Source organism: Psychromonas marina (assembly GCF_030161115.1).
In the GTDB taxonomy this organism is placed as follows: domain Bacteria; phylum Pseudomonadota; class Gammaproteobacteria; order Enterobacterales; family Psychromonadaceae; genus Psychromonas; species Psychromonas marina.
This window is the reverse complement of the sequence record NZ_BSPQ01000010.1, coordinates 173,014-230,684: the sequence shown is the minus strand read 5'-3', so window position 1 is coordinate 230,684 and position 57,671 is coordinate 173,014. Positions and strand designations below refer to the sequence as shown.

Sequence of the window (57,671 nt, the reverse complement as noted above, 5' to 3'; positions counted from 1 at the left end):
CGTTGAACTACGGACAAAACCAAACTGTTCGCTGATTGCCCACTGGTATTTGAAGGTTAATCCTAAATCAAGGTTAATCTCTTCAAAAATGATTTTATCGCCGGCAACATTTTTATACAGATTACGCTGCACTTGGTAAAAACCATTATGTTGTAGGTTAAAGGGTTCCCATTTTTTACAACCCTTTTCAGTCTGCACGTTAACAATTGTTTTACTGCCGGTGTTTTCAGCACTCTCATGGATATAATCTACAGATTTATAAGGAAATAGTGCATTTTCTGGTCTAATTCTACCTGCAGATAAACTACCCGTAGATGAGATAAATAGCCAATGATCACTGGCAGAAACAACGCTGATAAAAAAGGGATTCATCTGATCCGCATTTTTAATTTGATAGTATTTATCACCATCGATGGAAACAAATTTTCCTGAGATTGCATTGGATGAATTATTACTAATTTTGTCTGTCATAATAAAACCTAAAATAAGAAAACGCTTTCTTGTAAAAGCAAAAAAAAGAGTGCAAATCAAATAAGCTTAACTAGCCAGATAAGCACCCAAAACTAAAATCGTTAATATATGTTAAATGTTATGGCAGCGAATAAAATGATCTGCTGCTATTTCAGTAATACTTGGAAAAGTATCTGCACAGGCTTCTATTGCACGAGGGCAGCGTGCTGCAAATGGACAGCCTTTGGTGTCTGGTTTCCACATTGGAATCTCACCTTTTTTAGCCCCCAACTCACGACGACCACTTTTACCCGCTTCTGGCACAGCAGATAACAACAACTGTGTATAAGGATGCTGAGGTGTTTGCGTAACTTTATCGCTATTCCCCCACTCCACCATATGACCAACATACATCACCGCTGTTTTCTCAGCAAAATACCTTGCTGTAGCAATATCGTGGGTGATATACATAAATGAGATGCCATGCTTGTCTTTCAAATCCGCCATTAGATTTAATATGCCTAAACGCACTGACACATCTAACATTGAGATAGGTTCATCCGCCAAAATCACTTCAGGATCAACCGCCAATGCACGTGCGATAGCTACACGCTGCCTTTGTCCACCACTTAGCTCATGTGGGAATTTACTCGCCGTTTCAACAGCCGGAAATAATCCAACTAACTCAAGCAGTTCATAAACAAGTTTTTCAATCACTTTTTTATCGCCACGTTTATGAATTATCAACGGACGAGCAATATGGTGATAAATAGAGTGCACGGGATTCAATGAACCAAAGGGGTCTTGAAATATCATCTGTACCTGACGCGCATATTCCAATGAACCATGCTCATCAACATACTCCGCTAACGGTTGGCCTTTAAAGATAATATCGCCACCATCTTTTTCATAGATGCGTGATAAAACACGTGCTCCGGTACTCTTACCTGAGCCAGATTCGCCAACAATAGCCAGAGCTTCACCTTTACAAAGGTCAAATGAAACATCATTGACCGCGCGCATGAGGCTGTTTTTACTGCTTGATTGCCCTATCGGGAAATCTTTAATCATATTTCTAACTGACAGCACAACTTCAGGGGTATTTAAATTATCCATCATTGATTCCTTATAATTTGTGACATGCAGCTTGATAACCGACGCTCAGTTCAGCCAAAATCGGATCATCTTTTGTACATATTTCCATGCAATCCACACAACGCGCTTGGAAATTACAGCCAGTAGGTAATTTCAAAAGATTAACGGGATCACCTGGAATCCCGTATAAGCGTTCTTTGGGCCCATGAATTGACGGGAATGAAGCGATCAAACCTTTAGTATAAGGATGAGACGGATTAGTAAAGACGGTTTTAGCGTCGCCTATTTCAATCAGGTTACCTGCATACATCACGCCGATACGATCCGCAATTTCACCCATCAGGCTTAAATCATGACTGATAAACAGTATTGAGAAGCCAAACTGCTCTTTTAGATCATATAACTCATTTAATATTTCACGCTCAACCACTACATCAAGCGCAGTGGTTGGCTCATCCATGATAATCAGCTTGGGTTCAAGTGCCAGTGCAATAGCAATCACTACACGCTGCCTCATGCCGCCACTCAATTGGTGTGGGAAACTTTTTAAACGATCCCCATGCAGGCCGACCACTTCTAATAGCTCTTTTGCTTTGGCAACAGCTTCTTTAGGACTGATCTGTTTATGCGCGGCAATCACATCGGTCAGCTGTTCACCAATCGTAATCACTGGATTTAATGAGTTCATTGCGCTCTGAAAAACAATCGACACATCATTCCAACGAAAAGCACGTAATTCTTTATCAGTCATTTTTAAAATATCACGACCGTTATAGATTATTTCGCCATTAGAGATCAGTGCGGGTGCTTTATGTAAGCGCGTTATTGCAAATGCTAACGTACTTTTACCACAGCCTGATTCGCCTGCAATACCTAAGGTTTCACCGGGTGCGATGGTTAAACTAACGTTATTAACTGCTCTGGCAATACCGTGAGGCGAAACGTAATCAACACACAAATTATTAATTTCTAACAGTGGCGCTTTTGACTTTGCTGTGTTTAATGATGATACATTCATAGTAGACCTCTACTTTTCATTGTTTCTCTGTTTAATCTTTTCCATAACTTCATGTGAGGACCGGTTTTTAATTTCGGGTTACTGACTTGGTCGATGGACATATTGATTAGTGCCAATGCACCACCGGTTAATGCTAAGGCCGCAGCTGGCACCAACATTTCCCACCATGCACCAGTATATAAAGAGGAAGAAACCTGTGCCCAATAAAGCATTGACCCCCAGCTCACTTCTGTCGCATCACCTAAACCAAGAATACCTAAGCCCGCTTCTGCACCCATCGCATAGATAACCGTGCCTAAAAAACCACCAAATACAATTGAGATCAAGTTAGGTAGAATCTCTACCAAAATAATACGGATTTTTGATTCACCCATCGCTTCAGCAGAAATAATGAACTCTTTGTTTCTGATCGCCATTGTTTGCGAACGTATCACCCTTGCGCCCCATGGCCAGGAAGTAACCCCCAGTAAGACGGTGATCACCAGTGAGCCTACCTGCCCCAAAAAGGCAGCCAGTACAATCAATAAGGGTAGCTGTGGAAATACCAAGAATACATTGGTAATAAAGTTCATCCATTCGTCCACTTTACCGCCTAAGTAACCTGACGTTACCCCGACCGCAATCGCAATAGTCATTGCGATAATCCCTGCAAACAATGCAACGGTAAGTGACTTTCTTGCACCATGTAATACTTGGCTATACACATCACGACCATTTCTTGTTGAGCCTAAAATATGATCGGCACTTGGTGCTTGATGTGGTCTAGCCACACGTTTTTCAGGATTATGACTACTTAAAACAGGGGCAAACAGTGCACCCAGTAAAATCATCGTAATGAGAAAGACGCCAATAATCGCAGGCGGATTACCATGGAAAAAAGCTTTGGTTTTGATCCATATTGCGTGACACTTTAACTTAAATTTATTTTTCTGATGTTGAGCAGATGCAGCAGCATCTGAACTCATTGTGGTTGCTTTATTCATCTCTATCACCTTATTTAGAAATTCGTGGGTCAAGCCAAACGTAAAGTAGATCGGCTATAAAATTGGCAGTCAGTACGGCAGAAACAAGAATTAATAGAATTGCCTGAATAAGTGGATAATCACGTGCCATGATGCCTTTCAGCAGTATGTTTCCAAGTCCTTGGTAGTTAAAAACAACTTCGGTCATGATTGATCCTGCAAACGAGAATCCAATTGCCATCGCAATCGCGGTAGCAACAGGTAAGATTGCGTTACGACCCGCATAACGGTACATCACACGAAAACTGCTCAACCCCTTTGCTTCTGCCATTGTCACGTAATCTTCGCCGAGCACATTGATCATCGCGTTACGCATATTAAATACCCAAGTAGCAATACCTACTAAGATCATCGACCCCATTGGTAACACGGCATGTTTTGCTACACTGCTAATAAACTCCCATGTGAAGCCGGGATCAATAGATGGGTCATAGGTATAAGCAAGCGGTAAAATTTCTAGTTGTAAACCAAAGAAGTAAAACAACAACAGCGCAGTCACGATGTAAGGGAAGTTACTAATAAAGGCTAAAAGTGGTGGCACAAATTGACCAAAAAAACCTTCGCGGCGGTACGAAGCGTAGGTACCGATTGTCACGCCAAGAATCAAAGAAACGATTAACGATCCTAATGCTAAAAACATCGTCCATGGCAGAGACATACCAACAACAGTGGTAACATCAATGGGAAACATCAATACTGACGGCCCAAGATCAAGAGTAAAAACACTTTGTATGTAGGCGATATACTGTTCAAAAATAGAACCGTCCATAAACCCATACATCTCTCTTACTGCATCCATTTGTGCAATATCCATTTTGCCCTGTGCAGCTGCAAATAATGCATCAATCGGGTCACCCGGCATCATTCGTGGCAGCATAAAGTTAAATGAGATAGCAATCAGGAAGGCAGTGAAATAAAAACCAAGTCGGCGTAATAAGAAACTCATAATTTTTTCCAATTGTTAAAGAGCCGCAGAACGGCTCTTTTGATAGAACTTAATAGAACAGGTTACTTAAGGTGAAGATTATTAATAATCAGATTACGTTTACCACCGTCATACCAAACAGGCTGAACGTAAGGATTTTCTTTACTCGGCCATCCCACTAAGTTTTCTGTACGGTACTGGTACCAGGTTGCATTTGAAAACAGTGGAATAAAGGGTAAGTTAGCAGCAGTAAACTCTTGTAGCTGATCTAAGATTTCCTGTTGCTTAGCCACATCATTAGTAAGACCAAAGCTATTGATTAATGTATCTATCTCAGGTGAATGTACACCGTGTCCTGCATGCCAGCTTTTACCAACCTGCTCAGTTAAAAAGTAGGCTTGATAAGCTTCAATTGGATTAGTTGCTACCATTGACCAGTTAATCGACATTTTGTATTCGCTCTCTTTTAAGCCTTTGTCGTAAACCGCCCAGTCAACCGTTTTTACGTTTGCTTTAATACCGATCTCTTCGTAATACTCAGTGACCATTTGCACCACTTGAATCCAATCCGTCCAGCCATTAACCACATTGATATCAAATTCAACTTTATCGCCATTAGGCATCTGTCTGAACCCGTCATCATTGAGATCTTTCAGGCCAGCATCATCAAGTAGTTGCTCTGCTTTTTCAGGGTTAAATTGGGTAATCGCTTTGTATTTCTCAGTCACTTCTTTGCTAATGTAAGGCGTGTAAAGCTCTGCAATACCGCCCGCATTAAAGTTAGTCGTTGGGTATCCGTAAGCTGCAATATCAACGATTTCATCACGATCTAAGGCCATCGATAGTGCTTTACGTACGTCTAAATTATCAAAGGGTGCTTCTTTAGTATTTACGTAAAGGTGGATTGCATCGTTTGCTGGGTACCAGAAATGGTTGTTTTTAGGATCGGCAGCAACAAAAGTATTCTCGATATCAGCAATAAAGTTAGAGCCCCAATCGATCTCACCTTTCATTAATGCAGGTTGTACTTGCGAGTTATCGTTGTATGAACGGTAAGTAATACAATCAATGTATGGGCGATTTTCTAGGTAGTAATTAGTATTACGACAAAGTTGCATCTGTTGCGGTTTTAGATATTTAATATCTGTCATTGGTCCGCTACCAACAGGGTTTGGATTAGTAAAGGTTGGTAAGTCTTTAGCTGCAACTTTACCCCAAACATGCTCAGGTAAAATATGGTATTTAGGCAGTCCCCAGATAAACGTTGAGTCAGCATTATTTAGTTTAAATACAATTGTTTTTGCATCCGTCGCTGTCACACTTTCAAGGTTACCACTTGTCCAGATCGCTTTTTGATCAAAGGCAGGTGCCGATTTAGTCATTGTAAAACTGAAAGCAACATCCTTTGCTGTGAGTGCTTTTCCATCTGACCATTTAATGTTATCGCGCAATTTAACCGTAATCGTTTTCAAATCTGTAGAGTACTCAGCAGATTCCGCTAAACGGTATTCAACTTTACCGGTCATGTTATTGAACACCATTAATGGTTCAAACAGCACACCTTCAAATAACCCACCACTTGTATAAGGGTTAAAATTCTCCACAAACCCCGTGTTAATAATAGGCACAGTCAATGTGCCCCCCTGCTTAATATCTTCAGCCGCAATACTATTTGCAGAGACCAACAAGCCACATACGATAGATGCCAAAATCTTTTTACTATGCATTAAATAATCCTTTTTAGTTTAAGATAACAAGAGGAAAGCGGTTACATTTAATCGTAATAATAGAGGCTACTCGATATTATTGGTTAAATCCTTGCTGTAAAGAAAGCGCTTTCTTTTTGTGATACTATGCTACCAAAACTTCTTGATCAACTTGAATTGGTAGAAACCTGCACTTCGATCACACTTAGATATTTGTTAGCTATTTGTCAGGTTCAATTTTGTGATTCATAGCCTTTTAACGTATAAAGTTTGTAACTTTTTGTAACTGAAAATAAGGCTTTGTTTCCTATGGAATAAGTCATTGTCTCCCCTAACCTAGTGACGTGTTCCATTGAACATGCCAATCATAGCGATCAATAATGCTTATTCAGCAGAATAATCACACTTTAGCTTTCCATGCTGTTTCATATTAATGCAAATGCTTCTGAGCGGGTCTGACGTACAGTTCATTCATTTCAGGCAGGGGAACATGTAGCCGTTTTGGACGACATTGGTAACATAATAAATATTTTATGCGCATTTAAGGATGGTAATAAAGTGAGGGGTTTTACTGCCAAATAATTATTAAGCGGGTGATTGGTTAGTTGATAGAGAGTAAAGAAAGTAACTTGAGGCTATTATCGCATCGTCAGTTACTTTCTCATTACTAGGTTATCGTTGCAGGTTAATCTGAAACTTACTCATATTGTGCATAACGTTTAATACAATCATCTAATAAAACATCATCCTCATAAAATACACAAACCATCTCTGCAATCTCATGTAATGCATCTTTGTCTGCACTTTTAATAGAAAACATTTGCGGGTCATCACCAAAGGTCAATTTTTCTAATAATTCAGGATTTTTCTCGGAAAGCATATTTTCAATGACCAGTGCCCAGTCTTCCCCATCCCCTAAGAAATCATGTTTTTCGAAGGCTTTCCATTTTAAATCACTTAATGTCAGACTATGGCTATGTTGGAAACTTGAAAACAAAAATGGTTGGTAAACATTTACTTGCTTCATAATACCTCTCAGATAAATCGCTAACGGGATATAATTAACCCCTATCAACTCATCCTACTCCGGGTAGTGTTTTTAAATGCTGTTTACATCATGCTTTTCCTGTTTAGTGCCAATAAAACTAATTAGTTAGCGGGTATTTACTATATTTGTGAAGGCAGATAGGCAGGCCGAGATAGTAAATTCGCCTACGCGTTGTTTTATCACCTATCACAGCGATAACAATCCTCAGCTAATAGGTGTGAAGATTGTTATTTCCCCTAACACTACTCTGCTTCGTGGCGCATCTTTTTCACGCTAAACAATAAAGCGGGTAATACCGTTAAGCTGTAAAAAAGTAAAAATCCAATAGCGATAGTTAATAAAAATCCAATACTGTACATACCGCGATGGTCTGCGAGTAATAATGAACCGAAGGTTGCCATAGTAGTTAACGAACTCAATATCGCCGCTCTCGGAGTAGAAGATTGATAAAAAGCACGCGCCGATCCTGAGGAACGAAATCGCTCAACAATATGGATACCGTTATCGACACCAAGTCCAAAAATTAATGGAATAACAATTATATTAGCCATATTTAATGCTTGTCCACTCCAGTGTGCAACAGCCATCGTCGACAATGTGGTGAGTAATAAAGGCACAAAAACCAAAACAACGTCGCGTTTATGTTTTAGCGCCAACAGTAAAACTAATGCAATGAGTAACAGTGAATAACTAGATGCTTGCATAAATGAGTTAATAATTATTTTCCCCACTTCTTGCTCTGCAACAGGTCTCCCGGTCGCATCAGGTGCAACGCTTTGCACTAACTTGGTAAAGCGATCTAACTGCTGAACATCACGCATATCGCCAGAAGGATAAGCAACGACTAACAGATAATTTTCATTTTGAAAACGATCTGCCAGAATCGCAGGAATATCATCAAGGCTAGGTGGCGGAGCTTGCATCAATTGACCGACATCTTCTTGCATCTGCTGTAATGGCAACAATGCACGTTGTGTAATTTGTTGTACTACCGCCGCTTGATCATTGTTATTTAACCACTGTCGACTGTTTTCAGCCTCAGGAAAGGCTGACGCGGTTAGCTTTTGTTGTAAGCTCGAGAGTGATTCGATAGGTAACGTTTGCGCGGCAGGTACATTAAACGTTTGCGTTAAATCGCTAATGCGTTGTGCCCTATTCTCAGGTAAGAATGAATTAATTGAGATAACATTACTGATCTCTGGTAATACTGCCAGTTGAGATTGCCAGTCCTGAGCCTGCTCGGCAGAAGTGGCAAGCATCATCATCTGATAACTAGATGTTAACCCCTGCTTTTGGATCTCATCTAAGGTCTTAACTGATTCAGATTTTTCAGATTTAAGCACCAACGTCGAGAAATCAAAATTCATTTTACTCGCACCAAACGCAGAGATAAGTAACGCGCAGATCGCCAATAAAACCACTAATTTATGATGCTTAGGCAACCAAAAGTCCACATCATTTACCGCTTGAGTCTCCGGTTGCGCTTTAATGGTTGGATAACCAAACAGAAAAAAGAAGCAAGGTATCACCGTAAAGGTGGCCAATAATCCCATCAGCATACCCGCAGATGAAATAATACCTAATTCAGCTAACCCGGTGTATGCGGTCGGATAAAAACCCAAAAATCCTATCGCCGAAGTCAGTGCACATAAACTTAGTGGGCTTATGGTACTGCGCATCGTCGCCAACAAACTCGCACGATTATTAGGTTGTAGGCGTTGCTCTTCACGAATTCTTAAACAAAAATGGATCGCAAAATCGACACCTAAGCCAATGAACATCACCAAAAAAACGATTGAGATGGTGTTATATGAGCCGACTAAAAACAGTCCAAGTGCCAACGTCCACACAAGACCAACCAAGACGGCGGCATAACTGGCTAAAATAATACGTAATGAGCGAATACCAAACCCTAACACCACAATCAAACCGATCAGGGACATCATCCCCGCCAATTTAACACTGCTATTGGCATCATTTATTTCATCGAAATCGAGTGCCGTTTGTCCGGTAATACGAATCTTAACGTCGCTATTATCATCGTACTGATGAATTATTTTTTGTGCGCTTTCAATAATCAGTTTATTGGGCTCTTTTTGATCATTTTGCGGTGTCGCATTGAGCGTAATAATTTGATAATGCTGTTTTGTATTTTCAGGCATCAGTAAGCGATACCAATCAACATTACCCTGCGTGATCGCGAGCTGATTAAGCATTTTCAATAATAGATGAGAAGTCACTGCATCCTCGTTATCAAGGCTTTGCTGTAATTGTGCCAATAATTGCAGTGCAGATGATTCAGGTGATGCGAGCATTGCTGCTTTTAATTTCGGTAAAACATGGTCTAAATTATTATTAAATACTTGGTAATCAGCGGCAGGCATAAACCATAATGCTTGTTGCTTAAACCAAGGCAGAGTTGCTGCTGAAAAAACATCGTCGAATAGAGGCTGCTGACTAAAGTCTTGCTGTAATTTCTCCGTTATATTTTGAACTTGAAAACTATTTTTACCTGAAACAACAATCACGAGTCCATTTTCAGACTCACCGAATTCATCAACAGTCTTATTTAAATTATCTTTCCACGGTGCATCTTGTTTCACCAAATGATTTAAATCGGAATCAACGCTAAAATTATTTTGACTATAGATGATTGATATATATGTCATCAGCACGATAAATAAAAGCGCGACAACAAAAGGTAATTTTTGTTTTGCAAAGAAACGATATTTCACGGTTTATCTTCTTATAAAAATGGGTACACATTGTACTAATAATAGACAATGGGTAAAGTTACGGGTTATACAATAATAGTTACTTTCAGCAAACAAAGTGCAGTAGCAAGTCAGTACCCAACAAATCAGTAATATTGATGACTATCTAGAAAGAAGTTGAAGATACTTTTAAGGGCAGCCTCTCTATACCTATCTGACTCAATTAAAATATCATGCTGTGCATTGCTAATATGTGTAATTCTAGCAGAGCGACAATGCTCATTAAATACATCCTGCGCATCATTGGAGACAATACTGTCACTGCCCGCCTGAAAAATAAGTATTGGACAACTAATTTTAGACGCATACGAAGCACACTTTAATGCTGCTGCCATCGACTCCGTTATCCATTTAGAGCTTGCACCAGCTAAACGAAGTTGCGGTAATGTCGTTAATACTTGGCTATAGGTTTCAAAGCGCACACGACTCGTTGTACGGTTATTACCCACAAACTGATTTTTGACAAAAGCATGGTGCGTCAATGCAAAATGAGGTTTTTTCTGTAGTTTACTGGACATTTTGATGGTCGATTTTTTGATCCCACCCACCGCTTTTGGCAATTTAATAGCAAACATTGGGCTCGTTAAAACGCAGGCATCGACTTTATGCTCGGCCTGGTGCAGGTAATGCGTCGTTACCGTCGCGCCCATTGAGTGGGCTAATATAAAACAACGTCCCTGTAAATTTGGATTAACGACCTCTTCCATAAAGAGTGCTAAGTCATCAACATAGTCTTGGAAGTGATCTACATGACCGAGTTCATGCAAGTCTGTCATACGCCCCGATTCGCCTTGCCCTCGATGATCATAGGTAAATACATTAAAATAGTGCGCTAACTCTTCGATGACTTCACGATACTTCCAACTTGATTCATCCCTGCCTTGCACGACAACGACAATATCTTTGTGCTGATGAGGGTTAACATTTATCCATGTTAGAGAAACGCCTTTGACTCCCTCAATCGATTTATTTACACGCTTGTCCCACACACTTTCTTCAGTTGTAGGCAGTGCTAAATAACGCTCGGTTGTCTTAATTGGAAAATGAGTAAAGGGGGTGAAATCTATCTGTAATTTTTTCGCCATCGTTTGTACAAACAATTTACCTAACGCTAAACCTTGATGATAATCCCGATCAAGTTGCTTTTTAGTGCTGCCAATCGCGTTCGACTTAAGGCTATGGTTGGGGAATATCTCATATATATGCAAATCTTCCGGTGGTGAATTTAAGAATGCTTGTGTTCTCTGATAGTTTTCTTCATGTGTATGCAAGATAGCTGATAATTCGACCATTTTTTTATTAGGTGAATGCTTTAGCAATGACTCGATGACGGGATGATGCTCTTCAAAATCCGAGGGCAGTGTTCTGATCACAACAATATGTCGGTAGCCTCTACGATAAGCCTCTTCGACAGGAATTGGGTCCGCAACACCGCCATCAAGCCAGCGTGTTTCATCAAATATCACTGGATTTTTATGTAAACCAGGGATCGCACAGGATGCGGCTAACGGTCCTTTCCAGTTTTTGACGCTTAAATTAAAATATTCTGCGCTTAAATCTTTCGCATTGGTTGCTACCGCGATCAGCTCTTTATTTTTAAGTTGCTGCGCACCATGCTTCCAATCTAAAGGATTCACATGTTCAGCATTATTAACCAACCACTCTAAATCTAACCCTTGTCCGGATAACAGGTATTTGGATAATTTAAAGAATTCAGGTTGGCGGGTTGCTTCGGCAATCATTTTATAAGCATGCCCCTGTCGTCCACAAATATATGAGGCAAGGTTGAGTGATCCTGCAGAGGTACCAATTAATAATTCAAAGGGGTTAAAATCAGCTTGTAAAAAAGCATCTAACACACCGGCTGTGAAGACACCACGCTGCCCTCCTCCTTCGGTTACTAATGCAATTTTATCCACTTTTTGACAGGCGACATCAAAAAAATCATGATCCTTTTGGCTTATTTTATAACGGGTTCCTATCTTTTTCACATCACTCTCTTGGTTAAATAAATACGCTAAAATACTTGCTCACAACATAAGTGAGAGCCAGATCACAATTAAGTGGCAATATAGCATAAAAAATAATCGACAATGGTATATAAAGTTCAATACGCTAAAAACAGATAAGATAAAAATATAAACAGGATTTACTTTTCGTACTGGCTACCTAAATATAATCATATCAATCAGGCTGCCGGTTAATCATCAATCCCCATGTTAGCAAACGAAATAAGAAGTTTGCCTAACACTTAACACAAAAACATCAACAATAACCCCCACATGTTCTATCTTTTAATGATATACAAAACGAACAAGGAAGATAATGATGAATCTCAGATTCCCCCCCTTAATGATTGTATTAACTATTTCTATTCTAAGCAGTAGTCATGTTATGGCAAGTGAAGGTGAGATTGACAAGCACTGGAATCACTCCATAGAACTTTATGGGCAAGCATTAAACATTCGCGGTGATAGCACTGTGGGGGATCTTTCAACCAGTGTTGATGTCGACCCACGTTTTATCATGGACCACATAGATATTGGTGCGATGTTGCGCTTACAAGGCGTCTATGAAAATAATTGGGGCTATTATATAGATTATGCCTACATGAAATTAAGTGGTAAGTCGGATGCAGTATTAGGCACTGATTTAAGCATACTGAACGCAAAACTAGATATTCGACAAGGTGTATTAGAAGCAAAGGCTTTTAAACGCTATCAATATGAGCATGGAACACTCGATTACATGTTCGGTATTAGGTGGTGGGACAACGACATTGAAAGTAGCTTGTATACCAATAATGGTATTATTGATAACAATAAAAATCTAAAAGTTGATTGGATAGACTATCTTATTGGCATACGTTACATCACAGAATTAAGTCAGCATTGGGCATTTCATTTCAGTCTTGATGCAGGAGTAGGCAGCGATACTGATTTTACCTCTTCAATACAAACTGGTGTGCGCTACACCATTAATGAATGGTCTGATATGAATATTGCTTATAAATCAACGTGGGTAGATTACGATAACCAAGACGACTTTGCTTATAATACCGCTACGCAGGGCTTTTTAATTGGCTTCGCAGTACATTTTTAGGTGTGATAAGCCCAGCGTTTCGTGGTGATAAAGGTATTGTTATTAACCCATCAAATTAAAGATAAGCAAAGCGCTTTTTTACTTCAGAGTCAGGCTCATCAACCGACACATTAAAAGTTTTATCAGCAATCACTTGTCCATTTAATTCAATCGTCATACGCCAAGGACCACACTTATCTTCAATCGGTGCCCAGATTGTATCGCCTAAATAGAAATCCCAATTATTATTGGTTATGTGTACTTCACCGGTAAATGCCGCAGGGTAATTACCCGCTTTATCGGTTACGCCTGGATGATCAATACAAAAGAAAATCTTTTGCCCACGCGCATTTTGTATATTGATGTTTAATCCAAATTCAATATCAATCTCAGCGGGAATATCAGTGGTGAACGCTTTCACTTTGGGTAACTCTTTTGACTTAGCATCCCATGTAGAGTGGATACCATAGGTTCTTATCTTGATAACAGGTTTCTTTTTAGCCATCGAATATTTCGCTCAGTTATATATTTTCTGAAATTATAACGAAAAATAAACAGATTAAATATCAGAACAAAAAAATAAGTCTAGCAACTCGATACAAAGATAAATGACCTATCAACTTGTTGAAAAGGTATCAGATATTATACTAATTAGTCTTTCAAGCTGGATAAGGTCGCATCTTATGTTCTCAGAATTATTTTTTGATAAATTACCAATCTACATAGTCTGGTTAATGACGGCAGGTAGTATTTTTATCATGTTACAGGTGGGGATTCAGCTCTCTCGATTAATCTTTAAACAAACAGAAAATAGCGGTATTGGGTCTATGACGACAGGCATTGCCAGCTTACTTGCATTTGTTTTAGCGATGACCTTTAGCATGGCAGCCAGTAAAAATGATAGCCGCAAACAACTTGTACTCGATGATGCAAATGCTATCGGTACCGTTTATTTACGCAGTGATTTACTGAGCAATACGTTGAGTGAAGAAAGTAAAAAACTACTCAGGGAGTATTTAAGCCTACGCATTGATAATAAATCGTTACATAAAGATATTAATCAACACCTGCAAGCGAGCGCACAAATACAAGACAAGCTTTGGAAGTTAGCGATCAGTCACTATCAAATAACGCCTTCGCTTGGTAGCACATTATACATTGAAGCATTAAATGAGATGTTTGATATTCACACGACGCGCGCTAATAAAGCATTAAAAAGCAGGATACCTTTTGTGATATGGTTTGCGTTAGCCCTGCTAACACTGTTTGTGATGATTTTAACCGGAATGCAAATTGCTAAACATGAACAGCGTAAAATATTATTGACCACCGTTCCGTTTGCCCTCGCTTTCTCAGTTATCTTAACCTTAATTGTCGAGTTAGACCGCCCCACTCGATCGGTCCTCGCAGTAGGTCAAGACCCCCTCATTGAATTACAGCACAGCTTTCAGGAGTCATGTGGCGAGTGCTAAAAAGGTACTCACGCTAAAGCGCTAGTACCTCTTTTACAAAGGGAATCGTTAGTTTACGCTGCGCTTCTAAGGAAGCGTTATCGAGACGATCTAAGGTATTCAGTAAAAGATCCATCTCTCGAGAAAGGCGATTTAATAGGAAACGGCCCACATCAACAGGCAGTTTCATGCCTTTAAGTTCAGCTCGTAGCTGTAATGCACCCAATTTTTCTTCATCGTTTAAGGGCTCTAAATGATAACAAGCACCCCACTCTAAGCGTGACACGAGATCTTTAAGCTTAATGCCGAGTTGTTTAGGCAAGTTATTCGCACAAAGAATTAAACTCGCGCCTTTAGACCGTTGTTCTTTGTTATCGACCCAACGATTATAAAAATCAAAGAGTGCTTTTTCCCATTTTTTATTACCAGCGATTGCATCGATGTTATCGATGCAAAGTAAGCTCATGTTTTCCATATTTTCAAAAATATCGAGACTCATGCCTTGATGGTGATGAAGAGGAATATAAGCAACACTGTCACCACGTTCATCAACTTCAGAGCACAGTGCATGTAAAAGGTGTGAACGACCACTGCCTGATTCACCCCACATATATAAAACCGGTTCACCACTCCCAACAACACTATTTTTAAGCTGTGTTAAGAGCGCTGAATTTTGTCCCGGATAAAAACTTGCAAAAGTCTCATCGTCCGGAAATTTCAGGGCAAGCAGTGGATATTGAAAACGTAATTCGTCTTGGGGCATAGTTCCTCTTAACGCCAATTAAAGTAAAGTGCGTTGCTATGCGCGCTGTCAGGGATATCTGTTAATGATTCGCTATCACCCGTGTCGATCGTTTCCGTAGTTAACGGGGAGGTATCTGTCATCGATCTTGTTTGCATCTGTAAATGAGGGTGTGCGCTTAAGGTATTTTCAAAGCTCTCAATACTGCCATTTATTTTAACCGCAACAGAGAGTTGCTGTCCTTGTGCAGAAACCACATTATATGTAGAGATAACTTGAAGGTTTTTCAATACATTATTTAATTTAGATAACTCGGTTAATGAATTGATACCATCGATGTGCAATACCTGGGTGAATTTTTCACCTTTATTATCAACAACGGCATATTGTGCTGCATAATAATCAGCAATGGCATTGATCATTTTTTCCATGACAGCGGCTTGACTGTCAACGTACTCTTCACTCAATAAGTTTTTGCTCTGTTTTAAGTTGCCAGTCGTTTGTAGTAATTGCCAATTTAATTTCCAACGATCATTGCCGATATTTTGTAACTCAGCGGCAACAAAGTGGCTGCGCTCATAACGTGAAGAGGCACTACTGAGTTGATCATAAAAACGCCCTTTAACATCAGAGACAGAAAGCGCTAAATTATCTTCTAGGTCCATCAATGGAAACTGCACACGTATACCACGCGCTAGCTCAGTTTCTTTTACTGCATTACTTAATAGCAGATCATTTTGCGCTTTAACCTGATTATCAGAAACCAATTTATTATTATTAATTAACCAAATTAATGTAGTAGGACGTGTATCACCCCAAATTGGTTGCTGCATATCTTTCAAGGCTTGATTGATTTTGTTTCTATCAAAGACCACTGAAAAGTATTCTTCACCCTCAATTGAGCGATAACCATATTGCGAGATCATCTGTTGTGTTTTCTTCAACAGCTTTGTCGTTTCATCATTTTTGCTTATATCGGTATTACCGGATACTTTCACTAAAACCTGTTTTAGCGCCAGTTCTTTCAGTTTTGCTTCGCTAGACTCACCAACAACTACACTGCCCTGATAAGGACTGGCTAATTGTTGTGCATTCACCACCGCCGAAAAAGTGAACATTAATGTGAATAAAATTCGTTTAATAGATGTAAGAGTCATTTGGTACCATCACCTAGAATAAAGTTGAACTTAGATCATAAGCAGATCATCGATGAATGCAAGACGATAAACAACATTAAACACTGAAATATTCGTTTAAATTATCAATATTGCTTTTATTTCGCACTTTTAAATCATCCTCCCACAAAGATTAAACCAAACAGTTCAATTATGCTTAAAAAGACAACACCTTATATTAATGAACAATTTACTAATCATTCTGTAAAACAAAAATGACTGTCCATAATGGATGAGATAATCTTCACATTTAAGTCACTATCCTTTTCGCTTGTCATTTGCTTGAAAACTGAGCGAGTAACGAATAAAGCTCCTTGATTGATAACAGCTATGACTGTAAAATGCGCGCAGGAATTTAGCCGTTATTTTACCCCTAAAGTGATAGCGATAACCGCTTTCACAATTAAATTGCGAGGATTGCAAGTGAGCAACGAAAAAACCTCTTTAAGCTATAAAGACGCTGGCGTAGATATTGACGCAGGAACAGCATTAGTTGAACGTATTAAAGGTGTAGCCAAACGCACTAAACGCCCTGAAGTAATGGGTGGTTTAGGTGGTTTCGGTGCATTATGTCAACTACCAACTGGCTACAAAGAGCCTTTATTAGTTGCAGGCACTGACGGTGTAGGCACAAAACTTCGTTTAGCGATTGACCTTAAAAAACATGACACAGTTGGCATCGATTTAGTTGCTATGTGTGTAAATGATCTTATTGTTCAAGGTGCTGAGCCTCTCTTTTTCTTAGACTACTATGCAACAGGTAAGCTCGACGTTGATGTTGCAGCAGACGTAGTAACTGGTATCGGCGAAGGTTGTTTACAATCTAACTGTTCATTAATCGGTGGTGAAACTGCTGAAATGCCTGGTATGTACGAAGGCGATGATTACGATATCGCTGGTTTCTGTGTTGGTGTTGTTGAAAAATCTGAAGCAATCGACGGTACTAAAGTTGCCGCTGGTGATGCACTTATCGCTGTTGGTTCAAGCGGTCCTCACTCTAACGGTTACTCGTTAGTACGTAAAATTTTAGAAGTATCAAAAGCTGATACAAGCGCACCATTCGGTGACTCAACGCTAGGTGATACATTGTTAACACCGACTAAAATTTACGTTAAATCTACATTAGAACTTCTTAAAAACTGTCCTGTACATGCTATTTCGCATATCACAGGTGGTGGTTTCTGGGAAAATATTCCACGCGTATTACCTGCTGGCAGCAAAGCGGTTGTAGATGGTAAAAGCTGGGAATGGCCTGCAATCTTCAACTGGTTACAAGAAAACGGTAACGTAGAAACTGAAGAGATGTACCGCACATTTAACTGTGGTGTTGGTCTGATGATTGTTGTTCCTGCTTCTGAGAAAGAGAAAGCAGTAGAGATTCTAACTGCTCAAGGTGAAAACGCTTGGGTATTAGGTCACATCGAAGACGCTGCAGAAGGCGAAGCACAAGTAGAGATTAACTAATATTATGGCAACTAAAAAGATTGTTATACTTATCTCAGGTAGTGGTACTAATCTACAAGCTATCGTTGATAAATTACATAACCAAGCCCTAGATAATAAGCAAACTGAAATTGTTGCCGTTATTAGTAACAAAGCTGATGCTTTTGGTCTGCAACGTGCAAGCGATGCAGGCATTGAGTCTATCGTTGTCGCAAGTAAAGGTATTGCTTCTCGCGAAGAGTACGATGCATTATTAGCTGCAGAGATTGATAAGCTACAACCAGATCTGATTATTTTAGCTGGTTTTATGCGTATTTTAACCTCGGAATTTGTCACTAAATACCTAGGTAAAATGATCAATATCCACCCCTCTTTGTTGCCTAAATATACAGGTATTAATACTCATCAGCGTGCTATCGACGCCAAAGATGAAGTACATGGTGCTTCTGTGCATTTTGTAACACCAGAGCTAGATAGTGGTCCTATCGTACTACAAGCTAAAGTGCCTGTATTTAGCAACGACACAGCAGAAGACTTACGCGAACGTGTATTAACACAAGAGCATTTGATCTATCCGCTGGTTGCACAATGGTTCTTAGCCGAGCGTTTAACGATGCAAGGTAACCAAGCAATATTAGATGGTAAAGCATTACCAGAAAATGGTTATGCTGCCGATTAATTTGACTTAATCATCGCCTTTAAAAAAACCGACTTTTGTCGGTTTTTTTGTCTCTGTAAATAGAAGTTATACCATTTCATTAAATCTAAAGGCCAAAATATGCTGTTGGTGTAAAGCTAATAATAAATCAATAGCTGATTATTACGTTCGAATATAACAAGAGATATGTGGCAGCGATGCGGATTATTATCAAGAAGCAGGCAACTTTAACTCGCTAAAGTTGCCGATCAATAACTGCACAACAACAAATGTTAGCGCAATAATGATCGCCCACCTTAATAGCTCAACTACGCCATAAATTAAAAAAGTAGTGAGTAAAAAAGAGGAATGAGCAACGCAGAGAAGATAGCGCAGACGATTAACGCTAATGAGGAGAAAGCGGCTTCTTCTTGATGCTCTTCAGCCTCTAACAGCTTCGCTGTACCCAAAGCATGTGATGCACAGCCGATAGCAATACCAACTGCATGTTTGTCTTTTACGCCTACTTTATGCAAAAAGACTTTACCCACTGTTGAACCTAATAAACCTGCAAAAACAACCATCGCAGCGGTAAGTGAAACAATACCGCCGAGTGAGTGGCTGACTTCCACCGCTATCGCCGTAGTAATCGACTGCACTGATAATGAGGCGGATGTTTGTAAATCGGCTCCGATAATAGGCAGAATAAAAAATGCAATTGTGAATGAAATACAAACAGCAAGTAAGCAGCTTAACAGAATAATGCCAAGCTTTTGTCTGATCAAATGCAATGCCATAAACAGCGGGATAGCCAACGCAACAACAGCAGGTTCTAATAACTTAGTAAGCACTAAGGTACCCGACTGATATTGTGAAAAATCTAAGTTTAGTAAAAGGTGCAAAGCGATCAACACCACTACAGAAACAAGAAATGGATGTAAGAATGCCCAAGGTTTAAAGTCGTATAAACGTTTACTTAGAAAGAAAATAATTAACGTTAATGGTAATGCAATATAGAAAAACATATTAACCTCGGTAGCGTTTGTTTAAAAATTGAAAAAGATGACCAACACTAAACATGGTCACAAACGAACCAAAAAAGAGAGAAAATAGAATCACGACCCAATCATCCATCAATAGGTCAAAGTAGTTTATCAAGCCAACGGCCAACGGGATAAATAAGATAACCATATATTTAAGCAGAAAATCAGCCGTGGTAAATACCCATTTTAGCTTTATTAAACCCGTCGTTAAGGAAAAAAACAGAAGAATAAGACCGATAATACTACCTGGGAAAATGATAGGTAATTGTGCACTGATCACTTTCCCGACGACTAGAAATAGAAGGATAATGAAAAATCCCCTTAGGAAAATAAAGGTACTCATTAGTAACTTTGACATATTAATTCTCACTTACTCTTTCAATGCACTGCGAATAAAACCACCTGCAGTCGATAATTTTTGTTTAGCTGCTGTCGCATCGATATTAAGTAATACCATCACAATCGCTGTTTTGCAGTGAAAATCACAAGCCGTTAGCGCTTTTTCAGCAATTTCGAGTGTACATTCCGTTGCTTGTACTACAATATTTTTTTGTCTTTGTACTAGCTTTGCATTGGTCGCTTCAACATCAACCATTAAATTGCCGAATACTTTGCCCGCTTTAATCATCGCACCGGTCGTTAGCATATTGAGTACTAGTTTTTGTGCGGTACCCGCCTTCATGCGCGAAGAGCCCGTTACCACCTCAGCACCAACCACCGGAGTGATTGCAATTTGTGCTAACTCAGTCATTAGACTTGATGGATTACAACTGATACAACCGACTGTCGCCCCCTGCGTTAGTGCATATTGCATTGCACCTATAACGTAAGGCGTCCGCCCACTCGCTGCAATGCCCACTAATACATCATTTTTATTAAATGATATATCTTGCAGATCTTTTGCACCCAGCAGAGCATTGTCTTCTGCATTTTCAACCGCTTTCAAAATTGCAGGTTTACCACCTGCAATGAGGCCAACCACCGTTGAGGGATCTGAACCAAAAGTTGGCGGACATTCGCTTGCATCTAAAATACCTAAACGACCCGAGGTACCCGCACCACTATAAATTAAACGTCCGCCCTGTGAAAAAGCAACGGCAACGGCATCCACTAATTTAGCTATTTCAGGTAATGTTTTTTCAACGGCAAAGGCAACGCTTTTATCTTCATTATTGATTACCGTAAGCATATCAAGTGTTGATAAGGTATCTATTTTCCCAGAAGCAACATTGCGACTCTCAGTCACAAGTTTAGTTAAATCAATTTTCATGCAGGTCACTCTAAAAAAAATGGCAGACTTAATCGCCTGCCATCATGTTATTTTAAAACTACTTTTCGTTCTTAACATTACCCCATACATTGCCTATTAAGCTAACATGTACGGTTATCTCTTCACGATCATGGTAAAGGTGTTTTGCTTGAAGTTGGTAGGTCATGCCTGCCTCTTCTAACATATCTGTCAGGATTTTTAAGTCCTGTGATGCTTCTTGGTAACGTTTCTTCATTGGTAATTTAAGGTTGAATATAGCTTCTTTACACCATCCTTCAATTAACCATTTCGCCATTAACTTAGCAACACGCTTTGGCTTTTCAATCATGTCACAAACTAACCAATCGATGTTCTTACGTTCAGGTTCAAATTTAAAACCATCTTCCATATAGTGGGTAATTTGCCCTGATTCCATGAGACTTTCAGCCATGGCACCATTATCAACACAACTAACAAACATGCCACGACGTACTAACTGATAGGTCCACCCACCTGGGCAGGCGCCTAAATCTACCGCACGCATACCTGAAGTTAAACGCGTTTCTTGCTCTTCCGGAGTTAAAAACACTTGGAATGCTTCATCAAGTTTTAACGTTGAACGACTTGGTGCTTCACTTGGGAAACGTAAGCGTGCAATCCCCATGTACAATTCACTGCGATTACCTGGTATTGAATAACCAATGTAAGCCGACTGATTATCTAAAAAACAAAGATGATAGTAGATACGTGTCGGATTATCTTTTGTCGTCAAACTATTCTGTTTTTTCAATTTTTGGCGCAGCGGCACGGTGAATTTTCGGCAAAATGTCAATAACGGCTTGGTTTCGTCGCCTTCCGGTGTTTCAACGTAAATATCGCCACCCATTGGCATATCACGTGTCACTTCCAGAATAGGGCTAATGCGATCTTCAAGTGGTAAATTTTCTACAAACGCTTTTACCACGATCATTTGACGGGCAAAAATAAGCTGAGCATAATCGATTGATTGTGCTAAATTTTCCACTTCATCTGGGTTGTAGCATTGATAAAACACATAACCACTGTGGCGTACTGTTTTGATATATCCGAATATCTCTAATTCTGACGCCTTGTCTTGAATTTCGTTTGCACAGTCATTTTCAAAACCGGGGCGACAATATAATAAAATACCTAACATTTAGAACTATTCCTGATAATTGATACTGCGAACATCAGCCACGCAATAATTAATAATAATCCGCCTATTGGCGTGATCATGCCAAGCACTTTAGTGCCTGTAAAAACATAAAGATATAAGCTACCACTAAAGAAGCAAATACCTAAAACAAACATTATCTGACTAATAAAAAGATAACGGTTATTAAAAAACAAACCACCAATCGACACCGCAAGCAAAGTAATGGCATGCAGCAATTGATAGGTGACAGCAAGCTGAAAATATTCAACCTGCTGCGTTGTTGCCCAACTCGCTAATCCATGACTTGCATAAGCGCCAAGGGCAACGCCCGTTGCGCCTAATAGCGCAGCGATAACCAAAAATAGGCGACTCGAAAAAGACAGACCTATTTTTGAATTGTGCTTGATAGAGTTACTATTACTCTGTGTCAATGACTTCTAAGCTCTTAGCAAGCTCATCCATCTGTTTCATTTGCGTTAAGAACGGCTTTAATTTATCTAATGGCAGTGCACAAGGACCGTCACATTTTGCATTGCTTGGATCAGGGTGTGATTCTAAGAATAGACCCGCAATACTTTGTGACATACCCGCTAAACCTAATTGTACCACCTGACTACGGCGACCATCGGCACTATCTGCACGCGCACCCGGTTTTTGTAAAGAGTGTGTCACGTCAAAGATGACTGGGTAACCCGTCTCTTTCATGGTGCTAAAACCGAGCATATCAACAACTAAGTTGTTATACCCGAAACAGCTACCACGTTCACATAAAATAATCTCATCGTTACCCGCTTCATTAAACTTAGTAATGATATGCGCCATTTCGTGCGGTGCTAAAAACTGTGCTTTTTTCACGTTGATAACCGCATTGGTTTCAGCCATCGCTTTAACCAAATCAGTTTGACGACTTAAAAATGCAGGTAGCTGAATCACATCAACCACTTCAGCAACAGGTTTTGCTTGGTATGGTTCATGTACGTCGGTAATGATTGGCACATTAAAGGTATTTTTAATCTCTTCAAAAATACGTAAACCTTCTTCAAGACCAGGACCACGATAGCTATTGATTGATGAGCGATTCGCTTTATCAAATGATGCTTTAAATACGTATGGAATATTAAGTGCGCTGGTTACTTCAACATAATGCTCAACCATCTTCATCGCTAAATCGCGTGATTCAAGTACATTCATGCCACCAAATAAAACAAATGGAAGATCATTTGCAACGTTAACATTGCCAACTTTTACTATTTTTTGTGCTTTCATTTTTATTCTCTTTGTCATTATTTAGCCTGTAAAGATAGAACAGGCGATACAAATATCAGATAACAACGCTTCGCCTAATGCTAGTGCATTACCTGATTATCAAAGTTCATCTCTTCAATCTGTTTTTGTAAAATATGAACTATTGGGTCCTTAGGGTGTTGCTTCATGAAAAATTCAAAATCATCACGCGCTAAACTTAAACAGTCTAGTTGTTGAAACAGAAAACCGCGATCTCGCACTTCATAGGCATCATCAGGGTCTAGCCTTAACAAAATATCACTGCACAACAGTGCAACTTCAATATTTTCAGCCTGAATATAAGCGGCTTTTAACACATTAAGAAAGCGCTTAACAATCGTTTCGTGGCTATCTGGTTTAACCATGTCGAGGGTAAGCTTGGCATGGTTTCCTAATTGACCGCGTACTCTTAGCTCAAGTAACTCCCAGCTTGCTAACTCGCCAGTGAACGGGTCCAGATAAACGACCTCATCTTCTAGCGTAATATGGATTAAGAAACCACTCGGGAAACAGATCCCCTGCACATCAAAATCACATAGCTGTAAAAAATCCAGCAGTAAAATACCCAAGCTAATAGGAATGCCTTTGCGACGTGCAAATACACGTGAAATAAGTGCATTTTTTACTTTGAAAAATGCTTTCCAATCGCCTTCATATCCCTGCTGTTGATATAAAATATCGAGCAGAGCAAGTAGCTTTTCTTTATTTGCATGATCAAAATTTGCGAGCTTAGAACTAATCACTAATTGCTGTAAGCGTAAACTATCTTCAAATTTAGAGATGTTTAAACCCGTAATTTCAGATTCAACTGTTAATACAGCTTTCAGTAAACTGCTGTTTTCAAAATCAAAATTTTCGTTCATCAAGGTTAAAATAGGCTCACTTGAGTGAACGATTTCTAAAGAGGTATCAGTCACTTGTTTATCCTACGAGTAAAATGGCTTGTTTGGTGATTGCCAACTTGCCAATATATGCTAACCAACCAAATGCACCAATAAAACTAATGACTTGTAACTTGGTTGATTTGTTTTCATTTAACGCACTTTTGACCATGGCAATATAAGCACCAAAGGCAATGATTTTTTCTAAAGCCCAATAGCCGTGTTCTGCAAATGGATTGATATGTAATAACCACAAAAGCCCTGCACCCAGTAATACAATCGTTAGGTGTGTATGCAATAATACTTTTTGAAAAACAGCTTTCTGTGCATTTTTATGGCCAGTTTTAAGCCAGTAAAAATTAACAATGAATAGAACAACTGCAATTAAAATTAGGGTTAAATGTGTATGTTTTAAAAAACCGTACATTGTTTATCTCTTATAAGTTGCGATAGTGATGCGATCGTTATCACCATAATCTTTTATTGTTTTAATATTGCCATACGCCAATTGAGAAAATATCTCGCGTACTGCATTCCCTTGCTCGAAACCATGTTCAATCAGTAAGCAACCATTTTCATTTAAATAGTCACGCGCTTGTTGCGCAATTAAACGAATATCCGATAACCCATTTTCCGATGCGACTAATGCTGAAAGTGGTTCAAAACGTACATCACCTTTTTTTAAATGATGATCATTTTCATCAATGTAAGGCGGGTTTGATACAATCACATCAAACTGTCCCTGCACACTTCCAAACCAATCGCTTTGCGAGATTGTGACGTTATTGATATTAAGCATCGCTGCATTTTCACGTGCAAGCTGTACCGCATCATCACTAAAATCAACCGCGCAACAAGTCGCTAAAGGTAACTCACTCGCCAAAGCTAAAATAATCGCCCCAGTGCCCGTACCTAAATCTAAAATGGTTGCGTTAGGAGCACAAAATCCAAGTGCCGTTTCTACCAATATTTCAGTATCTGGACGAGGAATTAGCGTCGAATCGTTGACCTTTAACGGCAATGACCAAAACTCACGTGTTCCGGTAAGATGTGCCACAGGAACACCATTAAGACGCTGCTCAACAAGTGCTTCAAAAGCACTTTTTTGCTCAGCCGAAAGGTCTCGCTCTGGCCATGTCATCAGGTAAACGGTCTCTTTTTCTAATACATGGGCAAGTAAAACTTGCGCATCAAGCAGTGGAGAATCACTGGTTGATAACAAGAATTTTGCCCATACTAATGCGTCATCAATACGCAATTAGAAATCACCCTGTGCAAGAGCAGCAAGTTTATCTGCTTGATCTTCGATAAGAATAGGATCAAGTAACGCATCTAAATCACCCTCTAAAATCTCATTTAGACGGTAAAGCGTTAAGTTGATGCGGTGATCACTTACACGCCCTTGTGGGTAGTTATAGGTACGAATACGTTCACTTCGGTCACCACTGGCTACTAAGCTACGACGAATCGTTTGCTCTTCTGCATTATTCTTTTCATCTTCAGCTTGTTGTAAACGCGCTTGTAAAACAGACATCGCTTGCGCACGGTTTTTATGTTGTGAACGCTGATCCTGACATTCCACAACAGTACCCGATGGAAGATGGGTAATACGGATTGCAGAATCGGTTTTATTAACGTGCTGACCACCCGCGCCAGATGCACGGAATGTATCCACTTTAAGGTCTGCAGGGTTAATCGAAATAGCTTCTGCTTCTGGAATTTCTGGCATCACAACAACAGTACATGCAGAAGTATGGATACGGCCTTGAGATTCAGTTTCTGGTACACGTTGAACACGATGACCACCTGATTCAAACTTCATAATACCGTATGCGCCTTCACCATCAATTTTAGCGATAACCTCTTTGTAACCACCCTGTTCACTGGCATTACTGTTCATTATCTCTAAACGCCACTTTTTAGTATCAACAAATTTGCTGTACATACGGAATAGGTTACCAGCAAAAATAGCCGCTTCATCACCACCTGCACCCGCGCGGATTTCAACGTAACAGTTACGGTCATCATTTGGATCTTTTGGCAGTAATAGAATTTGTAAGTCGTCTGAAAGCTTAGCAACATTTAATTTTGCTTCTTTAACCTCTTCAACCGCCATCTCTTTCATTTCAGGATCATCATCCTCAAGCATCATTTCAGCAGCTTCTAAATCTTCTACGCTACCTTGATAAGCTTGGAAACAAAGTACAACCACTTCAAGCTGAGAGTACTCTTTGGTCAGTTCACGATATTTATTTTGATCGTTCATCGTATCAGGATCGCCAAGCATCGCTTGTACTTCCTCATAACGTTCAACTAACCCTTCCAGTTTTGCAACAATTGATGCTTTCATATTCTTCTCTTTTTATCTGCTTTTAATATATCGTATTATTCTTCGTTCAACCCGAGTGCTGAACGTAATATTTGTAATTCGTTATCATCGCCCGACTGACTAACTTGCGTTAGTGCTTGGCTTGGGTAATGAATTAATTTATTGGTTAACTTAAACGCTAACGCTTTAACCACTTTTTGCGGATCACCACCCTTTTCAAGTGAACTGATTGCACGTGCTAATAATTCATCGCGTAACAGCTCACTGTTATTACGATAATTGCGAATACTTTCTACCGCTTTTAAAGACTCTAGCCAGTGACAGAAATCAACGATGCAATCTTCAATAATTTTTTCTGCTTCAATCGCCGCTTCTTGGCGCGCTTGTTTGTTTTCTTCAATAATGCCATGTAAATCATCAACGCTATAAAGATACGCATCACGCAACTCACCAACTTGCGCTTCGATATCACGTGGCACCGCAATATCAATAAACAACATCGGTTGATGACGGCGTTTTTTAAGCGCACTTTCGACCATGCCTTTACCAATAATAGGCAATGGGCTTGCTGTTGAAGAGATGACGATATCGGCATCACTAAGATGCGTCGGAATCTCTTCTAAGGTGATGGCATGTGCATCAAACTGTTCAACTAGCCCCATCGCACGTGAAAGCGTACGATTGGCGATAGTAATATTAGGCACGTTATGTTCAACGAGATACTTCCCCACCAACTCTATCGTTTCACCCGCACCAATAAGTAAAACACGGCTTTTGCTCAGATCACTAAATATCTGCTTGGCCAAACACACAGCAGCAAAGGCAACGGAAATCGCATTGGCACCAATTTGTGTTTCAGTGCGAACACGCTTAGCCACCGTAAAGGCATGTTGAAACCAACGATTAAGTAACTTACTAACGCTTTTTGCCTGACCTGCTGTTGAAAATGCTTGCTTAATCTGACCGAGTATTTGTGGTTCGCCCAATACCAAAGAATCTAAACCACAAGAGACACGAAAAAGATGCTGAATCGCTTTCTCATCATGGTAACAATACAAACTTTTTAGTAATTCAGATTGCGCTATTTGGTGAAAACCACAAAACCAATCAATGACCGTTTGGCAATTTTCCAGTTCAACATGGCCATAAATTTCAGTGCGATTACACGTAGAAACGATCACCGCTTCTAAAACGTTAGGCTGTGCTAATAATTGTTGATAAGCATCAAGTAAAGATTCAGGGCTAAAGGCGACTTTTTCGCGCAGTGCAACTGAGGCTGTTTGATGGTTAATTCCTAAAGCAAAAAGAGACATTCGATAAATTCACAACGCAAGTTTAAAGTGAGAAGCACAGAGCAGGAATTCTACGGAAATTTAAGCCGAAGTGGAAGCATCAAGCTGTTTTTAACGGTTGTTAAAGGTGATTAAACAAAAATTCACTGGGTAAAAAGCCTAACTAACCTATATTATTGAACTTTACCTTTTTACAAGCGTGGTTAGCTTGGGTATTATTCAGCTTCATTCGTACATGTAAGATATGTGTTGTTTTCTCTTTGTTCATAAAAGTGTCGATAAAAAATGCCAATAAAAAAAATAGCTAGCGCCCTCTTTTTAACCTTATCAATCTCGGGTTGCTCGTCTCTTTACGATACCTTCGTTTATCAAATTGACGTTACTCAAGGTAACTATATCGATGAAGAAAAAATATCGCGTTTAGAAATAGGGATGTCACAGGAACAAATTATTTTCATTCTTGGCTCTCCAATGCTGATTGACCAATTTGATTCATCAAAATGGTATTACATTCGTTATATCAAACCCGGCGGCGAAAAAATTCAACAGGAACAAGTTTTGTTGGTGTTTGACAACAATGTCCTCGTAAGTATTGAAAGCGATAATGACATTGGTGATAACCCACTGGTTAAACCAAACCGTAAAAAAGCACCTAACGAAGCAACTGAAAGTAATAGTGAAGATGGTGCTCCGATTACCGATAACTCTGAACCGATCATTAATTAATTTAACGAGGTAATTATGTCTAAGGCAACATTTGCAGGCGGCTGTTTTTGGTGTATTGAAGCTGCATTTAGTTCTCTTGAGGGTGTTAACCAAGCCATCTCAGGCTATTGTGGAGGTGAAACCGATACTCCAAGCTATGATGCCGTTTGTTCAGGTAAAACAGGGCATGCAGAAGTAGTACAAATAGATTTTGATGACGCGATTATTAGCTATCAAGATCTATTAACTATCTTCTTTACACTGCATGATGCGACGCAATTAAATCGCCAAGGTAATGATATCGGTACACAATACCGCTCAGCTATTTTTTATCACGATACTGAGCAGCAGCAACAGGCTCAAGGTTATATTGACGCATTAACACAAGATGCTGTTTTTGATGCGCCTATTGTCACTCAGGTCACGCCTATTGATACCTTTCATAGCGCAGAAGATTACCATCAAGGTTATTATCAACAGAACCCAAGTCAGGGGTATTGTTCAATGGTTATAAGCCCGAAATTTAATAAGTTTAAAGCAAAATTCGGACACAAAATGAAACCGTAAGTCCCACTTACGGTTTTCACTAAACACCGATTAACCTCACTATCACGACCTAATAAACGACGTACAGTTGAATAGTTGTCCGTCGTTTGTCCTTCAAATAAAGTATGATTACTTATTGACGAAGGACTCCTCATCCAATGCAGTTCTCTCCCTTGACGGTTACCTTATAGCAATCTATTTGATTCAGCAGAAAGCATTTAGAATGAAATAGATAATAAAGATTGCTCGCCAGTTCATTAATGGCAACCATTCCAGAGAGCTTAAAACACGAAGTAACCATTGAAAGACAATATTTTGCTCATTAGATCAACAAAATACCTTTTATTAAATGCAGCTTATGATTGATATTGCTATATTTATAAGGACTAGCGCATTAAGGACAGACTATGCTACCGCAAGATGAAAATACGGAATTACATTCTAAACTTAGCCACCTCAAAGAAGTGCTAGGCGCAATAACCGATATGATGCCAGATCGTCATTTTGTCGTAGATGAAGATGGTTTAATTCTAAAACGATTTGGAAATATAAAAGTTGATCAGTTCTATCAGATGTATGAGCCAAATTCAGTTCAAGAACTCACCACGCCTGAGAATGTTAAGCAAACGATGATTCAAATAGGTGAATGTTTAGCGACACAAAACGTTGTCACCTTTGAGGTATCAAGTAAGTTAAGTGATATACAAAAAGTTAAACCAGAGGTTACAGGGCCAACTTCAACACAATGGTTCGAAGTCAGAATGATGCCCCTCAGTTTTGTTATTGAGCAGAAGAAAACATTAATTGTCTCTATACGAAATATAACCGAAAGTAAAGCTGCCGAACAGCAACTACAAGAGCTAGTGATTACTGACCCATTAACCCAGCTGTATAATCGCCGTTATGCAAACGAAGAGTTAACACGTTGCTTACAACGTTTCTTACGCTATAAAACACCTATTACAATCATGATGTTAGACATCGATTTTTTCAAAATGATTAATGATACCTATGGTCACGATGCAGGGGATCTTGTTCTCGTAGAATTAAGTAAATTTTTACAAGACAATATCCGTAAGTCAGATACGATTGCCCGTATAGGCGGCGAGGAGTTTCTGCTAATTATGCCCGACGTGGCACTAAAGTATGTGAAGCCATTTTGTCAGCGATTAGTAAGCAATATAGAAAAATTCCATATTCCCATCGCAGGGGGAAATTTAACCTTGACCATGAGTGGCGGACTCACAGAATTTACGGCATCTGATATTGATGTTGAAACGGTATTAAAACGAGCGGATTTGGCTTTATACCGTTCTAAAAATGAGGGAAGAAATAGAATTACAATTACTTAAATACTTCATTATCAAGCAACTAAGCAGTGTGGAAAACACCCCACTGCTTAATTAATTTACATAACAAACGTCGTAATTAGACCAATTAAACCACCAAAAATACCACCCCAAACAACTAACCAGCCAAGATGCTTTTTAATCATTGCCTGAATAATTTCTTTCACTAATAGTGGCGTTAACTCATTTAAACGCTGTTCAATAATTTGCTCTATTTTAATCAAAATATCGTTCATCATATCAGGTTGTTCAATCTCCTCTTTTAACAATTCAATAAATTTTTCATCTTTTGTTAAATCAGAAATTGAGCTTTTCATATGCTTAATAAAGGGTTCGCGAAGCGGTGTTAATGCCTCTTCTCCACCAAACATCCCTAACATACCACCGAAAGAGGACTCCATGATCACCTTGATTAAACCATCATAGGTAGGGTTTAGATCCACTTTTTCAATCACTGGTGTCAGGTTAAGTTGTGCAGGTGATAATGACCCCGCAGTTAAAAAGCGATCTACATTTTCAAGGGTAAAAAATTGTTCCATCATTAAACTACGGATGCCTTTCTTAAACTCTTCGAAATGTGCAGGAACAACGCCAGAGCCATACAAAAAAGGAACTTTTTCAAATAGCATGAACACTGCTAGCCAGTTAGTTAACGCGCCCGATAGCGCAAATAACCCGACCATGGTTAACATATCTTCTTTCAATAACAAACCCGCAGCCAAAATAAGCGCAGATATAATATTGGTGATTAAACTCTTATTCATTGTATCCTCAATTTTTGTATAAAATAAACAAAAAAATCCAGCGGCGTAAGCGACTGGATTTTTATATTTCTAAGTAAATACACATCACAACTTTATTTAAATTCGCATAATAAAGCCGATTAAACAAAACAGTTAATGGGTAGTACTTTTAAAGGGTAAAGATTATGCGTCGCGTAATTTCAGGCTACGTAATGCTTTATCTAATACACCATTTACGAATTTGTATGACTCGTCTGTTGCGAAGTCTTTTGCTAGCTCAATCGCTTCATTCAATACCACTTTATGCGGTACATCAGTGCGGTAGCTCAATTCAAACATTGCTAAACGTAAAATAGCAATATCAACCATGTCCACATCACCGATTTTACGAGATAGGTATGGAGAAAGTTTTTCATCAAGTGTTTCTTTACGGTTAATCACACCCGAAAGTAGCTCTTTGAAGTAAGGTACATCTGTTTTTGATAAATCTTGATCAACAGAGAACTGTTCAACAATCTGTGCAAAGGTTGCACCTGTAATTTGCCATTGATAAACAGCTTGTACTGCAAATTGACGTGCGCGACGACGTTCAGCTGGTTTCATTTTCATTAACCTAATTCCGCCATAACATTAACCATTTCTAACGCACTTAAAGCAGCTTCGCTACCCTTATTACCCATTTTAGTTCCCGCTCGTTCAATCGCTTGTTCAATTGAATCAGTTGTTAATACACCAAATGCTACTGGAATATCATAATCTAGAGATACTTGTGCTAAACCTTTGTTACATTCGTTAGCGACAAATTCAAAGTGTGGTGTACCACCACGAATAACCGTACCTAATGCAATAATTGCATCATACTTTTTAGAAGCAGCAACACGTTTAGTTACTAACGGTAATTCAACAGCACCCGGCATGCGCACGACAGTAATGTTATCGTCTTGCACTTGACCAGTACGCTTAAGGGTATCAACTGCACCCGCTAATAACTGCTCATTGATAAAGCTGTTAAAACGAGAGATTACAATTGCGATTTTCGCTTCTGGCGCGGCTAAGCCACCTTCAATTATTTTCATTTTCTACCCTTATTTAAAATTTTTGTGCATTCTAGCACACTTTTTTTATCTACTAACAGAATTATTCAGTGATGTAATCAACCACTTCAAGTCCAAAACCTGAAAGTGCATGATAACGCTTCTCAGAACTAAATAATGCCATTTTTTGAACGCCTAAATCACGTAGGATTTGCGAACCAACACCAACACGACGACTTGCGCCCTGTGCTTTCGCAGCAACACGTTCGCCGGCATCCTCTTTAGCAATATTTTTAACTTGTTCAATTAAAGATTCAGCTGTTTCTTGATGACCTAACATCACAAATACACCGCCATCTTTTGCTAAACGCTGTAATGCATCACGCATTGGCCAAGTTTGCTCAGATAAACGATTAGAGAAAAAGTTATCAGAAAACGTATTCTGTAGGTGTACACGCACATTGGTGGTATCACCAGCATTGATTTGGCCATTTACTAATGCAAAGTGAACCTGCTTATCAATCGTATCTTGGTAAGCAATCAGATCAAATTCACCAAATTCTGTTGGTAATTTACAACTAGATACTTTTTCAATCGTTGTTTCGTTATTGTTACGGTACTCAATCAAGTCAGCAACTGTCCCGAGCTTGATACCATGTTTCTGTGCAAAAATTTCTAAATCAGGACGACGTGCCATGCTGCCATCTTCATTTAAGATTTCAACAATCATACCCGCTGGCTCACGGCCTGCTAAACGTGCTAAATCACAGCCAGCTTCCGTATGCCCTGCGCGTGTTAATACACCACCAGCTTGTGCTTTAAGTGGGAAAATATGACCAGGCATCACGATGTCAGTTGGTTTGGCATTCAATGCAACTGCACGCTGAACGGTAATGGCACGATCAGCCGCTGAAATACCCGTTGTAACGCCTTCTGCAGCTTCAATTGAAACCGTGAAGTTAGTAGAAAAAGCCGCGGTATTATCATCAACCATCAATGGTAATTTAAGCTGTTCACAACGTGCTTCTGTTAATGTTAAACAGATTAATCCACGTCCATATTTCGCCATAAAGTTAACCGCTTCTGGCGTCACCATATCTGCAGCCATGATCAGATCGCCTTCATTCTCACGATCTTCATCATCCATTAAGATAACCATTTTACCTAAACGGATATCTTCAATAATTTCAGCAGTTGTATTTAAGTTCATTTTTCTTCCTTTCAAGCAAGTGAGATCTGCCCACTTAATAAATAACGATTAACCGATAAACCCGCTGCGTGCGAGCAGATCCATTGTTGATTCTTTTCCTGAGTTGTCTTTGCCTGTATCACTATGTGCTGCTTTATCGCCTAATAATAGGCGCTCTAGATAACGAGCAACTACATCTATTTCGAGGTTAACAAGCGTGCCAACTCGGTAATGTTGCATGGTAGTTTGTGAGATAGTATGTGGAATAATGGTTAATTTAAAGGCAGCACCATCGATCGCATTAGTGGTTAAACTAATACCATCAATCGAAATAGAGCCTTTTTCGGCAATATATCTAGCAAGCTGATCGGGCGCTTTTATCCAATACTCAATCGCACTACCAAGTTCAGTAATTGAGATGATCTTACCCACACCATCGACATGACCACTGACAATATGCCCACCAAAGCGAGAGCTGACTTGCATCGCTTTTTCAAGGTTCATTGGAAACCCTGTTTTAATCGCAGAGAAACCACTACGTTGAATCGTCTCATTTGAGATATCAACATCATAACCATTGTCATGTAGTTTGGTCACCGTTAAACACACGCCATTGTGCGCAATACTGTCGCCTAGTTTTACATCACTAAGGTCTAGTGCACCACAATCGATACTAATGGTCATATCTTTTGCATGATGCTTGATGGTTTTGATTGAGCCTACGGCTTCGATAATACCTGTAAACATATTAATCTCGGTCACTTATTATGCGGATGTCATCACCAATCAACGTCACTTCTTTTAACGCTAATTGTACAACTTCATCCATTTTAGAATAGTTGGGTAAGTTTACTAAGTTTCTCGCCTGATCGCCCATCAATTTTGGTGCTTGGTACAATATAAATTGATCAACTAATTGTTGCTTAAAGAATTCACCCGCTAATTTTGCGCCCGCTTCGACCCAGAGGTCATTAATTTCATAGCGGTTTAACTGTGCTAATAAATCCTGTAAATCTATGCGCCCATGGCCATCATTTTTGCCGATGATTTGCTCAACTTCAGCAATGCACGCCAATGAATGTAAATCATCACGTGGCGATAACGTCACTAATACTACTTTACCTGCGAGATTAAACAGTTTTTCATTGAGTGTTAATTTATTGTGTGAATCTAAAATAATGCGTATCGGCTGCCTTAGCTCTGATTCATTGATTTGATCGTCAAAACCTGTCGCTTGCGTGAGTTCTGAAAAACGCACATTGAGGCTTGGGTCGTCGCTTAAAACGGTACCACTTCCTGTCACTATAGCACTTTGTAATGCACGAAAATACTGCACATCAATGCGTGCTTTAGGCCCGGTTATCCATTGACTCAAACCATTTTTAAGCGCAGTTTTACCGTCTAGACTAGACGCCATTTTTACCGTTACACGTGCAGTTTGCGTTTGCATGCGCTTTATAAAACCTAAATTAAGTGCTTTTGCTTGATCACCTAATAATCCGATTTCGACCAGAATACCGGCCTCTTCTAGAATTGCGATACCGCGCCCCGCAACAATCGGGTTAGGATCAACCATTGCAATCACTACGCGTCTTACACCAGCTTTTGTTAATGCCATCGCACAGGGCGGCGTGCGACCAAAATGAGAACAAGGCTCTAGTGTCACATAACAGGTGGCATTAATCGCTTTTGTATCAGCCATTGCTAATGCATGGACTTCCGCGTGGGGTTCCCCCGCTTTAAAGTGGAAGCCTTCACCTACAATCATATCATTCGCTACAATCACACAACCCACATTAGGATTTGGCGTAGTAGTAAAGCGACCTTTTTTAGCAAGTTCAATGGCATGTGCCATGTAGGCTGTATCTTTCTCTGAGAAATTTGGCGTTGTCATTTAAAGCCTTACATATTTAATCATTACGCGAACAACAAAATGGATATTCTGCTGCTTATTTTTCAAGTTTAGCAATCTCTTCACCAAACTCTTTCACATCTTCAAAAGAGCGATACACAGAAGCGAAACGAATATAAGCGATCTTATCGAGACTTTTTAGCAAGTCCATTACCAGTTCTCCGACCATTTTAGAAGGGACTTCTCGTTCACCGGTGGCGCGTAATGTCGATTTTAATTTATTAATGCTGACTTCGATATCTTCAATACTGACAGGGCGTTTCTCAAGTGCGCGGTTAATTCCCACCAACAACTTTTCATCGTCAAAAGGTTCACGGCGACCGTCAGATTTAATCAAACGGGGCATCACTAATTCAGCACTTTCAAAGGTAGTGAAACGCTCGTTACACTCATTACATGTGCGGCGGCGGCGTACTTGTGATCCATCAGCGACTAAACGGGAGTCGATCACTTTGGTATCTTGTGCGCTACAAAAAGGACAATACATAACTTCAACTCCATATATCTGAAAACAGTTACCATAAATCGAGCTGTCCATGATACTTCAATATAAGAACTCAGCAAGGTATCTTAAAGTAAGATGGGGATAAAAAAGGCAAAAAAAAACTGCACATTGTGCAGTTTTTATCATTTTTTAGATTCACGTTAAAATATTCAGACTTACAGAGCACAATGGCAATGTAAAACCTTCATAAATTTATCCGTATACTGGGTTCGCTTTACAGAACTCAGCAACCTTAACTTTAACTGCTTCAATCGTTGCAGCTAGTTTCTCTTCGTCTTTAATGGCATCTAAGATGTCACAAATCCAAACAGCAAGTTCAGCAGCATCTGCAACCGTTGCACCACGACGTGTCAGTGCAGGTGTACCGATACGCAGGCCAGATGTAACAAATGGAGAACGTGGATCATTTGGTACAGAGTTCATGTTTACAGTGATATGTGCAAGACCTAGGGCTGCATCTGCTTCTTTACCCGTGATGTCTTGAGCGATCAAGTCAACAAGGAAAAGGTGGTTTTCTGTACCGTTAGAAACGATTTTGTAGCCACGCTCTTGGAATACTTTAACCATTGCTTTAGCGTTATCTAAAACACACTGTTGGTATACTTTGAATTCTGGTTCAGCACACTCTTTAAATGCAACCGCTTTAGCAGCGATAACATGCATTAATGGACCACCTTGACCGCCAGGGAATACAGCTGAATTTAGTTTCTTCTCAATTTCTGCATTAGCTTTAGCAAGGATAAGACCACCACGTGGACCGCCTAATGTTTTATGCGTCGTTGTTGTAACAACATCAGCAAATGGTACTGGGTTAGGGTAAAGACCCGCAGCAACTAAACCTGCAACGTGCGCCATATCAACAAATAGGTAAGCACCTACTTTGTCAGCGATTTCACGAAATTTAGCCCAATCAACAATACCTGAGTATGCAGAGAAACCTGCAATGATCATTTTTGGTTTATGTTCAACAGCTAAACGCTCAACTTCAGCGTAATCAAGGATACCCGTATCAGGGTTAATTCCGTACTGAACAGCATTGTATGTTTTACCAGAGAAGCTAACTTTTGCACCGTGTGTTAAGTGACCACCGTGAGCAAGGCTCATACCTAAAACCGTATCACCCGCATTACAAAGTGCAGCATAAACAGCACTGTTTGCTTGTGAACCAGCATGTGGTTGAACATTTGCGTAATCAGCTGCAAACAAAGATTTAGCACGTTCAATTGCTAATGATTCAGCAACATCAACATACTCACAACCACCGTAATAACGCTTACCAGGGTAACCTTCAGCGTATTTATTTGTAAGTTGACTACCTTGCGCTTCCATTACACGTGGACTTGTGTAGTTTTCAGATGCAATCAGCTCAATGTGATCTTCTTGACGTTGTACTTCACCCGTCATTGATTGCCATAGTTCTGGATCATAATCTGCAATATTCATATCGCGGTTAAACATGCGCTTCTCCTTAATTGAAATAACTGGTAGTCAGTTAAATTTATGTATGCTTTTTGATGTAGCGCATTTTACGCAAAGTTTTGCCCGTTGCATAGACTAATTGGAATGAATAATTTAGCTAATCAACATGAGGGAAATTAACCTTAGGTTTTTTTTCATTAAATAACCTCAATAGCACACCTAAATCACAATAAAATACAGCAAGCTTTTAGTTTTAAAAACGCTTTGTTAAAGTAGATGTTTAAAATTCAATTAGTTAGGGAACAACATGAAAGCAGTAATAATATCAATCGCATCACTTTTTTTGTTAAGCGCCTGTGTCGATGATGACGATGAGACTAAAGCGGTTTACGATATTGAGTGCCAGGGCCAAGAAAATGGTTGGCATGAATTCACTGATACAGTTACCGATTCAAACGGTAACTACTATAAGCTTGAAGGCGAATGGCATTGTAAAAACGAGATAATATGGTATTCAGAGGCACAAGACGAAGTAAACCTATTCGGACGAGTTTACGTCGATAAAATCGATACAGATGGTGAAACAACGCAATATGACTACCATTTTATTCAACTTGATCAAGCACAAAATTTAGTGATACAACAAAATGCGCGCGATGAAGACAACAACTATTATATTGAAAGTTATGATTTAACGCTAAAGTTTGCAACCACTGATGGTCTTTTACCGCAACTATTCACAATGACTCCTTTTAGTAGTAATACATATAGCTTGGAATTTAATTACAATCAGAATGACATTGATACTTTAAGCTGGACTAGATTTAAAAATATCGACGACAACCTTTACAAATATGGTACTTCAGCATGTGAGGCAACTAACAATCAAGATTGGGATTGTGAGAACTGGGATAGCTATTATTACTACGATCAAATACACGAAAAAAATATTTACAGTCAAGACACTCAAAAAAGTAAAAGTCTAACGCCAGATAAAAATAAATTACTTAACAATCCATTAGAAACACGTGACGAATTAATTCGTTTAACTGAAAAATTGTTTGATTAAAACCACCTCAGTTTGCAATAACTCAAACCGGTTGAGTTATTGCAGCTCCCGACCCACTTCAAATCTCTTATAACGAAGCAATTGAAATAATATTCCTAGATCGTGCTATTTATCTACATCCATTCCTACAAAGTATTGACGCCCTGCCCTACTGGCATACAATAACCGCATCTATTCTCATAACTTATAATAAGGTGAAAGATGGCACAGTTTATTTATACCATGAACCGCGTAAGCAAAGTGGTTCCTCCAAAACGTACAATTCTTAAAGATATTTCACTAAGCTTTTTCCCGGGCGCTAAAATTGGCGTATTAGGTCTTAATGGTTCAGGTAAATCAACTCTACTTCGTATCATGGCTGGCATTGATAAAGAGATTGAAGGTGAAGCGCGTCCATTAACTGGCACAAAAATCGGTTACCTACCACAAGAGCCAGTATTAGACCTTGAAAAAAATGTACGCGAAATCATTGAAGAAGCGGTTTCTGAAGTTAAAAATGCACTCACAGAGCTTGACCAAGTTTATGCTGATTACGCATTAGAAGACGCAGACTTTGATGCTCTGGCTAAACGCCAAGGGCAATTAGAAGATATTATTCAAGCACATGATGGTCATAATCTTGAAAACCAACTAGAACGTGCTGCCGATGCACTGCGTTTACCTGCTTGGGACCAACCCATTAAAGTGCTTTCTGGTGGTGAACGTCGTCGTGTTGCACTGTGTCGTTTACTGCTTGAAAAGCCAGACATGCTATTACTTGATGAACCAACCAATCACTTGGATGCAGAATCAGTAGCATGGCTTGAGCGTTTCTTACACGATTATGAAGGTACTGTTGTGGCGATTACCCATGACCGATACTTCCTAGATAATGTAGCAGGTTGGATCTTAGAACTTGACCGTGGTTACGGTATTCCATGGGAAGGTAACTACTCTTCATGGCTTGAACAAAAAGATGCACGTCTTAAGCAAGAGGCTTCTCAAGAGAAAGCACGCCAACGCCAAATTGAAACAGAGCTTGAATGGGTTCGTTCAAATGCCAAAGGCCGCCAGTCTAAAAGCAAGGCGCGTTTATCTCGTTTTGAAGAGCTTAATAACCAAGACTTACAAAAACGTAACGAAACTAACGAGCTATTTATTCCTGTCGGTCAGCGTTTAGGTGATCAGGTTATTGATATTAAAAACCTGACTAAATCATTTGATGGGCGTGTATTAATCGACGATTTGTCATTGAGTATTCCTCAAGGTGCAATCGTCGGTATTATCGGTGCCAATGGTGCAGGTAAATCAACGCTATTTAAAATGATCTCTGGTGATGAACAAGCCGATAGCGGTGAAATCATCATTGGTGAATCGGTTGATTTAGCAAGTGTGGATCAGTTCCGTGATCATATGGATGATACTGTTTCAGTCTTCCAAGAAGTATCGGGCGGCAGTGATATTATCCAAATAGGCAATATCGAAATGCCAAGTCGTGCTTACCTAGGTCGTTTTAACTTTAAAGGCACCGATCAGCAAAAAATCGTCGGTAACCTTTCTGGTGGTGAGCGTGGTCGTTTGCACCTTGCTAAACTACTGAAATCAGGTGGTAACGTGCTGTTACTCGATGAGCCAACCAATGATTTGGATATCGAAACACTGCGTGCACTTGAAGATGCCCTACTAAGCTTTGCAGGCTGTGCAATGGTTATCTCGCATGACCGTTGGTTCTTAGACAGAATTGCTACGCATATCATCGATTATCGTGATGAAGGTGAAGTGAACTTCTATGAAGGTAACTACACCGATTATGAAGCATGGTTGAAGAAAACCTACGGTGCAGCTGCTGCTGAACCACACCGTATTAAGTACAAGCGTATTAATAAATAAGTGTTAATACCGAACAGGCCGCTAAATTTGCGGCCTATTTATTTAGCCTCATCAATAAATAGTCCACCTCACTCTCTTAATACTTTACTAAAGCAGATTTTACTTGAGTCTGTCGTACCATTATTTTCATAGCCACTGATTTGATAACCACTGCTGATCAACAACTGCAGCATGCCTGGATAACGATTCATCGACTTGACACTTATTTCGTTATAACCCGCACTTAATGCCCAGCACTCCTGTTTTTCACGCAGTGTTGTAGCAATCCCTTGTTTCCGATAAGCAGGGATAACACCACCTAGCCAACTATAAAACTGTGTTTTTGATAACGCATAACCGATTTTATAGGCAACCGGTATCTCCCCTACTTTGGCAATAAGAATAAGCGCATGATTATTTGCAAATCTGGCGTGTATTTTTTGCTCAGTTGTTCGACCATCAAACTCTGGTATTTGCGCATCAGCGGTTAACACATCATCGACACTGCCAATTTCAAAATGAACTTTCATTATTTCCTTAGGGTTAATACCAACATTATGCAAAATGGGTTGAGAGCGTAAATATACTGAAAATACTATTGTGATTCAAACCCAACAATAGATAACAAAATATTATTAAATGAATAACTTTTAATAATTTCACGGCGCAACAAACATTCCATATACTCACTCCATCAAAACAAACAAGCAACTAATTAAAAGAGAGATTATTATGAAAATGAGTCATGTAGGTATTATGGTTGGCGATATGGACCAAGCAGTAGAATTTTATACTAAAGCGTTAGGCCTTGATATCGTGATGGGCAACTCTAAAGTGATTGAAGAAAAACAAACGGCTATCGGTAGAATGTGTATTGAAGTATTTGGCGAAGGCTTTAAAGGCTTTAACATCGCTCACTTAGTCACATCAGATGGTATCGGCTTTGAACTATTTGAGATGGTTGATCGTGAACAGCGCCACGTTGTTGATTTCACTAAAATTGGTATCTTCCATTACGCATTAGAGACAGATGACTTTGAAGGCGTAATTGAGAAAGTGACACAGTTCGGTGGTAAAGCACGCATGGATACAATGCGCTATCACCCTGAAGATGAAAACCGTCCTTACAAAATGGTTTACTTAGAAGACCCGTTTGGTAACTTAATGGAGCTTTACTCGCATACTTACTCTGAAACATACTCGTCAGAATATGAATAAAAATAAGAGCATGGTAAATCGCTAACGCGATTTACCATGAAAAAAGCGGGATGTGTAAACATCCCTATGCAGATTGAAACGAAAAAACTAAAAGTGGAAAGCTAAAAATCAAAAGGTAAAGGTACTTAAAGGCACCTCTTCTGCTTCATTATACGTTTTAACCAAACGCCCATCATCACGTACCGTAACAAAAAATGTTTTATTAAGGCCCGACTTTAATGTCTGGATAATAGCAACAGGTTTGTTGATATAGCGCTCTACAAGCATAACTTGAAGTGACTCTGGTGAATGACACTTAGCGTTACGACCAAAACCTTTAATTGTTACAACGTTCATAGCGACTCCTTGATAACTTTATTAATCCTGATTAATCTTGTTCGGCACATATTATTTATGCCTGCTCACTGTTGATGTTGATTATCTTGCCTATTAAACTTTTCAGTTTTATTACAATCCAACTTTTAATCAAAATATTCCATCAATCAACACTAATCCCCACCGCTTCAACGCAATATAAAAGGCTAATTACTCTGTAATAACGGTGCTTTAGCAGCTGCATAAAGTCGCTTTTTCCGCTGCGTTAGCACATTGCCTAATATAACCAGTAATAAACCGATGGTTGAATAAAGTGTCCACTGATAATCTTCAAACAATGCTGAAGCCGTTAACGCCACAATCGGGGTGATAACCAATATATACGCGGCATTACTTGCCCCTAATCTGTCCACAAGAATAAGATAAAAGGTAAAACCAAGCACCGAAGCGGGAATAGCAAGATATAACAAGCTACCAATATATTGGCCAGAAAAGCTAAACTCAAAGGGCAAACCGCGCATTAAAATAATCACTAACAGTGCGATGCATCCATAAACCATCGCATAACTGGTGGCGGTAAATGGTTGAATGTTTCGCTTACTGTTACGAATACTCAACATGTTGCCAATCGAAAAACACCAGGTGCCTAATAACGCCAAAAGCAGTCCGTAGAGGGTATCTTGAGACCAGTCTGTTTTAAGCAAGTCTCCTGCAAATAACAACATAATCCCGCTCAATCCCAGTGTGGCACCTAACCAAAAGTTAACATTACTCTTAGTTTGATAAAATAACCTTGCGTGAAAAGCATTAAAAATAGGGGCTGTTGCCATCAACACCGCCACTAAACCACTGGCGATATATAAAGTCGCACTGTAAAAAGCAAGGAAGTTACAACAAAATAAACATAGCCCCTGCAGTGCGATAAAAGGCTGGTCTTGCATTTTAACCGGTTGCAACTTGTTCCACAGTTTTCCGATAATCAACATAATCAGCGCAGCAAGTGCAAAGCGATAAAAGATAGAAACCTCCATCGGTACATCACCGTGCTGCCATTTGATAGAGATCCAAGATAATCCCCAAATAAAGATCATTGAACCATAGAGCAATGCCGACATAATTATTCCTTATAAACTAATTTAAGGGATATTATGCTGCTTATATTATTGGGGGAATATCACGATATAGGGAGCATTAACATAATATTGCGTTTTAATGCTCATAGGAGAAAATGAACTTAATATTCATTACTTAAGGGCGACATTATTCGATATTAATAGGTAAAAATATAACCTTCTTATTATCTATCCGAAGAATATTAATAATCTCAATGCTCAAATAAATAAGTTTTGTTCTAACGTTAATAAACGTTGTTTTAATGGTAACCCACCAGCATAACCAACAAGCGCACCTTGACGACCAATAATACGATGGCAAGGGATAATGATTGCTAATCCATTTGCTCCATTCGCATTACCAACCGCCCTTACCGCTTTTTCATTTCCTATCGCGACCGCCAAGCCATGATAAGTCGCCGTTTCACCATAAGGTACAGCTTGTAAAGCCTGCCATACCGATTTTTGAAAATCAGTGCCGACCATTAATAGCGGAATATCAAAGCGGCTTAATTCACCAAGAAAGTAGCTTTCAAGCTGCTCTTTTACAGATTCTAAAATGTCATCTGTTTGTTCCACATATGAGGCATTTAAACCTCGTTGTATACGCTTATCAACTGACTCGCGCATTTTTCTATAGCGAAAATCACATAAACAAAGCTTGCCTTGATATGAGCCCAATACAAATTCAGCATAAGGGTGTTTGAAATACTGAATATTAATTTGAGTCATCATGACTTTCCTTATTAACCGTTAATTTAAAATATTGATTTAAAAAGCACTAAAAATACCATCAATGTAAGCAGTATGCGAATTAACCTGCTCGGTGAGTATAGGGGGAAACATGAACAATTATCACTATTGCCCACCGTGTTCAATTTACAATGCCTCGAATTAACACAATATTGCGCTTTATTAGGCAACATTACTGAGTATAAGTTGAGCTATCTAGCATTAATGCTAGTATTTTCTTCTAATGATCAACAACGTCAGAAATGGATATCAGTACATGCACCTTGAGCCGACAAGCACTAGCTTTGAACAATCAGCGAGTAAAATCTGTTTACGACAAAAGTCGTTAACGGATGCACTGTCCTGGGCTCATTATCAAAATGAGCATGACCGCATATTTTATGTCAATGATAAGCAACATACGCTGAGTTTATATCTGTCAGGTGGTTATGAAACACAACGTACCGATGTAAAATCGGGACACGGTGCACCAGGGAAGTTTTGTTTGATGCCTAAGGAATCAGAAAGCCACTGGCAACTTGGACAAAGCCAACAATTCATGCACCTCTATTTTAATGATGATTACCTTAAGCAGCTAGCTTTAAAGGTGTTTGATATTGATCCACGTACATTACAACTGCCAGAACTAACCTTTACCAGTGACGCTGCTACCGAAGCATTATTTAGACATTGCATGGCAACCAGTGATTGGCAAAATAACGACAATCACCTCGCGATGGAGCAGGTAACAGATACGATTTTAGTGTCGATGTTACAAAATATGGGGATCAAAAAACTCAGTTCGCCAGTAACCGGAGGTCTATCCCCTAAAGTCACTCGCTTGGTTTGTGACTACATGCACGCCAATTTTCATCGCCAGATATATTTAGTCGAGTTGGCTGCCTTAGCGCAATTAAGCGAATACCATTTTTGCCGTATGTTTAAACAAAGTTTAGCGCAAACACCACAAAACTATTTATTAAAGATTAGAATCGAGCAGGTGAAATTACGCATAGCAACACAACCGTTAAGTGTTGCAGAGATTGCCTTGCAGTGTGGCTTTTCAAACCAAAGCCATATGGGACGATACTTTAAGAAACTGGTGGGTGTATCTCCTAGCCAATATCGTATTTTAAAGGCAAGTTAATCCTCTACGTTTAGCTAATGCAGAGGAATGAGGATTTTGTTCGTTTTTGCTATTCAAATAATGCGGCTAAACGCGTTAATTCAGCTTGTAACTCAACAACCTGCTGCTCTAACTGTTCGACTCTCACTTCAAGTTGTCCCTGCCCTGCCTTTGTCTGTTCGCTACTTAACAATGCAGATTGATCGGTAACAAACTCCGTTTCAGTAAACTCAGAGAATAAGTGAACATAGCGAGATTCTCTTTTGCCCGGCTCTCTGGCTAACTTTTTCACCAGCGTTTTATTGTTTAAATTTTGTAGCTGTTCAAGTGCACTTTCAACTTCCGTTACGTTAGCAAAGTTAGCTAATCGGTTGGTACGTGTACGCAGTTCACCCGGTGTTTGCGGACCACGAAGTAACAACACACATACAATCGATTTTTGTTGAGCTGTAAACTGTAAATCACCAAATGAAGTATTACAGAAACGATGTTTGTATTTATTAACCCGTCCCGAAGCCCCTGAATCAATCATCAATTTATTCATATCAATTAATTCATCGACCGCATTTTGCACTTCCATTTCTGTCAGTGACAAAACAGGCTCACGGTTGCTTTTTTGATTACAGGCATTGGTGAGCGCATTTAAAGAGAGTGGGTAATGTTCTGGTGTGGTGCTCTCTTTTTCAAGCATCACACCAATAATACGCGTTTGCAAAGCCGTTAAATTCATCATGTGTGGGTATCCTTAACATATTGATTATTCATAGAGTAGAAGTTAAGCCAATGGGGATTAATAAAAAGAATCGGAGTATGCAGAAAAATTATCTCTAACCAAGTGAGAGGAGAAGAAAGTGATTAATATGACTTCAAATACGCATATCACTGTTAAAAGTAAATTTAACCAATAACAGTGAACACCTCTTTTTCTAATGCTTATTTGCTTTCGGTAATGCTGAATTGGCGAAGATAACCAACACAACGCCAAAGAAGAGCGCCATCATAGATAAGCCCACTCTTGCATCGCTGACATAACCGACGGTTAACAATAAGACAGCAATAAGCACTAACAACATGCCACTGCCTAAGAACAAACGAGGGTACCGACTTAATAGAGAGGGGGTTGCACGCTCTTTTTTCATATGCTGGCTGTGCTTCACTGTTTTACGTTTATGTTTTTTAGCTGACATAACTAACCTCTCCTCACCAACAATTCAATTTATGAGCCCCTATATTACAAAATAGAGTTTTTTAAACAGCAAGTTAGATCACACCTTTTTCATTAACCTTGATTTTTTAGCGGTTTTATTCGCATAGATACGGGTAAAAATATAAAACTACAATAGTGCTTCAATATCTTCAATTGTATCCTCTAGTTTGCCATTTAATTTTTTGCGTTGCTTTTCATCCAAGGAGTTAATTAACTGTTCTAATGTGACGACCCACAGCCTTTGATTGTGTTCTATTTTCTGCTTAAAAGTAGCTGAACGTAAATTTTCAGACTGTAGTATTGCACTGCTGAGTGCCTTTTCAAATTCAGATTTATCAGACTTTAAATCAAACGCAGCGCTGATTGAGTTTAACCAAGCTCGACGAAATGCGATCCATTCGTCAAAGGTCGGCATTAATTTATCATTACTGTTTTTTAATAATTGCTTCTGTGCACGGGTGAGTTTGCCTGTATAGGATTCTATTCTATTTTCTATTTTATCAAGCCTATTATCTAAACGTTGCTGTTTGCTCTCGCTCTGGTGCTCCTCAATTTGATCTAAATTTCGCTGTTCATTGGTACTTAAAAATGCCTCAACTTGCTTCTCTTTTAAGGTATAAGCGACTTTAACAATCCCCGGTTCGAGTCTAACTAAGATAGTTTGCCAGGAATCAGTAAACGCTTTTATATACCCTTCTATATCAGACCGCTTTACCCCGTTATTTATATCCGTTTGAATACGCTTAATTTGGGTTATATAACTTTGCAACTCTGACTGTCGATGCCAATCTAAAAACTGTGTTAGCACGGGATCAAATAGCGTTTCCTGCTCATCAGTTAATGCGACGTAATCATCTATATACCAATAGGTTAGCCAATCAAGATTGTTATAAATAATTTTAGAGCTACATGCCGAGAGACTAAGCACCATAACGATCAATAAAAAAGCGCGCTGTTTTTTGTGTTTAATCAAGCTTATCTCCAACTATGTCTAAATTAATACCAAAGGAATTTAATAGGTGATCAGAGTTTGCGTAGGAAAAATTATTACTAACAAGGCGTGAGTTGCAGGAGATAGTTGTTCTCACTTCAAAACTCACAACGCAGTTAGGGATAATTTTAACCAGCAAGAATGATCACTTTATTAATTGCTTTGGTATAAGTAATACGAATCCAAATGAATATTGGATCTATCTTGTTGGTTCACGTTTTTCACCGGTAAGCCCTGCCTACAATATAATGCGCAATGATATAAAGAAATCGTATTTACTGTTCGGGTAAAGAATTCGCGAGCAAGGACACAACAAACTTATAAAACATTGTTTTTATTTATTTAAATAGTATTTTAGGATGTTATTTTAGTTAACAAATTACTGATAAATATAGCCTATGACTACAAAAGGGATTGCAGCAATAGGCCGAACAACTCAACTTATCTTTTTCAAAAGGTGGGGTGATAGATAAGCAGTGGTACTTTTTATTTTATTGATTGGCTCGAAACTGGTTCATCAAACTGAGCAATAATCACATCCATCAACTTATCACGATCATGACGCCAATCTCTGTTTGCAGAGGCTAAATCTGCTTGATAAAAGTGCCATTTTGAATCTAAATCATCATGTTTCTTTTCGCCAATTAAAGTATCAATTTGACGACCGCTACATGCTCTTTCACACCATTCAAGTTGCTGCTGAATATCCATTCTTCCTGCCGGCCCATATTCAGGAGACAGGTTTTCAATAAAAATGAGCTTCGCGCGCTGATTATCACGTATAGCATGACCTATCTCAGTCAATAATAATGGGGGCATAATACTGGTGAGGAAACTACCCGGCCCGAGAATAATGCAATCAGCTTCATTAATCGCAACAATTGCTTCATGGGTAGCGGGGACATTAGGCTCTAAATCCAAACGAAGTAGATCCTCTTCCATTTCATCAACGCTAGTTTCACCGTGAGTCCATTTACCGTTTGTAGCCAATGCTTTGAGGTCTGATGGATGCTCAGACATCGGGACAATATTCACTTCAACTTTCAGCATTTTACGAATCAGTTGAATCGCTTCCATTGGTCTAACCGACAAGTTATCTAAAGCCGTCAGCATTAAATTACCTAGGTTATGTCCATCAAGTTCACCCGCCCCTTTAAAGCGATATTCAAACATAATCGATTCGATCGACGGATCAGTAATGAGCTGATTAATACAGTTACGTGTATCTCCCCAAGCAATCCCACCCTGACAGTCACGAATTCGCCCAGTAGAACCACCATTATCCGTTGTAGTCACAATGCCAGTTGCGTTGCTGCCAAAGCCTTTTAAAGCAGCCAACATTCTTCCCAAGCCGTGACCACCACCAATAGCGACTATTTTTTTATTTTTATATGCATCCATATCAATATCTTAATTAGTACTTAGGTCTGTAATTTAACTTAAAATCGATAACCAGCGTAACATTTACTCACAAATATGCGTTATTTGTGTTGTTTTAGTGGCTTACTATTCAGGTACCAGTGTCACTCACTAATAACCACCATCACATCCCCTGTGATTTTAATGTAAGGGCATTAATAAATAACCTTGGATCATTAATTTTATCGAGCATCGCCATATTTGGTAAACAATCATCATCCACGAAATCGGTAAAATCGGCCATCGAATCAAAAACCAAAATATCGAGTGCAAGTCTATCAAGACCGTATAAACCACGATGAATCATATCCGCCGAAAAAACTAATAAATCCCCAGCCGCTAATTTAATTTGTTTACCCGTCGAAAGGTTTTCACTGCTTGTTCTTCCCTTAAGTTCTTGGCGAACGGCAAACTCCTCATCATTATCCCAACGTTTGTGGGTTTCAGGTACGAGTTCCATACCAAGTTCATCAAAAAGAGGCACACGAAGGTGGACCACTTGTGTTTCGTGAATCACCTTTTTTTGCACGTCAACATCATGATCATACTGACAATCTCGATGCCAAAAATCTTTTTGTTGCGGATTAACAGGATTAAAAAACAGCTGTGTGTTCATAAATACGGGATTAGTCGGTATGACCGAATCAACAATCTCCATTATTTTTTTTGAACTAATAAAGTTAAAAAGTTGCACACGATCTGGGGATGATAAATATTGCGTACCAGTTATTAACGAAGAGTTGAAAGCTTCCTCTTGATAAAATTGTTGATTGTCTTGCTTCCATCGTTCATGAAACGTTAAAACAACTTTCCTCAATGAGGCGATCTCAGCACCACTAAAATAATCCCTCATAACAAAGTAGCCTTGCTGCTCATATTTATTCTTCAATTGAATACTATTTTCTACCATTAACTTTCGTTGCCTCGCGTTTATGTTTAAGTGATGATCAGAGTTTGCGCAGAAAAATGATTCATACTTTTAAACAGGATCACAAGGTCACTATATCATTGCAATCATATTTGCAGTGCATATGAACGTTAAAAGAGTAAACAACGCCCTTCTTTCCACATCAAAACAATCAACGATAAATCAAGTTAATATATTGAACTCTTTCCATTTTAAATAGATAATTGAATACAATTGAAATATTGTTTTACAGTCGACGGTTAGCTGTCCTTATCTGCTTTAATTCCTATTACAATTTTACTTAACCACCTTATTAGACTCGACGAGTCCTTATCTTGGAATAAATAGATGTTAAAAGTTATCTCATATTTTGTAATAGCACTTTTGGTGTTACTGGTTATTTTATATTTTTATATAGAAACACAGAAAAAAAGAGCGATAGAGGAAAATAAGAAGGCAATTCTATTACGTGTAGCAAGCATGAAAGATAATTATAAATTGAATTTGAAGCGCCTAGTAGAACAGCAAACTTTATCCATTGCTGAGTATGAATCGCTATATCGCATTGCCAATAACTTTTTTGTTTTTCAAAAAGTTACTCCTCAAAGCATTGCTTATGGGGAACAACTACTTGAAAGTGTTATCAATGCAATGCCGATTGGTGGTCCCGATACTGCTAATTTCGAAACAGTTCACCAACAAGTCACTTTATTTATTAAAACATTACCCACTGCTGTAGGCGATTATAACAGTACCTTTTACAACAATGTTCTTCCTGAATTAGTTAAAAATTTAGTTGCGTTTCAGGAAAATAGTTACGAAATAACACAGATGGTAGAGAGTTCAGCAGAGAACATCATTGATAATGAGCAATCACAGAACTCTCTGGGCGCCATAACATCACAAACGAATAATTAGTGGCTTTACGCTAAAAGAAACATGCACATAACCGTCTATTATTTTGCCATTGCAGGTAGCCAAGCTAATACGCCATTTTTAAAGCTCGGACGCTCAATAATCGACGCTTTCCACTTTTCTAAATGAGGATAATTTTCCAATGGATATCCTACTACCTTGAGTATTACCAACTGTGGTATCCAAGCAATATCTGCGAGGGAAAAATGATCACCCGCTAGCCATGGATTGTCTTTAAGTCGATTATCCATTTTTTGAAAACAATCATCAATTACAGTTTTAGCCTTGTGCAACTCCTTTTGGCTAAAGCCCTGTTCAGAACTGTTACGCTCATGAAACTCAACTAATGCTGCATCAAAGGTTTGTTTATTACGGTATTCATCCATCTGTTGCGCTGATTTTTTTCTGCTTGGAAGACCGCGCATATTGCTATACATGTAAGTTTTAATAGAAAGGTGATTATCTCTCGCAAGATAAATCCAATCATACATTTGTTGTTGGTCACTATTAGTATTAGGGCTCAGTGAACCAGATGTAAACTTCTCATTAAGATAATCAATAATATCCGCCGAGTCGATAATCACAACACCATCATCAACTAGGGTTGGTACAACAGCATTAGGATTGATTCCTATATATTCTGCACTTAAATTTTCATCTTTCATCAGGTCAATGGGGTGACTGACCCACTCTAGTCCCTTCTCTTCCAACGTCATTCTGACGCGCATTGCACAATTAGAAAATCCTGTATGGTAAAGGTGTAACCCTTTAAGACTTAATACTGATTTATTTGTTGGTGTGATAATAGCCATATTTTTTACCTCTTAATATTTACTTCTCTTGCGCGCTCTTTTTTACCGTATTTTTTAAATGTTGCATAAATACTTTAAAGTGAGGCATAAAATCGATAAACAGTGCATGTTTACGATTTTTCATCATGACCGGTCCTAACAAACGCAGTGCAACAGCGACTCTGGTTGCTATCGGCGCTTCTAATCCACTGCCTTTTTTTAAATTTTCAACAACATTAAATAGATCCTCTCGGTCTTCAAATTCAAACTGTAATGTTTTTCCATTATCGCTAGCGTTCACTTGCTCGATGGTCACTCGATAGTTATTTTCTGATTTTATTTTTGACATCATTATTGTTCTCCGTACCGCAGTTAGTTGATAAAGACAACTATGCACGCACATGGTTGACAATATCAACCTACATTCATAGAGTAATTTTCAGAAAACATTAAAAACAGGCTGAGCTGATTGATATTGAAGGGATTATAAATTTCAGATAAAACACAACTTCACTCAGCGGAGCTTATTTCACATAAACTAAGTCCATTTATGAGTATTCAAATATTGCGCCGGAAAAAGTTAGTAGTACAAGAGGGTTGGAATATCGAAGGCTTGACCCTCGGTATAAAAAAGTCTTTTAAGCAAAAAGAGGGGTAAAAGTGATACAGAAAAAAATACTCGCTGGGAGAGTGGATATTGAGGATTACTCTTTTTTGGTAAATGTTAACGCGAACAGAACTGCATCTAACAGGTTAGATTGACCCGCTATTAATATAGTTAGTTGCTTTCAAAAAGGTAATAAGCAATAGGTATAACAACTGAATGTTATGTTTACTAGGGTAAGGGAGCACTCTCATCAAGTACATAGCCCATCCCTCTGATGGTATGAATCAGGTGAGGTGTAAAAGGTTTATCTACTTTGTTTCGCAATCGCCTAATAGCAACATCAATCACATTAGTATCACTGTCAAAATTCATGTCCCAGACTTGCGAGGCAATCAATGAACGAGACAGTACTTCACCACGACGTTCCATTAAAAACACTAATAATGAAAACTCTTTTGCGGTTAAATGAATGGCTTCTTTTTCCCTGTAGGCAATACGTCGTTTTAAATCTAATTGCAGATTTGCAATACTGAGGGTTTTCTCATCAACGGTCACGGAGGTTTTTCTTCTCAGAATATTTCGAATCCGAGCAAGCAATTCAACAAAGGCGAAAGGTTTAACCAAATAATCATCTGCGCCAAGCTCTAAACCTCTGACACGATCTTCTATTTTATCTCTTGCGGTGAGCATTAATACCGGTACATCTGAATTATTATTGCGTAGTGTTTGCAATACTTGCCAACCATCTAATTTAGGTAACATAATATCCAACAAAATTAGATCGTAATCTTCGGACATTGCTTGATACAACGCATCTAAACCATTAACGGCCAACTCAACATTAAAACCTGACTCTGTCAGGCCTTTTTTTAAATATTCACCGGTTTTAGCTTCATCTTCGACAATTAATAATTTCATCTATTTACCCTTACCTTATCTAGGACTCGCCTTTTGTATGATAAATATCTTCAATTTTATGAAGATAAAACTAAAATTTTTATCCATTTAATTAACAAATAAAACCCGCCATTCATGCAAATGGCGGGTTTTGTTGATTAATTACCAAACTACTTGAAGATGCCGACATCAGCAAGGAGCTAGGATCCCTTTTTTAAAAGTCGAGAGTCAGATCAAGTTTCATCAGAGAGATACAACACCTTAAAACTATAAATTGATCGACTCTGAACAAAATCTGAATCCTACATTTTCAAATAGTTTAGCTACACAATAAAATAGCTTATTATTCTGAATAAGTAATAGAGAGATGTACAACTCCGGTATAAAGCATTTGACCATCTGCACCCATTTTTTCTGCAACAGTGATATATGAACCATCTTCAATATAAACACCAGCTGTCTGCATAGATATGCCACCAAGATCTTTTTCTAATTGGCTTGGCGTCGCCACTTTTAAATCAGTTAATTTGTTAAGACCTAATTCATAAGCGGCAGCTTTAGTGTCAGCAGCAACTGTTGTTACTACTTCATCTTGAAAGTAAGTTTCATTTGCATGATGATGAAAATGATTTACTGCAAATGCTTGCGTGCTAAGAATGACCATTGCTGAAGCGATAAGTGATTTTTTAATTAATTTCATTTTGTTTTCCTCTATTGGATTAAATAAGCTATGTTTGCTTGGTATGGCGGTATAATAACGCAGCCTCTCTGACCTAAACCCAACAGAAAAATGACAATTTCGTCACTTAATAAAAAGAATTATTTAACACGAAAAAACACAGACACCCCCCTGATTTTAAATGAAATAACAGGTTTATTTTACATAGAAGAACAATTGTAAATTAATCTAAATAATCTAAAAGAACAGAAAATAAGTTATAACAGAGTGGAGTGTATTAGTGCCAACGTACTATCAAGCACGTATCCATTCGCTATCAAAGCCCATGAATCATTCTGCACAAACCAAAAAAAACCGCCATTCATAAAAATGGCGGTTTTTTTGACTCATGCTCAAACTACTTGAAGATATCGGCATCAGTAAGCTGCAAGCTCTCTTTTTTATCCATCGATAGTCTGATCAAAATTGATCAACTCTGAAAAACTGAGCTTACATTTTCAAATAGTTTAGCTACACAATAAAATAGCTTATTATTCTGAATAAGTAATAGAGAGATGTACAACTCCGGTATAAAGCATTTGACCATCTGCACCCATTTTTTCTGCAACAGTGATATATGAACCATCTTCAATATAAACACCAGCTGTCTGCATAGATATGCCACCAAGATCTTTTTCTAATTGGCTTGGCGTCGCCGCTTTTAAATCAGTTAATTTGTTAAGACCTAATTCATAAGCTGCAGCTTTAGTGTCAGCAGCAACTGTTGTTACTACTTCATCTTGAAAGTAAGTTTCATTTGCATGATGATGGAATTGGTTTACTGCAAATGCTTGTGTGCTAAGAATGACCATTGCTGAAGCGATAAGTGATTTTTTAATTAATTTCATTTTGTTGTCCTCTATTGGATTAAATAAGCTAAGTTTGCTTGGTATGGCGGTATAATAGCGCAGCCTCTCTGACCTAAACCCAACAGAAAAATGACAATTTCGTCACTTAATAAAAAGAATTATTTAACACGAAAAAACCTCCACACCAAAAACAGACAACCCCATGATTTTAAATAAAATAACAGGTTTATTTTACATAGAAGAACAATTGTAAATTAATCTAAAAGAACAGAAAAGAAGTTATAACAGAGTGGAGTATTTGCTGTATTAGTGCCAACCGACTATCAAGCACGTATCCATTCGCTATCAAAGCCCATGAATCATTCTGTACAAACCAAAAAAAACCGCCATTCATACAAATGGCGGTTTTTTTGACTCATGCTCAAACTACTTGAAGATATCGGCATCAGTAAGCTGCAAGCTCTCTTTTTTATCCATTGATAGTCTGATCAAAATTCCTCAAGAAGATACAACTCCTTAATATTATAAATTGATCGACTCTGAAAAACTGAGCTTACATTTTCAAATAGTTTAGCTATACAATAAAAATCAGTTTTTATTCTGCATAAGTAATAGAAAAATGTACTAGTCCAGTATAAACCATTTGACCATCTGCATTCATTTTTTCTGCAACGGTGACATATGCGCCATCTTCAATATAAACACCAGATGTCTGCATAGAAACGCCACCAAGATCTTTTTCTAGCTGGCTTGGCGTCGCTGCTTTTAAATCAGTTAATTTGTTAAGACCTAATTCATAAGCTGCAGCTTTAGTGTCTGCATCAACTGTTTTTACTACTTCATCTTGAAAGTAAGTTTCATTTGCATGATGATGGAATTGGTTTACTGCAAATGCTTGTGTGCTAAGAATGACCATTGCTGAAGCGATAAGTGATTTTTTAATTAATTTCATTTTGTTGTCCTCTATTGGATTAAATAAGCTCTGTTTGCTTGGTATACCGATACAATAGCGCAGGCACTATGACCTAAACCCAACAGCAAAGTGACAATTTTGTCACTTAATAAAAACCCCTTTAAAAACAGGCCCGTACCCGAAATAAAAGTTAACAACACGGTTAAAAATTAATCTAAAATCTCATATTTAGGAATCAAATATAACAACCTGCAATAACTAATATACAATATAGTTCTCAAATATTTTTGTTTTGCTTTCAGGGAACCTTATGATTTTACAACGATCTTTAACACTTCGTCTTTCCTGTTTTTTTTCCTTAGCGACAATGGTTGTTGTTTCTATTTTATATGTTTTTATCAGTTACTCGGTAGAACAGCACTTTGTAAAAAATAATAGAAAAATATTATTAAACAAAGTTAAGCAAATTAAAACGCATATAAAGGGTGATCATTTTGATAATGACTTCCCAACTATTTTAAATTATTTAGAACGACATGTTGGCTTTATAGTAGAGGTCAAACACAAAAACAAATCTCTTTATAGCTCCAGCTTTGTCACTATACCTCAGGACTTTTTTAGCGATAAGTATTATAAAAACAATGATTTATTTCAATGGGTATCCAATAAACAGCCCTATAACGGTATAAAATTTGTCGTCTTTTCAGAGCAATATTCCGAAGAGCCTCTGACGATTCTGCTGGCACGTAATACTAAAGTAGATGCACTGTTTTTGAAAAGTTTTAAAAGCATGATGATAGATTTTATTATTATTGCAGGAATAGTGACCGCGATACTAAGTTGGTTTATTACCAAGCGCGGCTTACAACCACTACAAATCCTAAGTAAACAAGCGATGCTGATCTCTGTTCACGATATTGATCAACGCATGCCGGTAAAAAATCTCCCCATTGAGATCGCAGGGCTTTCAATGAACTTAAACAAAATGCTCAAGCGATTAGAGTACTCTTTTGAGCGATTATCTAACTTCTCTTCCGATATTGCCCATGAACTGCGCACCCCGATTAATAATTTAATGATGCAAACACAAGTATCACTTTCAAAACCAAGAACAGAGCAAGAATATCGACATATATTAGCGTCTAATTGTGAGGAGTATGAACACTTAACACGTATGATCTCAGATATGTTATTTTTGGCAAAAGTAGAAAATGCACTTATTTTACAATCAACAGAGTTGCTGTCACTTGATCAGGAGTTAGTGAAGCTTTGTGAATTTTATGATGCGTTAGCCGAAGAAAACCAGATAACATTTAACATAACCGGTCAGGCCAGCGTGCAGGGCGACAAATTCATGTTAAAAAGAGCGTTTAGCAACCTAATTTCCAATGCACTTCGCCATGGTTTTGATAATAGTGTTATTGCTATCGCTATCACCACAACAAAAAGTGATGTCGTTATTGCGATTACCAATAAAGGTGAAACGATTGCTCCTGAGCATTTACCACATCTATTTGAACGGTTTTATCGGGTTGATAAGTCTCGAACTCACAATACAGAAGAGCAAGCAGGGCTTGGACTTGGGCTTGCTATTACACAATCGATTGCTAGAGCGCACGGGGGGGATTTACACGTTTCATCCCATGAAAATGAAACGGTTTTTACATTAAATCTAAAAAAAGCTTAAGTTTTATATGATCCCTTTGGGAGTAATAATGAGTACAGAACCGTAACCCACAACAACGCTGCTGAACTCTATCGGTAACTTAAGTAAGTCTTTAACATGTTCAGTGCTAAAGACTTACCCTTTAATATGAACCTTAAAATATGTTCATATTAAAGGCTTTGTAAATACTCATCGGATTGAGATAATCAAACCAAACTCTTTTTCCATTTCCCGCCTAACATGCGTATATGGAAGGGAATACTTTTAATCGTTTCTTCTAATAACGACAGTGCAAATACCCACACTGCACTGAGCTCCCAATATAAAACAAATAACACAGAGAGTGGCAAAATTACAAACCATTGCGTGTAGGCATGTATTTTAAAAACGTGTTTCGCATCGCCACCAGCACGCAGTACATTACCGCAGAAAGTATTAGAGGTTCTTATAAAAGCAACAACAAATAAAATTGGCACGAATTGCCAAAGTGTATCAACCGTTTCTTGTTGTAACTCTGGATAAATGAGTCTAAATAGATAAAACATGCAAACATAAGCGAATGCGATGGCAATACCGATGAAAAAAGAGATTCTCCAGGTTGTTTTAACAAAGCCGTCAACTAAGCCCCATGATTTATTACCGAGTAACTGACCAACAAGAATGCTCGTCGCTTGAGCCCATGATGTTGAAAGTTGACCGCAGACTTTTACCCATGGTGCAATAAGCGTTAATGCAGCAAATTGATAAACACCCAGTTTTGCATAAATCATCATACAGATACTACCCACTAATACCGCACTAACAAAGGTACCTGCGATAGGAGTGGCATATTTTAGGTGGTATAACACATCTTCTTTGGTCAACTTAGCTTCCTTGGAAGCGCCATCCTCCACCACGTTTTGTTGTTGTTTTGAATAAAAAACAATGAGAAATAAAGTGCGGCATAAAACGGCAATGGTCGAACCTAATGCAGCTCCCGTTAACCCGAGTTCCGGCATACCTAGATAACCGTAAATAAAGATAAAGCTGACTAATACATTAACAGGAATTTCAATGATGTTAGCATAAAATGGAATACGGCTATTACCTGTGGCATTAAAATAGACGGTAATGTTTTGAGATATTGCCACACCGATGGTAACGAATGAAAAGACCCTTAAGTAATCGTAAGCCATCGCAGCAATTTC

Annotated in this window: 60 protein-coding genes (2 of these 60 only partly in view); 13 read left to right on the top strand and 47 right to left on the bottom strand. The window is 38.7% G+C overall.

What is annotated here, in order from left to right; translation table 11 throughout:
* The 9 genes from QQK09_RS11870 to QQK09_RS11830 form a co-directional block, all read right to left on the bottom strand.
* Positions 1 to 471: the 5' portion of a hypothetical protein gene (locus QQK09_RS11870; protein ID WP_284204359.1), read on the bottom strand. The gene continues 2,979 nt to the left of window position 1, outside the view; 471 of the gene's 3,450 nt are visible here — the first part of the coding sequence; its start codon is at positions 469 to 471; its stop codon lies beyond the left edge, outside the window.
* A 111-nt stretch (positions 472 to 582) separates the two neighbouring features.
* Complete coding sequence (locus tag QQK09_RS11865; protein WP_284204358.1) at positions 583 to 1,566, bottom strand: ABC transporter ATP-binding protein; 984 nt, start codon at positions 1,564 to 1,566, stop codon at positions 583 to 585.
* Positions 1,567 to 1,576: 10 nt separating this feature from the next.
* Positions 1,577 to 2,563 carry an ABC transporter ATP-binding protein gene (locus QQK09_RS11860; RefSeq protein ID WP_284204357.1) on the bottom strand — a complete coding sequence of 329 codons (987 nt, stop codon included), beginning with the start codon at positions 2,561 to 2,563 and terminating at the stop codon, positions 1,577 to 1,579.
* Entirely contained in the window at positions 2,560 to 3,546 is a 987-nt protein-coding gene (locus QQK09_RS11855; RefSeq protein ID WP_284204356.1) for an ABC transporter permease, read from the bottom strand. Before QQK09_RS11855 ends, QQK09_RS11860 begins: the two co-directional genes overlap by 4 nt.
* 10 nt (positions 3,547 to 3,556) lie before the next feature.
* Positions 3,557 to 4,531, bottom strand: coding sequence for an ABC transporter permease (locus tag QQK09_RS11850; RefSeq protein WP_284204355.1), 975 nt, complete (start codon positions 4,529 to 4,531; stop codon positions 3,557 to 3,559).
* Positions 4,532 to 4,593: 62 nt separating this feature from the next.
* Positions 4,594 to 6,237, bottom strand: coding sequence for an ABC transporter substrate-binding protein (locus QQK09_RS11845; RefSeq protein ID WP_284204354.1), 1,644 nt, complete (start codon positions 6,235 to 6,237; stop codon positions 4,594 to 4,596).
* Positions 6,238 to 6,913: 676 nt separating this feature from the next.
* A complete protein-coding gene (locus tag QQK09_RS11840) occupies positions 6,914 to 7,243 on the bottom strand; it encodes an Imm51 family immunity protein (RefSeq protein WP_284204353.1) in 330 nt (109 codons plus the stop codon).
* A gap of 263 nt (positions 7,244 to 7,506) precedes the next feature.
* The gene (locus tag QQK09_RS11835; RefSeq protein WP_284204352.1) at positions 7,507 to 9,999 is read right to left on the bottom strand and encodes an MMPL family transporter; all 2,493 of its coding nucleotides are present in this window, start codon (positions 9,997 to 9,999) and stop codon (positions 7,507 to 7,509) included.
* Between the two features lie 125 nt (positions 10,000 to 10,124).
* A complete protein-coding gene (locus QQK09_RS11830) occupies positions 10,125 to 12,029 on the bottom strand; it encodes an alpha/beta fold hydrolase (RefSeq protein WP_284204351.1) in 1,905 nt (634 codons plus the stop codon).
* 334 nt (positions 12,030 to 12,363) lie between these two features.
* On the opposite strand from QQK09_RS11830, the gene QQK09_RS11825 reads away from it, so the two are divergent.
* Positions 12,364 to 13,140, top strand: a complete 777-nt coding sequence (locus QQK09_RS11825) for a hypothetical protein (RefSeq protein WP_284204350.1) — start codon at positions 12,364 to 12,366, stop codon at positions 13,138 to 13,140.
* Between the two features lie 55 nt (positions 13,141 to 13,195).
* On the opposite strand, the gene QQK09_RS11820 is transcribed toward QQK09_RS11825, so the two are convergent.
* Positions 13,196 to 13,624, bottom strand: a complete 429-nt coding sequence (locus tag QQK09_RS11820) for a DUF3859 domain-containing protein (protein ID WP_284204349.1) — start codon at positions 13,622 to 13,624, stop codon at positions 13,196 to 13,198.
* A gap of 178 nt (positions 13,625 to 13,802) precedes the next feature.
* Here QQK09_RS11820 and QQK09_RS11815 point away from each other — a divergent pair, with 178 nt between their 5' ends.
* Positions 13,803 to 14,591 carry a bestrophin-like domain gene (locus QQK09_RS11815; protein ID WP_284204348.1) on the top strand — a complete coding sequence of 263 codons (789 nt, stop codon included), beginning with the start codon at positions 13,803 to 13,805 and terminating at the stop codon, positions 14,589 to 14,591.
* Between the two features lie 13 nt (positions 14,592 to 14,604).
* Here the strand turns inward: QQK09_RS11815 and hda are convergent, their stop codons facing one another.
* Together hda and QQK09_RS11805 are read right to left on the bottom strand one after the other, a co-directional pair.
* Positions 14,605 to 15,333, bottom strand: coding sequence for a DnaA inactivator Hda (gene hda, locus QQK09_RS11810; protein ID WP_284204347.1), 729 nt, complete (start codon positions 15,331 to 15,333; stop codon positions 14,605 to 14,607).
* Between the two features lie 8 nt (positions 15,334 to 15,341).
* A complete protein-coding gene (locus QQK09_RS11805; RefSeq protein ID WP_284204346.1) occupies positions 15,342 to 16,469 on the bottom strand; it encodes a DUF2066 domain-containing protein in 1,128 nt (375 codons plus the stop codon).
* 441 nt (positions 16,470 to 16,910) lie between these two features.
* On the opposite strand from QQK09_RS11805, the gene purM reads away from it, so the two are divergent.
* Entirely contained in the window at positions 16,911 to 17,951 is a 1,041-nt protein-coding gene (gene purM, locus QQK09_RS11800; RefSeq protein ID WP_284204345.1) for a phosphoribosylformylglycinamidine cyclo-ligase, read from the top strand.
* A 4-nt stretch (positions 17,952 to 17,955) separates the two neighbouring features.
* On the top strand, positions 17,956 to 18,609 hold the full coding sequence (gene purN / locus QQK09_RS11795; protein WP_284204344.1) for a phosphoribosylglycinamide formyltransferase: 654 nt from the start codon (positions 17,956 to 17,958) through the stop codon (positions 18,607 to 18,609).
* A 299-nt stretch (positions 18,610 to 18,908) separates the two neighbouring features.
* On the opposite strand, the gene QQK09_RS11790 is transcribed toward purN, so the two are convergent.
* From QQK09_RS11790 to hemA, 11 genes are all read right to left on the bottom strand, one after another.
* A complete protein-coding gene (locus QQK09_RS11790; protein WP_284204343.1) occupies positions 18,909 to 19,592 on the bottom strand; it encodes an LrgB family protein in 684 nt (227 codons plus the stop codon).
* 1 nt (position 19,593) lies between these two features.
* Positions 19,594 to 19,968 carry a CidA/LrgA family protein gene (locus QQK09_RS11785; protein ID WP_284204342.1) on the bottom strand — a complete coding sequence of 125 codons (375 nt, stop codon included), beginning with the start codon at positions 19,966 to 19,968 and terminating at the stop codon, positions 19,594 to 19,596.
* A 12-nt stretch (positions 19,969 to 19,980) separates the two neighbouring features.
* Positions 19,981 to 20,880 carry an N-acetylmuramic acid 6-phosphate etherase gene (gene murQ / locus QQK09_RS11780; protein WP_284204341.1) on the bottom strand — a complete coding sequence of 300 codons (900 nt, stop codon included), beginning with the start codon at positions 20,878 to 20,880 and terminating at the stop codon, positions 19,981 to 19,983.
* Positions 20,881 to 20,938: 58 nt separating this feature from the next.
* The gene (gene rlmM / locus QQK09_RS11775; protein ID WP_284204340.1) at positions 20,939 to 22,036 is read right to left on the bottom strand and encodes a 23S rRNA (cytidine(2498)-2'-O)-methyltransferase RlmM; all 1,098 of its coding nucleotides are present in this window, start codon (positions 22,034 to 22,036) and stop codon (positions 20,939 to 20,941) included.
* On the bottom strand, positions 22,030 to 22,467 hold the full coding sequence (locus QQK09_RS11770; protein ID WP_284204339.1) for a DUF423 domain-containing protein: 438 nt from the start codon (positions 22,465 to 22,467) through the stop codon (positions 22,030 to 22,032). Before QQK09_RS11770 ends, rlmM begins: the two co-directional genes overlap by 7 nt.
* Entirely contained in the window at positions 22,454 to 23,302 is an 849-nt protein-coding gene (kdsA, locus tag QQK09_RS11765; RefSeq protein WP_284204338.1) for a 3-deoxy-8-phosphooctulonate synthase, read from the bottom strand. The genes QQK09_RS11770 and kdsA overlap by 14 nt, the downstream gene beginning before the upstream one ends.
* 80 nt (positions 23,303 to 23,382) lie before the next feature.
* A complete protein-coding gene (locus QQK09_RS11760; protein ID WP_284204337.1) occupies positions 23,383 to 24,237 on the bottom strand; it encodes a SirB1 family protein in 855 nt (284 codons plus the stop codon).
* Positions 24,238 to 24,241: 4 nt separating this feature from the next.
* Positions 24,242 to 24,628 carry a SirB2 family protein gene (locus QQK09_RS11755; protein ID WP_284204336.1) on the bottom strand — a complete coding sequence of 129 codons (387 nt, stop codon included), beginning with the start codon at positions 24,626 to 24,628 and terminating at the stop codon, positions 24,242 to 24,244.
* Positions 24,629 to 24,631: 3 nt separating this feature from the next.
* Positions 24,632 to 25,459, bottom strand: a complete 828-nt coding sequence (prmC, locus tag QQK09_RS11750) for a peptide chain release factor N(5)-glutamine methyltransferase (RefSeq protein ID WP_284204335.1) — start codon at positions 25,457 to 25,459, stop codon at positions 24,632 to 24,634.
* Positions 25,460 to 26,551 (bottom strand): peptide chain release factor 1, encoded by a 1,092-nt coding sequence (gene prfA / locus QQK09_RS11745; protein ID WP_284204334.1) that lies wholly within the window; start codon positions 26,549 to 26,551, stop codon positions 25,460 to 25,462. It lies immediately after the preceding gene.
* A 35-nt stretch (positions 26,552 to 26,586) separates the two neighbouring features.
* Positions 26,587 to 27,843, bottom strand: coding sequence for a glutamyl-tRNA reductase (gene hemA, locus QQK09_RS11740; protein WP_284204333.1), 1,257 nt, complete (start codon positions 27,841 to 27,843; stop codon positions 26,587 to 26,589).
* Between the two features lie 264 nt (positions 27,844 to 28,107).
* On the opposite strand from hemA, the gene QQK09_RS11735 reads away from it, so the two are divergent.
* The 3 genes from QQK09_RS11735 to QQK09_RS11725 all read left to right on the top strand — a co-directional run bounded on the left by QQK09_RS11735 (position 28,108) and on the right by QQK09_RS11725 (position 30,425).
* Positions 28,108 to 28,548, top strand: a complete 441-nt coding sequence (locus QQK09_RS11735) for an outer membrane protein assembly factor BamE (protein WP_284204332.1) — start codon at positions 28,108 to 28,110, stop codon at positions 28,546 to 28,548.
* A 15-nt stretch (positions 28,549 to 28,563) separates the two neighbouring features.
* On the top strand, positions 28,564 to 29,094 hold the full coding sequence (msrA, locus tag QQK09_RS11730) for a peptide-methionine (S)-S-oxide reductase MsrA (RefSeq protein ID WP_284204331.1): 531 nt from the start codon (positions 28,564 to 28,566) through the stop codon (positions 29,092 to 29,094).
* A 386-nt stretch (positions 29,095 to 29,480) separates the two neighbouring features.
* Positions 29,481 to 30,425 carry a GGDEF domain-containing protein gene (locus QQK09_RS11725; protein ID WP_284204330.1) on the top strand — a complete coding sequence of 315 codons (945 nt, stop codon included), beginning with the start codon at positions 29,481 to 29,483 and terminating at the stop codon, positions 30,423 to 30,425.
* 56 nt (positions 30,426 to 30,481) lie between these two features.
* Here QQK09_RS11725 and QQK09_RS11720 read toward each other — a convergent pair whose 3' ends face one another.
* From QQK09_RS11720 to glyA, 8 genes are all read right to left on the bottom strand, one after another.
* Entirely contained in the window at positions 30,482 to 31,186 is a 705-nt protein-coding gene (locus tag QQK09_RS11720; RefSeq protein WP_284204329.1) for a DUF445 domain-containing protein, read from the bottom strand.
* A 162-nt stretch (positions 31,187 to 31,348) separates the two neighbouring features.
* Complete coding sequence (nusB, locus tag QQK09_RS11715) at positions 31,349 to 31,768, bottom strand: transcription antitermination factor NusB (RefSeq protein WP_284204386.1); 420 nt, start codon at positions 31,766 to 31,768, stop codon at positions 31,349 to 31,351.
* A gap of 5 nt (positions 31,769 to 31,773) precedes the next feature.
* Positions 31,774 to 32,241 (bottom strand): 6,7-dimethyl-8-ribityllumazine synthase, encoded by a 468-nt coding sequence (ribH, locus tag QQK09_RS11710; RefSeq protein WP_284204328.1) that lies wholly within the window; start codon positions 32,239 to 32,241, stop codon positions 31,774 to 31,776.
* Between the two features lie 61 nt (positions 32,242 to 32,302).
* The gene (gene ribBA, locus QQK09_RS11705) at positions 32,303 to 33,409 is read right to left on the bottom strand and encodes a bifunctional 3,4-dihydroxy-2-butanone-4-phosphate synthase/GTP cyclohydrolase II (RefSeq protein ID WP_284204327.1); all 1,107 of its coding nucleotides are present in this window, start codon (positions 33,407 to 33,409) and stop codon (positions 32,303 to 32,305) included.
* A 48-nt stretch (positions 33,410 to 33,457) separates the two neighbouring features.
* Complete coding sequence (locus QQK09_RS11700) at positions 33,458 to 34,135, bottom strand: riboflavin synthase (protein WP_284204326.1); 678 nt, start codon at positions 34,133 to 34,135, stop codon at positions 33,458 to 33,460.
* A 1-nt stretch (position 34,136) separates the two neighbouring features.
* Positions 34,137 to 35,282: a bifunctional diaminohydroxyphosphoribosylaminopyrimidine deaminase/5-amino-6-(5-phosphoribosylamino)uracil reductase RibD gene (gene ribD, locus QQK09_RS11695; RefSeq protein ID WP_284204325.1), complete on the bottom strand. Its 1,146-nt coding sequence runs from the start codon at positions 35,280 to 35,282 to the stop codon at positions 34,137 to 34,139.
* 55 nt (positions 35,283 to 35,337) lie between these two features.
* Positions 35,338 to 35,787 (bottom strand): transcriptional regulator NrdR, encoded by a 450-nt coding sequence (nrdR, locus tag QQK09_RS11690; protein ID WP_284204385.1) that lies wholly within the window; start codon positions 35,785 to 35,787, stop codon positions 35,338 to 35,340.
* Between the two features lie 210 nt (positions 35,788 to 35,997).
* Positions 35,998 to 37,263 (bottom strand): serine hydroxymethyltransferase, encoded by a 1,266-nt coding sequence (glyA, locus tag QQK09_RS11685; RefSeq protein ID WP_284204324.1) that lies wholly within the window; start codon positions 37,261 to 37,263, stop codon positions 35,998 to 36,000.
* Between the two features lie 268 nt (positions 37,264 to 37,531).
* On the opposite strand from glyA, the gene QQK09_RS11680 reads away from it, so the two are divergent.
* Entirely contained in the window at positions 37,532 to 38,293 is a 762-nt protein-coding gene (locus QQK09_RS11680) for a hypothetical protein (RefSeq protein ID WP_284204323.1), read from the top strand.
* Positions 38,294 to 38,494: 201 nt separating this feature from the next.
* A complete protein-coding gene (gene ettA, locus QQK09_RS11675) occupies positions 38,495 to 40,162 on the top strand; it encodes an energy-dependent translational throttle protein EttA (RefSeq protein ID WP_284204322.1) in 1,668 nt (555 codons plus the stop codon).
* Between the two features lie 68 nt (positions 40,163 to 40,230).
* On the opposite strand, the gene QQK09_RS11670 is transcribed toward ettA, so the two are convergent.
* On the bottom strand, positions 40,231 to 40,671 hold the full coding sequence (locus tag QQK09_RS11670) for a GNAT family N-acetyltransferase (RefSeq protein ID WP_284204321.1): 441 nt from the start codon (positions 40,669 to 40,671) through the stop codon (positions 40,231 to 40,233).
* A gap of 202 nt (positions 40,672 to 40,873) precedes the next feature.
* Here QQK09_RS11670 and QQK09_RS11665 point away from each other — a divergent pair, with 202 nt between their 5' ends.
* Positions 40,874 to 41,359: a VOC family protein gene (locus QQK09_RS11665; protein ID WP_284204320.1), complete on the top strand. Its 486-nt coding sequence runs from the start codon at positions 40,874 to 40,876 to the stop codon at positions 41,357 to 41,359.
* Positions 41,360 to 41,467: 108 nt separating this feature from the next.
* Here QQK09_RS11665 and QQK09_RS11660 read toward each other — a convergent pair whose 3' ends face one another.
* The 3 genes from QQK09_RS11660 to QQK09_RS11650 form a co-directional block, all read right to left on the bottom strand.
* Entirely contained in the window at positions 41,468 to 41,695 is a 228-nt protein-coding gene (locus QQK09_RS11660) for a hypothetical protein (RefSeq protein WP_284204319.1), read from the bottom strand.
* Between the two features lie 185 nt (positions 41,696 to 41,880).
* On the bottom strand, positions 41,881 to 42,789 hold the full coding sequence (locus QQK09_RS11655) for a DMT family transporter (RefSeq protein WP_284204318.1): 909 nt from the start codon (positions 42,787 to 42,789) through the stop codon (positions 41,881 to 41,883).
* Between the two features lie 216 nt (positions 42,790 to 43,005).
* Positions 43,006 to 43,518: a methylated-DNA--[protein]-cysteine S-methyltransferase gene (locus tag QQK09_RS11650; protein ID WP_348532710.1), complete on the bottom strand. Its 513-nt coding sequence runs from the start codon at positions 43,516 to 43,518 to the stop codon at positions 43,006 to 43,008.
* Between the two features lie 277 nt (positions 43,519 to 43,795).
* Between QQK09_RS11650 and QQK09_RS11645 the strand changes: the two genes are divergently transcribed.
* Entirely contained in the window at positions 43,796 to 44,665 is an 870-nt protein-coding gene (locus tag QQK09_RS11645; protein WP_284204316.1) for an AraC family transcriptional regulator, read from the top strand.
* Between the two features lie 49 nt (positions 44,666 to 44,714).
* On the opposite strand, the gene QQK09_RS11640 is transcribed toward QQK09_RS11645, so the two are convergent.
* From QQK09_RS11640 to QQK09_RS11620, 5 genes are all read right to left on the bottom strand, one after another.
* Positions 44,715 to 45,374 (bottom strand): YceH family protein, encoded by a 660-nt coding sequence (locus QQK09_RS11640; RefSeq protein ID WP_284204384.1) that lies wholly within the window; start codon positions 45,372 to 45,374, stop codon positions 44,715 to 44,717.
* 196 nt (positions 45,375 to 45,570) lie between these two features.
* Positions 45,571 to 45,831, bottom strand: a complete 261-nt coding sequence (locus QQK09_RS11635; RefSeq protein ID WP_284204315.1) for a hypothetical protein — start codon at positions 45,829 to 45,831, stop codon at positions 45,571 to 45,573.
* Between the two features lie 147 nt (positions 45,832 to 45,978).
* Positions 45,979 to 46,824 (bottom strand): DUF6279 family lipoprotein, encoded by an 846-nt coding sequence (locus tag QQK09_RS11630; protein WP_284204314.1) that lies wholly within the window; start codon positions 46,822 to 46,824, stop codon positions 45,979 to 45,981.
* A gap of 504 nt (positions 46,825 to 47,328) precedes the next feature.
* Positions 47,329 to 48,243 carry a uridine diphosphate-N-acetylglucosamine-binding protein YvcK gene (gene yvcK, locus QQK09_RS11625; RefSeq protein WP_284204313.1) on the bottom strand — a complete coding sequence of 305 codons (915 nt, stop codon included), beginning with the start codon at positions 48,241 to 48,243 and terminating at the stop codon, positions 47,329 to 47,331.
* Positions 48,244 to 48,385: 142 nt separating this feature from the next.
* On the bottom strand, positions 48,386 to 49,171 hold the full coding sequence (locus QQK09_RS11620; protein ID WP_284204312.1) for a phytanoyl-CoA dioxygenase family protein: 786 nt from the start codon (positions 49,169 to 49,171) through the stop codon (positions 48,386 to 48,388).
* A 345-nt stretch (positions 49,172 to 49,516) separates the two neighbouring features.
* Between QQK09_RS11620 and QQK09_RS11615 the strand changes: the two genes are divergently transcribed.
* Positions 49,517 to 50,086, top strand: coding sequence for a hypothetical protein (locus tag QQK09_RS11615; protein ID WP_284204311.1), 570 nt, complete (start codon positions 49,517 to 49,519; stop codon positions 50,084 to 50,086).
* A 38-nt stretch (positions 50,087 to 50,124) separates the two neighbouring features.
* Here QQK09_RS11615 and QQK09_RS11610 read toward each other — a convergent pair whose 3' ends face one another.
* From QQK09_RS11610 to QQK09_RS11585, 6 genes are all read right to left on the bottom strand, one after another.
* Positions 50,125 to 50,895, bottom strand: a complete 771-nt coding sequence (locus QQK09_RS11610) for a glutathione S-transferase family protein (RefSeq protein ID WP_284204310.1) — start codon at positions 50,893 to 50,895, stop codon at positions 50,125 to 50,127.
* A gap of 19 nt (positions 50,896 to 50,914) precedes the next feature.
* Positions 50,915 to 51,226 carry a DUF3861 domain-containing protein gene (locus tag QQK09_RS11605; RefSeq protein ID WP_284204309.1) on the bottom strand — a complete coding sequence of 104 codons (312 nt, stop codon included), beginning with the start codon at positions 51,224 to 51,226 and terminating at the stop codon, positions 50,915 to 50,917.
* A 483-nt stretch (positions 51,227 to 51,709) separates the two neighbouring features.
* The gene (locus QQK09_RS11600) at positions 51,710 to 52,399 is read right to left on the bottom strand and encodes a heavy metal response regulator transcription factor (RefSeq protein WP_284204308.1); all 690 of its coding nucleotides are present in this window, start codon (positions 52,397 to 52,399) and stop codon (positions 51,710 to 51,712) included.
* Between the two features lie 322 nt (positions 52,400 to 52,721).
* Positions 52,722 to 53,078 carry a DUF3316 domain-containing protein gene (locus QQK09_RS11595; RefSeq protein WP_284204307.1) on the bottom strand — a complete coding sequence of 119 codons (357 nt, stop codon included), beginning with the start codon at positions 53,076 to 53,078 and terminating at the stop codon, positions 52,722 to 52,724.
* Between the two features lie 509 nt (positions 53,079 to 53,587).
* Positions 53,588 to 53,944, bottom strand: coding sequence for a DUF3316 domain-containing protein (locus QQK09_RS11590; protein ID WP_284204306.1), 357 nt, complete (start codon positions 53,942 to 53,944; stop codon positions 53,588 to 53,590).
* Between the two features lie 556 nt (positions 53,945 to 54,500).
* A complete protein-coding gene (locus tag QQK09_RS11585; protein WP_284204305.1) occupies positions 54,501 to 54,857 on the bottom strand; it encodes a DUF3316 domain-containing protein in 357 nt (118 codons plus the stop codon).
* A 271-nt stretch (positions 54,858 to 55,128) separates the two neighbouring features.
* Between QQK09_RS11585 and QQK09_RS11580 the strand changes: the two genes are divergently transcribed.
* Entirely contained in the window at positions 55,129 to 56,505 is a 1,377-nt protein-coding gene (locus tag QQK09_RS11580; protein WP_284204304.1) for a heavy metal sensor histidine kinase, read from the top strand.
* A 185-nt stretch (positions 56,506 to 56,690) separates the two neighbouring features.
* Here QQK09_RS11580 and QQK09_RS11575 read toward each other — a convergent pair whose 3' ends face one another.
* Positions 56,691 to 57,671: the 3' portion of an MATE family efflux transporter gene (locus tag QQK09_RS11575; RefSeq protein WP_284204303.1), read on the bottom strand. The gene runs 363 nt beyond the window's last position; only the last 981 of its 1,344 coding nucleotides appear in the window; its start codon lies off the right edge, out of view — the gene reads right to left on this strand; the stop codon is at positions 56,691 to 56,693.

What these genes read in the sequence shown, in the direction of transcription:
- QQK09_RS11825 (WP_284204350.1), top strand. Translation starts at nt 12,364, where the DNA reads ATGATGAATCTCAGATTCCCCCCCTTAATGATTGTATTAACTATTTCT.
- QQK09_RS11655 (WP_284204318.1), bottom strand. Translation starts at nt 42,789, where the DNA reads ATGTCGGCATTGCTCTATGGTTCAATGATCTTTATTTGGGGATTATCT.
- QQK09_RS11590 (WP_284204306.1), bottom strand. Translation starts at nt 53,944, where the DNA reads ATGAAATTAATTAAAAAATCACTTATCGCTTCAGCAATGGTCATTCTT.
- QQK09_RS11660 (WP_284204319.1), bottom strand. Translation starts at nt 41,695, where the DNA reads ATGAACGTTGTAACAATTAAAGGTTTTGGTCGTAACGCTAAGTGTCAT.
- QQK09_RS11855 (WP_284204356.1), bottom strand. Translation starts at nt 3,546, where the DNA reads ATGAATAAAGCAACCACAATGAGTTCAGATGCTGCTGCATCTGCTCAA.
- QQK09_RS11860 (WP_284204357.1), bottom strand. Translation starts at nt 2,563, where the DNA reads ATGAATGTATCATCATTAAACACAGCAAAGTCAAAAGCGCCACTGTTA.
- QQK09_RS11615 (WP_284204311.1), top strand. Translation starts at nt 49,517, where the DNA reads ATGTTAAAAGTTATCTCATATTTTGTAATAGCACTTTTGGTGTTACTG.
- QQK09_RS11620 (WP_284204312.1), bottom strand. Translation starts at nt 49,171, where the DNA reads ATGGTAGAAAATAGTATTCAATTGAAGAATAAATATGAGCAGCAAGGC.
- hemA (WP_284204333.1), bottom strand. Translation starts at nt 27,843, where the DNA reads ATGTCTCTTTTTGCTTTAGGAATTAACCATCAAACAGCCTCAGTTGCA.
- glyA (WP_284204324.1), bottom strand. Translation starts at nt 37,263, where the DNA reads ATGTTTAACCGCGATATGAATATTGCAGATTATGATCCAGAACTATGG.
- ribH (WP_284204328.1), bottom strand. Translation starts at nt 32,241, where the DNA reads ATGAAAATAATTGAAGGTGGCTTAGCCGCGCCAGAAGCGAAAATCGCA.
- hda (WP_284204347.1), bottom strand. Translation starts at nt 15,333, where the DNA reads ATGCCCCAAGACGAATTACGTTTTCAATATCCACTGCTTGCCCTGAAA.
- ettA (WP_284204322.1), top strand. Translation starts at nt 38,495, where the DNA reads ATGGCACAGTTTATTTATACCATGAACCGCGTAAGCAAAGTGGTTCCT.
- QQK09_RS11635 (WP_284204315.1), bottom strand. Translation starts at nt 45,831, where the DNA reads ATGTCAGCTAAAAAACATAAACGTAAAACAGTGAAGCACAGCCAGCAT.
- QQK09_RS11595 (WP_284204307.1), bottom strand. Translation starts at nt 53,078, where the DNA reads ATGAAATTAATTAAAAAATCACTTATCGCTTCAGCAATGGTCATTCTT.
- prfA (WP_284204334.1), bottom strand. Translation starts at nt 26,551, where the DNA reads ATGAAAGCATCAATTGTTGCAAAACTGGAAGGGTTAGTTGAACGTTAT.
- QQK09_RS11735 (WP_284204332.1), top strand. Translation starts at nt 28,108, where the DNA reads ATGCCAATAAAAAAAATAGCTAGCGCCCTCTTTTTAACCTTATCAATC.
- QQK09_RS11700 (WP_284204326.1), bottom strand. Translation starts at nt 34,135, where the DNA reads ATGTTTACAGGTATTATCGAAGCCGTAGGCTCAATCAAAACCATCAAG.
- QQK09_RS11720 (WP_284204329.1), bottom strand. Translation starts at nt 31,186, where the DNA reads ATGAATAAGAGTTTAATCACCAATATTATATCTGCGCTTATTTTGGCT.
- QQK09_RS11840 (WP_284204353.1), bottom strand. Translation starts at nt 7,243, where the DNA reads ATGAAGCAAGTAAATGTTTACCAACCATTTTTGTTTTCAAGTTTCCAA.
- QQK09_RS11865 (WP_284204358.1), bottom strand. Translation starts at nt 1,566, where the DNA reads ATGGATAATTTAAATACCCCTGAAGTTGTGCTGTCAGTTAGAAATATG.
- QQK09_RS11585 (WP_284204305.1), bottom strand. Translation starts at nt 54,857, where the DNA reads ATGAAATTAATTAAAAAATCACTTATCGCTTCAGCAATGGTCATTCTT.
- nrdR (WP_284204385.1), bottom strand. Translation starts at nt 35,787, where the DNA reads ATGTATTGTCCTTTTTGTAGCGCACAAGATACCAAAGTGATCGACTCC.
- nusB (WP_284204386.1), bottom strand. Translation starts at nt 31,768, where the DNA reads ATGAAACCAGCTGAACGTCGTCGCGCACGTCAATTTGCAGTACAAGCT.
- rlmM (WP_284204340.1), bottom strand. Translation starts at nt 22,036, where the DNA reads ATGTTAGGTATTTTATTATATTGTCGCCCCGGTTTTGAAAATGACTGT.
- QQK09_RS11640 (WP_284204384.1), bottom strand. Translation starts at nt 45,374, where the DNA reads ATGAATTTAACGGCTTTGCAAACGCGTATTATTGGTGTGATGCTTGAA.
- QQK09_RS11850 (WP_284204355.1), bottom strand. Translation starts at nt 4,531, where the DNA reads ATGAGTTTCTTATTACGCCGACTTGGTTTTTATTTCACTGCCTTCCTG.
- QQK09_RS11680 (WP_284204323.1), top strand. Translation starts at nt 37,532, where the DNA reads ATGAAAGCAGTAATAATATCAATCGCATCACTTTTTTTGTTAAGCGCC.
- murQ (WP_284204341.1), bottom strand. Translation starts at nt 20,880, where the DNA reads ATGAAAATTGATTTAACTAAACTTGTGACTGAGAGTCGCAATGTTGCT.
- QQK09_RS11820 (WP_284204349.1), bottom strand. Translation starts at nt 13,624, where the DNA reads ATGGCTAAAAAGAAACCTGTTATCAAGATAAGAACCTATGGTATCCAC.
- QQK09_RS11650 (WP_348532710.1), bottom strand. Translation starts at nt 43,518, where the DNA reads ATGACTCAAATTAATATTCAGTATTTCAAACACCCTTATGCTGAATTT.
- yvcK (WP_284204313.1), bottom strand. Translation starts at nt 48,243, where the DNA reads ATGGATGCATATAAAAATAAAAAAATAGTCGCTATTGGTGGTGGTCAC.
- QQK09_RS11845 (WP_284204354.1), bottom strand. Translation starts at nt 6,237, where the DNA reads ATGCATAGTAAAAAGATTTTGGCATCTATCGTATGTGGCTTGTTGGTC.
- QQK09_RS11725 (WP_284204330.1), top strand. Translation starts at nt 29,481, where the DNA reads ATGCTACCGCAAGATGAAAATACGGAATTACATTCTAAACTTAGCCAC.
- QQK09_RS11605 (WP_284204309.1), bottom strand. Translation starts at nt 51,226, where the DNA reads ATGATGTCAAAAATAAAATCAGAAAATAACTATCGAGTGACCATCGAG.
- QQK09_RS11600 (WP_284204308.1), bottom strand. Translation starts at nt 52,399, where the DNA reads ATGAAATTATTAATTGTCGAAGATGAAGCTAAAACCGGTGAATATTTA.
- QQK09_RS11580 (WP_284204304.1), top strand. Translation starts at nt 55,129, where the DNA reads ATGATTTTACAACGATCTTTAACACTTCGTCTTTCCTGTTTTTTTTCC.
- ribBA (WP_284204327.1), bottom strand. Translation starts at nt 33,409, where the DNA reads ATGAACTTAAATACAACTGCTGAAATTATTGAAGATATCCGTTTAGGT.
- msrA (WP_284204331.1), top strand. Translation starts at nt 28,564, where the DNA reads ATGTCTAAGGCAACATTTGCAGGCGGCTGTTTTTGGTGTATTGAAGCT.
- QQK09_RS11670 (WP_284204321.1), bottom strand. Translation starts at nt 40,671, where the DNA reads ATGAAAGTTCATTTTGAAATTGGCAGTGTCGATGATGTGTTAACCGCT.
- kdsA (WP_284204338.1), bottom strand. Translation starts at nt 23,302, where the DNA reads ATGAAAGCACAAAAAATAGTAAAAGTTGGCAATGTTAACGTTGCAAAT.
- QQK09_RS11610 (WP_284204310.1), bottom strand. Translation starts at nt 50,895, where the DNA reads ATGGCTATTATCACACCAACAAATAAATCAGTATTAAGTCTTAAAGGG.
- QQK09_RS11645 (WP_284204316.1), top strand. Translation starts at nt 43,796, where the DNA reads ATGCACCTTGAGCCGACAAGCACTAGCTTTGAACAATCAGCGAGTAAA.
- QQK09_RS11815 (WP_284204348.1), top strand. Translation starts at nt 13,803, where the DNA reads ATGTTCTCAGAATTATTTTTTGATAAATTACCAATCTACATAGTCTGG.
- QQK09_RS11790 (WP_284204343.1), bottom strand. Translation starts at nt 19,592, where the DNA reads ATGTTTTTCTATATTGCATTACCATTAACGTTAATTATTTTCTTTCTA.
- QQK09_RS11805 (WP_284204346.1), bottom strand. Translation starts at nt 16,469, where the DNA reads ATGACTCTTACATCTATTAAACGAATTTTATTCACATTAATGTTCACT.
- purN (WP_284204344.1), top strand. Translation starts at nt 17,956, where the DNA reads ATGGCAACTAAAAAGATTGTTATACTTATCTCAGGTAGTGGTACTAAT.
- QQK09_RS11755 (WP_284204336.1), bottom strand. Translation starts at nt 24,628, where the DNA reads ATGTACGGTTTTTTAAAACATACACATTTAACCCTAATTTTAATTGCA.
- QQK09_RS11665 (WP_284204320.1), top strand. Translation starts at nt 40,874, where the DNA reads ATGAAAATGAGTCATGTAGGTATTATGGTTGGCGATATGGACCAAGCA.
- ribD (WP_284204325.1), bottom strand. Translation starts at nt 35,282, where the DNA reads ATGACAACGCCAAATTTCTCAGAGAAAGATACAGCCTACATGGCACAT.
- QQK09_RS11785 (WP_284204342.1), bottom strand. Translation starts at nt 19,968, where the DNA reads ATGTCAAAGTTACTAATGAGTACCTTTATTTTCCTAAGGGGATTTTTC.